The 57,671-nt window shown below is 43.9% G+C and carries 47 protein-coding genes and 1 pseudogene (1 of these 48 running past the window's edge); 21 read left to right on the forward strand and 27 right to left on the reverse strand.

Translation table 11 applies throughout. The features are described from left to right. The 4 genes and pseudogenes from alaS to IP485_RS02540 all read left to right on the forward strand — a co-directional run. A protein-coding gene (alaS, locus tag IP485_RS02525; protein ID WP_198325851.1) for an alanine--tRNA ligase crosses the window boundary here: on the forward strand, nucleotides 1-38 show its end. Its footprint begins 2,641 nt before the window's first position; the window shows 38 of its 2,679 coding nt (coding positions 2,642-2,679); the start codon falls outside the window, past its left edge; it ends in the stop codon at nucleotides 36-38. A gap of 311 nt (nucleotides 39-349) precedes the next feature. Next, on the forward strand, nucleotides 350-1,636 hold the full coding sequence (locus IP485_RS02530; RefSeq protein WP_198325852.1) for an aspartate kinase: 1,287 nt from the start codon (nucleotides 350-352) through the stop codon (nucleotides 1,634-1,636). A gap of 376 nt (nucleotides 1,637-2,012) precedes the next feature. Then, nucleotides 2,013-2,180 (forward strand): annotated as a pseudogene (gene csrA / locus IP485_RS02535) (carbon storage regulator CsrA); the annotation flags it as partial. Between the two features lie 174 nt (nucleotides 2,181-2,354). Beyond that, on the forward strand, nucleotides 2,355-2,729 hold the full coding sequence (locus tag IP485_RS02540) for a HopJ type III effector protein (protein ID WP_194362945.1): 375 nt from the start codon (nucleotides 2,355-2,357) through the stop codon (nucleotides 2,727-2,729). Between the two features lie 123 nt (nucleotides 2,730-2,852). On the opposite strand, the gene IP485_RS02545 is transcribed toward IP485_RS02540, so the two are convergent. After that, nucleotides 2,853-3,164: a YeaC family protein gene (locus IP485_RS02545; protein ID WP_198325853.1), complete on the reverse strand. Its 312-nt coding sequence runs from the start codon at nucleotides 3,162-3,164 to the stop codon at nucleotides 2,853-2,855. 67 nt (nucleotides 3,165-3,231) lie between these two features. Beyond that, nucleotides 3,232-4,236 carry an NAD(+) kinase gene (locus IP485_RS02550; protein WP_197175451.1) on the reverse strand — a complete coding sequence of 335 codons (1,005 nt, stop codon included), beginning with the start codon at nucleotides 4,234-4,236 and terminating at the stop codon, nucleotides 3,232-3,234. 300 nt (nucleotides 4,237-4,536) lie between these two features. Here IP485_RS02550 and IP485_RS02555 point away from each other — a divergent pair, with 300 nt between their 5' ends. Then, on the forward strand, nucleotides 4,537-5,259 hold the full coding sequence (locus IP485_RS02555) for a Bax inhibitor-1/YccA family membrane protein (RefSeq protein WP_197175449.1): 723 nt from the start codon (nucleotides 4,537-4,539) through the stop codon (nucleotides 5,257-5,259). A 139-nt stretch (nucleotides 5,260-5,398) separates the two neighbouring features. Here IP485_RS02555 and IP485_RS02560 read toward each other — a convergent pair whose 3' ends face one another. After that, complete coding sequence (locus IP485_RS02560) at nucleotides 5,399-8,293, reverse strand: heavy metal translocating P-type ATPase (protein ID WP_198325854.1); 2,895 nt, start codon at nucleotides 8,291-8,293, stop codon at nucleotides 5,399-5,401. Nucleotides 8,294-8,719: 426 nt separating this feature from the next. Between IP485_RS02560 and mrcB the strand changes: the two genes are divergently transcribed. The 6 genes from mrcB (at nucleotide 8,720) to purH (ending at nucleotide 16,844) form a co-directional block, all read left to right on the forward strand. Next, nucleotides 8,720-11,227, forward strand: coding sequence for a penicillin-binding protein 1B (gene mrcB / locus IP485_RS02565; RefSeq protein WP_198325855.1), 2,508 nt, complete (start codon nucleotides 8,720-8,722; stop codon nucleotides 11,225-11,227). A 112-nt stretch (nucleotides 11,228-11,339) separates the two neighbouring features. Next, nucleotides 11,340-12,095, forward strand: coding sequence for a tetratricopeptide repeat protein (locus tag IP485_RS02570; protein ID WP_227686371.1), 756 nt, complete (start codon nucleotides 11,340-11,342; stop codon nucleotides 12,093-12,095). Between the two features lie 136 nt (nucleotides 12,096-12,231). Next, nucleotides 12,232-13,158, forward strand: a complete 927-nt coding sequence (prmA, locus tag IP485_RS02575; RefSeq protein WP_198325857.1) for a 50S ribosomal protein L11 methyltransferase — start codon at nucleotides 12,232-12,234, stop codon at nucleotides 13,156-13,158. 172 nt (nucleotides 13,159-13,330) lie between these two features. Continuing rightward, a complete protein-coding gene (locus IP485_RS02580; protein WP_198325858.1) occupies nucleotides 13,331-14,572 on the forward strand; it encodes a DUF3426 domain-containing protein in 1,242 nt (413 codons plus the stop codon). A gap of 176 nt (nucleotides 14,573-14,748) precedes the next feature. After that, entirely contained in the window at nucleotides 14,749-15,111 is a 363-nt protein-coding gene (fis, locus tag IP485_RS13835) for a DNA-binding transcriptional regulator Fis (protein ID WP_194362936.1), read from the forward strand. Nucleotides 15,112-15,263: 152 nt separating this feature from the next. After that, on the forward strand, nucleotides 15,264-16,844 hold the full coding sequence (gene purH, locus IP485_RS02590) for a bifunctional phosphoribosylaminoimidazolecarboxamide formyltransferase/IMP cyclohydrolase (RefSeq protein ID WP_198325859.1): 1,581 nt from the start codon (nucleotides 15,264-15,266) through the stop codon (nucleotides 16,842-16,844). A gap of 190 nt (nucleotides 16,845-17,034) precedes the next feature. On the opposite strand, the gene IP485_RS02595 is transcribed toward purH, so the two are convergent. Together IP485_RS02595 and IP485_RS02600 are read right to left on the reverse strand one after the other, a co-directional pair. Continuing rightward, nucleotides 17,035-18,909 carry a SurA N-terminal domain-containing protein gene (locus IP485_RS02595; RefSeq protein ID WP_198325860.1) on the reverse strand — a complete coding sequence of 625 codons (1,875 nt, stop codon included), beginning with the start codon at nucleotides 18,907-18,909 and terminating at the stop codon, nucleotides 17,035-17,037. Nucleotides 18,910-19,269: 360 nt separating this feature from the next. Next, a complete protein-coding gene (locus IP485_RS02600) occupies nucleotides 19,270-19,581 on the reverse strand; it encodes an HU family DNA-binding protein (protein ID WP_320154166.1) in 312 nt (103 codons plus the stop codon). Nucleotides 19,582-20,164: 583 nt separating this feature from the next. Between IP485_RS02600 and IP485_RS02605 the strand changes: the two genes are divergently transcribed. From IP485_RS02605 to fdx, 8 genes are all read left to right on the forward strand, one after another. After that, the gene (locus IP485_RS02605) at nucleotides 20,165-20,809 is read left to right on the forward strand and encodes a hypothetical protein (protein WP_198325861.1); all 645 of its coding nucleotides are present in this window, start codon (nucleotides 20,165-20,167) and stop codon (nucleotides 20,807-20,809) included. Nucleotides 20,810-21,305: 496 nt separating this feature from the next. Then, nucleotides 21,306-21,815 carry an Rrf2 family transcriptional regulator gene (locus IP485_RS02610; RefSeq protein WP_194362932.1) on the forward strand — a complete coding sequence of 170 codons (510 nt, stop codon included), beginning with the start codon at nucleotides 21,306-21,308 and terminating at the stop codon, nucleotides 21,813-21,815. Further along, nucleotides 21,812-23,038: an IscS subfamily cysteine desulfurase gene (locus IP485_RS02615; protein WP_194362931.1), complete on the forward strand. Its 1,227-nt coding sequence runs from the start codon at nucleotides 21,812-21,814 to the stop codon at nucleotides 23,036-23,038. The genes IP485_RS02610 and IP485_RS02615 overlap by 4 nt, the downstream gene beginning before the upstream one ends. A gap of 143 nt (nucleotides 23,039-23,181) precedes the next feature. After that, nucleotides 23,182-23,592, forward strand: coding sequence for a Fe-S cluster assembly scaffold IscU (gene iscU, locus IP485_RS02620; protein ID WP_110922415.1), 411 nt, complete (start codon nucleotides 23,182-23,184; stop codon nucleotides 23,590-23,592). A gap of 225 nt (nucleotides 23,593-23,817) precedes the next feature. Further along, nucleotides 23,818-24,138, forward strand: coding sequence for an iron-sulfur cluster assembly protein IscA (gene iscA, locus IP485_RS02625; protein WP_110922414.1), 321 nt, complete (start codon nucleotides 23,818-23,820; stop codon nucleotides 24,136-24,138). Between the two features lie 190 nt (nucleotides 24,139-24,328). After that, entirely contained in the window at nucleotides 24,329-24,910 is a 582-nt protein-coding gene (hscB, locus tag IP485_RS02630; protein ID WP_198325862.1) for a Fe-S protein assembly co-chaperone HscB, read from the forward strand. Nucleotides 24,911-25,041: 131 nt separating this feature from the next. After that, on the forward strand, nucleotides 25,042-26,922 hold the full coding sequence (gene hscA, locus IP485_RS02635; protein WP_198325863.1) for a Fe-S protein assembly chaperone HscA: 1,881 nt from the start codon (nucleotides 25,042-25,044) through the stop codon (nucleotides 26,920-26,922). 85 nt (nucleotides 26,923-27,007) lie between these two features. Next, nucleotides 27,008-27,346 carry an ISC system 2Fe-2S type ferredoxin gene (gene fdx, locus IP485_RS02640; protein WP_194362928.1) on the forward strand — a complete coding sequence of 113 codons (339 nt, stop codon included), beginning with the start codon at nucleotides 27,008-27,010 and terminating at the stop codon, nucleotides 27,344-27,346. 139 nt (nucleotides 27,347-27,485) lie between these two features. Here the strand turns inward: fdx and IP485_RS02645 are convergent, their stop codons facing one another. The 5 genes from IP485_RS02645 to IP485_RS02665 all read right to left on the reverse strand — a co-directional run bounded on the left by IP485_RS02645 (nucleotide 27,486) and on the right by IP485_RS02665 (nucleotide 35,115). Further along, the gene (locus IP485_RS02645) at nucleotides 27,486-28,907 is read right to left on the reverse strand and encodes an adenylate/guanylate cyclase domain-containing protein (protein ID WP_198325864.1); all 1,422 of its coding nucleotides are present in this window, start codon (nucleotides 28,905-28,907) and stop codon (nucleotides 27,486-27,488) included. Nucleotides 28,908-29,278: 371 nt separating this feature from the next. Next, on the reverse strand, nucleotides 29,279-29,710 hold the full coding sequence (locus IP485_RS02650; protein ID WP_045445060.1) for an HIT domain-containing protein: 432 nt from the start codon (nucleotides 29,708-29,710) through the stop codon (nucleotides 29,279-29,281). A 196-nt stretch (nucleotides 29,711-29,906) separates the two neighbouring features. Next, nucleotides 29,907-33,554: a transcription-repair coupling factor gene (mfd, locus tag IP485_RS02655; protein WP_198325865.1), complete on the reverse strand. Its 3,648-nt coding sequence runs from the start codon at nucleotides 33,552-33,554 to the stop codon at nucleotides 29,907-29,909. 217 nt (nucleotides 33,555-33,771) lie between these two features. Further along, nucleotides 33,772-34,305 carry a ribonuclease E activity regulator RraA gene (rraA, locus tag IP485_RS02660; protein WP_198325866.1) on the reverse strand — a complete coding sequence of 178 codons (534 nt, stop codon included), beginning with the start codon at nucleotides 34,303-34,305 and terminating at the stop codon, nucleotides 33,772-33,774. 108 nt (nucleotides 34,306-34,413) lie between these two features. Next, on the reverse strand, nucleotides 34,414-35,115 hold the full coding sequence (locus tag IP485_RS02665; RefSeq protein ID WP_194362924.1) for an NAD-dependent epimerase/dehydratase family protein: 702 nt from the start codon (nucleotides 35,113-35,115) through the stop codon (nucleotides 34,414-34,416). A gap of 745 nt (nucleotides 35,116-35,860) precedes the next feature. Here IP485_RS02665 and rpsT point away from each other — a divergent pair. Next, the gene (gene rpsT / locus IP485_RS02670; protein WP_194362923.1) at nucleotides 35,861-36,127 is read left to right on the forward strand and encodes a 30S ribosomal protein S20; all 267 of its coding nucleotides are present in this window, start codon (nucleotides 35,861-35,863) and stop codon (nucleotides 36,125-36,127) included. 137 nt (nucleotides 36,128-36,264) lie between these two features. Beyond that, entirely contained in the window at nucleotides 36,265-37,407 is a 1,143-nt protein-coding gene (locus IP485_RS02675) for an FAD binding domain-containing protein (protein ID WP_198325867.1), read from the forward strand. 74 nt (nucleotides 37,408-37,481) lie between these two features. Here the strand turns inward: IP485_RS02675 and IP485_RS02680 are convergent, their stop codons facing one another. From IP485_RS02680 to IP485_RS02760, 17 genes are all read right to left on the reverse strand, one after another. Continuing rightward, entirely contained in the window at nucleotides 37,482-38,318 is an 837-nt protein-coding gene (locus IP485_RS02680) for a histidine phosphatase family protein (RefSeq protein ID WP_198325868.1), read from the reverse strand. A 232-nt stretch (nucleotides 38,319-38,550) separates the two neighbouring features. Beyond that, a complete protein-coding gene (locus IP485_RS02685) occupies nucleotides 38,551-39,348 on the reverse strand; it encodes a metallophosphoesterase (protein WP_198325869.1) in 798 nt (265 codons plus the stop codon). 225 nt (nucleotides 39,349-39,573) lie between these two features. After that, a complete protein-coding gene (pyrF, locus tag IP485_RS02690) occupies nucleotides 39,574-40,275 on the reverse strand; it encodes an orotidine-5'-phosphate decarboxylase (RefSeq protein ID WP_198325870.1) in 702 nt (233 codons plus the stop codon). A gap of 94 nt (nucleotides 40,276-40,369) precedes the next feature. Next, nucleotides 40,370-40,777, reverse strand: coding sequence for a lipopolysaccharide assembly protein LapA domain-containing protein (locus tag IP485_RS02695; protein ID WP_197175404.1), 408 nt, complete (start codon nucleotides 40,775-40,777; stop codon nucleotides 40,370-40,372). Nucleotides 40,778-40,848: 71 nt separating this feature from the next. Next, entirely contained in the window at nucleotides 40,849-41,154 is a 306-nt protein-coding gene (locus IP485_RS02700) for an integration host factor subunit beta (RefSeq protein WP_194362917.1), read from the reverse strand. A 308-nt stretch (nucleotides 41,155-41,462) separates the two neighbouring features. Next, complete coding sequence (gene rpsA / locus IP485_RS02705) at nucleotides 41,463-43,151, reverse strand: 30S ribosomal protein S1 (RefSeq protein ID WP_194362916.1); 1,689 nt, start codon at nucleotides 43,149-43,151, stop codon at nucleotides 41,463-41,465. Nucleotides 43,152-43,419: 268 nt separating this feature from the next. Next, on the reverse strand, nucleotides 43,420-44,190 hold the full coding sequence (gene cmk, locus IP485_RS02710) for a (d)CMP kinase (RefSeq protein WP_198325871.1): 771 nt from the start codon (nucleotides 44,188-44,190) through the stop codon (nucleotides 43,420-43,422). Nucleotides 44,191-44,312: 122 nt separating this feature from the next. Then, nucleotides 44,313-44,951, reverse strand: a complete 639-nt coding sequence (tadA, locus tag IP485_RS02715; protein WP_198325872.1) for a tRNA adenosine(34) deaminase TadA — start codon at nucleotides 44,949-44,951, stop codon at nucleotides 44,313-44,315. Next, complete coding sequence (locus tag IP485_RS02720; protein WP_198325873.1) at nucleotides 44,952-45,689, reverse strand: uracil-DNA glycosylase; 738 nt, start codon at nucleotides 45,687-45,689, stop codon at nucleotides 44,952-44,954. Between the two features lie 434 nt (nucleotides 45,690-46,123). After that, nucleotides 46,124-48,664 carry an ATP-dependent Clp protease ATP-binding subunit ClpA gene (gene clpA, locus IP485_RS02725; protein ID WP_198325874.1) on the reverse strand — a complete coding sequence of 847 codons (2,541 nt, stop codon included), beginning with the start codon at nucleotides 48,662-48,664 and terminating at the stop codon, nucleotides 46,124-46,126. 573 nt (nucleotides 48,665-49,237) lie between these two features. Further along, nucleotides 49,238-49,633: an ATP-dependent Clp protease adaptor ClpS gene (locus tag IP485_RS02730; RefSeq protein ID WP_194362912.1), complete on the reverse strand. Its 396-nt coding sequence runs from the start codon at nucleotides 49,631-49,633 to the stop codon at nucleotides 49,238-49,240. Nucleotides 49,634-49,859: 226 nt separating this feature from the next. Beyond that, the gene (locus IP485_RS02735; protein ID WP_194362911.1) at nucleotides 49,860-50,726 is read right to left on the reverse strand and encodes a hypothetical protein; all 867 of its coding nucleotides are present in this window, start codon (nucleotides 50,724-50,726) and stop codon (nucleotides 49,860-49,862) included. 103 nt (nucleotides 50,727-50,829) lie between these two features. Beyond that, on the reverse strand, nucleotides 50,830-51,897 hold the full coding sequence (argC, locus tag IP485_RS02740) for an N-acetyl-gamma-glutamyl-phosphate reductase (protein ID WP_194362910.1): 1,068 nt from the start codon (nucleotides 51,895-51,897) through the stop codon (nucleotides 50,830-50,832). 59 nt (nucleotides 51,898-51,956) lie between these two features. Further along, nucleotides 51,957-53,093, reverse strand: coding sequence for a uroporphyrinogen decarboxylase (gene hemE / locus IP485_RS02745; RefSeq protein WP_198325875.1), 1,137 nt, complete (start codon nucleotides 53,091-53,093; stop codon nucleotides 51,957-51,959). A gap of 275 nt (nucleotides 53,094-53,368) precedes the next feature. Next, nucleotides 53,369-54,541, reverse strand: a complete 1,173-nt coding sequence (proB, locus tag IP485_RS02750) for a glutamate 5-kinase (RefSeq protein ID WP_198325876.1) — start codon at nucleotides 54,539-54,541, stop codon at nucleotides 53,369-53,371. 65 nt (nucleotides 54,542-54,606) lie between these two features. Further along, nucleotides 54,607-55,818, reverse strand: a complete 1,212-nt coding sequence (gene cgtA, locus IP485_RS02755; RefSeq protein WP_198325877.1) for an Obg family GTPase CgtA — start codon at nucleotides 55,816-55,818, stop codon at nucleotides 54,607-54,609. Between the two features lie 300 nt (nucleotides 55,819-56,118). After that, nucleotides 56,119-57,561: a glyceraldehyde-3-phosphate dehydrogenase gene (locus IP485_RS02760; RefSeq protein WP_198325878.1), complete on the reverse strand. Its 1,443-nt coding sequence runs from the start codon at nucleotides 57,559-57,561 to the stop codon at nucleotides 56,119-56,121. Between the last annotated feature and the right edge of the window lie 110 nt (nucleotides 57,562-57,671).

Raw genomic sequence — 57,671 nt, forward strand, 5'->3', positions numbered from 1 at the left:
TACCTGCTTGGATTGAAACCCAACTTAGCCAGTCCTAAAAAACACATGGACACAGAGCATCACTCTGGTCTACTGCACACAGAACACGCGATTGGTTATAACCACTATAACCAATTGCCATACATCTAAGTGACGCTAAGGCTTAAAGTTACGATGTAGATATGGTATAAAGGTCAACGTTTGGACATATTACTCATTCACTACCTCTAAAACAGCTACTGTTAGATGAATGAAAAACATAGGGCGTAACTCTTATAATCTGGCTTTATCTATACTAGCATTGACGAGTATCACATTGACCCTCATCAATGATAATAAAAGGTCATTAATGAATAATAGGTAGATTTTTATGGCGTTAATAGTACAGAAATATGGCGGCACCTCGATGGGCAGTATCGACCGCATCAAAAACGTCGCCAAACGAGTCAAACGCTGGCACGACAATGGCCATCAAATAGTCGTTGTGGTCTCTGCCATGAGCGGCGAAACCAACCGTTTGATTGACCTAGCACGCCAAATTAGCACACAGCCTGACCCGCGTGAATATGATCAAATGGTCTCAACGGGTGAGCAAGTGTCTATCTCGTTACTCGCTATGGCGATTAAAGAGCTTGGTATTGGTGCCCGTTCAATGACTGGTCGTCAAGTCGCAATTAAAACGGACAATGCCCACAATAAAGCCCGTATCGAAAGCATCGATGATAAAAACATACGCGAGCAGTTAGATGCTGGCAATATTGTCATCGTCGCAGGCTTTCAAGGTATCGATGACGAAGGCAATGCGACCACATTAGGGCGCGGCGGTTCGGATACCACAGGCGTTGCCATTGCAGCGGCACTGGGTGCTGATGAATGTCAGATTTATACCGACGTTGATGGCGTTTATACCACTGACCCTCGTGTGACCTCAAAAGCCAAAAAGCTTGAAAAGATTACGTTTGAAGAAATGCTTGAGATGGCAAGTCTGGGCTCTAAAATCCTACAGATTCGCTCAGTAGAATTCGCGGGCAAATACGGCGTGCCACTACGTGTACTCTCAAGCTTTGATGAAAACACTGACGGCAGCTTTGACCAAGAGTTTCAAGACAACGTGGGCACCCTAATTACGATAGACGAAGGAGACAATATGGAACAGGCAATCATCTCAGGCATCGCGTTCAATAGAGACGAAGCAAAAATCTTAGTACGCGGTGTACCTGATCATCCTGGTATTGCCTCTGCTATCCTAAGCCCCATTGGCCGCGCCAATATCGAAATCGATATGATCGTGCAGAATCTTTCGGATAACGGCACCACCGACTTTACTTTCACTGTCAACCGCTCTGACTTAGACAAGACGTTGAAAGTATTGAATGAAGAAGTCAAAAATGAGATTGGTGCCAAAGAGATCTCAGGCAACAGTGAAGTGGTCAAAGTCTCATTGGTCGGTGTTGGTATGCGTTCACACGCAGGGGTTGCTAGCCTCATGTTCCAGACATTGGCTGAAAACAACATCAATATTCAAATGATATCGACCAGCGAAATTAAAGTGTCTGTCTTAATTCAAGACCAACACTTAGAAAAAGCCGTTAAGTCATTGCACACCGCATTTGGCCTAGATCGTGAAGACGGTGAAAGTAAAATCGCTGGGCTATAATACACAAGATCATTAAAAGACAGTGTTAGCCGTGATGCTAATTTGCATGGCCACTATTCATAACTTTGAATAGTACGTAAAAAAATAGGATCTTTTTTAGATCCTATTTTGTTTTTTATAATAATTAGGGTTAGTAATTCTCTAATAGTTTTGTGAAAAACCGTGACAGTATCTGTTATGCCCCCTATAATGGGGCTTTCATTTGGGCTAAATGAATCTACCTATCATTGCCGTTATTAATACGACATCGCCTGCCATGATTATCAAACGTTATAGTCATTGATATATGAGATGTTGAGTATGACGGTAATGTCCTGCAATTGAGAAGTGAGCTAATGAGTAATAATTTGTTGATGCGACATAAGGAGTGTGACGCATGTTAATTTTGACACGCCGTGTGGGCGAAACGCTAATGATTGGCGATGAAGTAAGTGTGACTGTGTTAGGTGTCAAAGGCAATCAAGTACGTATCGGTGTGAATGCACCTAAAGATATTGCTGTACATCGCGAAGAGATTTATCAACGTATTCAGCATGAGCGTTCAGTACAGTCGCAAATGCAGCATCTTGAGCAAGGCAACTTTTCGCCTTCTTTCGATGACGAAGATTACTTTAATCGCTAGTTAATAGTAACGAATGCGTCAATACGTAATTATCAATCACAACTGAGCATACATAAGCATTGTATTGTTTTTAATCTGCTCTGAGGTCATTTATTTATGAGTATCCGCCAATCAGATGTATCGGCATTACTTAATGGTTTGAACAAAAAAGCCATTGGATTCAATGATGTCATCAGCTTTATCGATGATTTTTATCGCTATGCACCTGCGCCTTTTGTCAATGGTATGGTACATAATGCCGCTGGTGAAAACGAAGGTAGCGCAAAAGTTTTCGGTTTTGCTAAGCACCATGGCCTGAACCAATTGGACACACTAAAACTGTTTGGTGAGCACTACGCCAAGGTTCAAGCAACCCCAAAGGGTACTGATCATGCCAATATTCGCAATTTTTTACATTGGGGCTGGCAAGGGTTTTTGATGCAAAAAAATCCGCTAACCGTTCGCCCTAGTGTTGATACGACTGCACTTTGATCAATTGTGAATTGAAAAAATTATCTATACAGTAAATCCTCTAGTTACGTATAAAAAAGCCACGCTAATCAGCGTGGCTTTTTTATACGTAACTTATTTAAGAACGGCTTGTTCTAGGGTGGCTTATTTGTCGCGAAACTTCACCGGTTGCACAGCCCCTTTAGGATTGGGCATATTGGGATAATGATGCTCATGTTCGACATCACATTCAGCCCCAACGACAGAGCCATTGTCTTTCACTGGCTTATGAATGTAACCCGTACGTTCAGCAGGCACTAGATGCTCATGCTCCCATACCATCACCGCTTGCATACAGGTTTCGCGCTGTTCAGCGGTGATCTTACGACCATCAGGCCATTTGCCTAGCTCAATTGCCATACGAAACTTATCAACCACTTCAGGCGTCAGACTCTCTAGTATCGTTTGTTTGTCCATCGTACCTACTCTCCACAACTATTTTTTATAACATATTCAATATAATGTGTTTATATAACGGGCACACTTATTCATCGTCCATCATATCATCATCGATATCAAGACTGAATTCTTCGGCATGTACGTTCCAGTGCAACTTTGTACGACACGCCTCATAAAAATCAAATCCGGGTGGATGCAATAAAGTGAGCTTGTCAGGATGCTTACGAATATATAGCCGCTGCTCTTGTTCAAGCGGTACGCTTGGTTTGCCATCGGCGCTGACCATTGGCTGCGTGCGATTGTCTTCGTGAATGCGAATACAGACCTCGCTATTACCACTGACCACAATCGGACGGCTAGACAAGGTATGCGGATGCATAGGCACCAAACAAATAGCATCCATACTGGGATGAATAATAGGACCACCGCCAGACAAGGCATAAGCGGTAGAGCCAGTCGGTGTGGCAGCTATCAAGCCATCGCTGTGTTGTCTATAAACATCGTGTCCATCAATTTTCATCTGAAAATCGATCATGTGTACAGATTTTCCAGCATGCAATACGATGTCATTGAGCGCCATGTCTTCATGAATGATATTGCGCCCTTCTCGTATCTCCATCGTGAGCAAAAATCGATGATCCAGCTGATAGTTTCCCATCAATACTTGACGCAGCTTAAAAGCCGCTTCGTTAGGTTTGACATCTGCCAAAAACCCTAAGCGGCCACGGTTGACACCCAATACGGGTACACGGTAGCGCGCCAATGCCTCAGCGGCATGTAATATCGACCCATCGCCGCCCACCACGATGACCAAATCACAAATCTCTCCAATCAAAGCGCGCTTAACGATTTTGACTCTTTCGATCTCGTTAAGGTTTAGCGTTGGCAGATGAGCGGTCTGTACGTCCATTATCAATGTGAGATTCATATCATTGATGGTTTGGGCAATCTGCACCAAGCTTTTGGTGACGCTGCGTTTACCAGCGCGGCCCATTAGGCCAATACGCCTAAAAGCAGGGTTTTTGATAGCGTGGAATAGCTCTGATTCATCTAAGTGTGGCAATCTTGCTGACTGCGCTGAGTTTTCCATAAAACGACTCGGTATAACGGTGAAGTACAGAGCAATGATAGCGATAAATGCTCGCTTAGACTAGCATGTTTGTGAATTATCGTTGTTAACTGTCGTAACCGCCCCCATCTTAGAGTAATCAACCCCTTACTTTAGACAGGATTATCTTCTTACTTTTAGATTTTTGTACGTTCGTGAATAATCCGTATTAGGGCGCTGCAAAACCCTGCTAGTAGTCACGCAAACACAGTTGACAATAATGGCAGTTTTGCTAAAGTAACTGACATTCTATTTTTATATTTTATTATTAAGGACTTATGTATGGCCAACCCTATTGTCAGTCGCGCAGAGCTTGCGATCGGCGGTACTCCAATGACGGTCAAAGGTGTGATTCAAAAGACCAGTCTGTTACTTGGTTTATCTGCTATTACTGGTGTGGGCTTTTTCTTTTATGCGCTTATGGCTGGTTTGTCGCAAGGTTTCATTACGATGGCAGCCTTTGGTAGTATGATTGCTGCCTTTGTGCTTGCTTTGTTTATCACCTTTAAGCCGCAAAAAGCGAAGACATTGGCCGTGCCTTATGCATTGCTAGAAGGTATCTTTTTGGGCGGTATCTCATTGTTCTTCATGAGAATGTACCCAACTGTACCAGTAACGGCGATGTGTGCGACCTTTGTGACTGCTGCAGTCATGCTAGGTTTATATCGCTCAGGTCTGGTTAAAGTCACTGAAAAGTTCCGCTCTATTGTAACCTCAGCGGTTATTGCGATTATGCTAGTTTACGTAGCACAGTGGGTACTTTCACTAGCGTTTGGCTCAACGTTACCATTCTTATTTGAAGGCGGCGCTATCGCTATTGGCTTCAGTCTATTTGTGATTGTTATCGCGTCTTTTACGCTGCTATTAGATTTTGATAATATCGATCGCGGTGTAGCAATGGGTATCTCAGAAGACTACGAATGGCTGTTCAGCATTGGTATTCTTGCGACCTTAGTTTGGATGTACATTGAATTTATGCGTCTCTTGAGTTATCTACAAGACTAATTGAATCAACTGTCCAACAGTAACTCTGTATAGAAAAAACCGCCTTCAACTATATAAACAGCTGAGGCGGTTTTTTTGTGCACGATGCTCCGTAATACTCGCCCATACTTAGAATGTACCGATGTCGTAAATTCAATTTCTAAGCGCGTTTTAGACGCAATGCATTTAATACGACAAACAGCGAGCTGAGTGACATACCTATCGCAGCAAGCCATGGCGGGACATACCCCAACGCAGCGGGTATCAGCACGATACTGTTGTAAGCCAGTGCCCAGCGGAAGTTTTGTTTAATGATACGCTCTGTTTTATCAGAGATACGTTTGGCAGCAGTGATGGCTTCGATTTGACCATTTAAAATTATGCTATCACTCGATACTTGGGCCAAATCGGCAGCGCCTGCAATCGAGGTAGAGACATCGGCCGCTGCCAATACTGGCGCATCATTGATGCCATCACCAACCATCAGTACAACCGCACCATTGGCTTGCAATTGCTGAATATGGTTGACCTTGTCAGTTGGCGATAGACCATTATAGGCCGACTGTATGCCTAGACGCTCAGCCATTACCAGTGCTTGCGGGCTAGGATCTCCAGTCAGCATCACAGACTCAATACCTAGCCCTTTGAGCGTATCTAGCATAGACTGGGCACTATCACGCACCTTGTCATTAAAATAAAAGCATGCCAGCGCCTGCCATTCATTCGCATCAGTAACGATATCAGCAGCTTTATGAGAGAGGACCACCGCAGAACTCGCTCGCTGTGCCACCAAGTCGATGGTCAAATCATTATTTGTATTGATACTATGATCAGCACTGTCACTGGTTTTATCTAACGCAAAGTCTTTGTGACCGATACGGTATCTGGCACCATCAATCATTGCCTCTACGCCGCCTGCTGGATAATGCTGCAATGCTTGCGTTTGGGGCAGATGCAATTGATAAGCAGCGGTCAATAGCGCATGGGCAATGGGATGACGGCTCCCTACTTCTAGAGCCGCAGCGATGGCTAATAGCCTGTCTTTTTGGGCAGGCTGCATCTCTAATACTGAACCGTCAGACTTGTTATCGCCTACCTGCTCTACCAACTCGATATTTAATAAATTTGGCTTGCCATAAGTCAGCGTGCCTGTCTTATCAAAGGCGACGTGAGTGATTTCGGCTAGTGTCTGTAGCGTATGCCCACGAGTGGTCAAAAACCCATAGCTTGCCAAACGATTGGTCGAGACCGTCAAGGCAATCGGCGTGGCCAATGACAATGCACAAGGACAAGTGGCGACTAGGACTGCAACGGTGGCCCAAATGGCTTGGCTTGGATCAATGATATACCAGCCGACAAATACCAAGACGGACAACACTAGAATACGTGCGACAAACCAACGCGCCAGCTTATCCGCTTGCTGCGCCAGTTTGGGTTTTTCGCTCATGGCACGGTTCATTAGTCTATCAATCAAACCGATTTGACTGTCTTTTGGTAATGCTGTGACTAGCATCTCAAACGGCTGACTGTCATTTTGTGCACCGCCGACGACATAATCCCCTTGAGATTTAATGATTAAATCACCTTCACCGGTGAGCAGGCTTTGTGACACAGTAGCAGTCGGACTCAGCAAAATCCCATCACTGATAATCTCTGAGCCTGCCTCAACCAAAATAATATCACCCACTTGCAAGCTATGTGCGGTCACCATTTGCCTTGAGCTTACCGCGTCCTTTCGCTGGGATGGCGTAGCCTGGTGGTTGCGTGAGAGCTGCCAGTCTTTAGCGATACGTGCGGTAAGCTGATGGACAGTGGCATCCATCTGCTTCATAAAGTCAGGCATGGTTTCTACCGTGGCACTCGGTGCACCTTGATGGTTACCAAGCGCTAGATGACTGCTCTGTGCAATGGCATTACCATTTATCGCAGCAGTATCACCTATCATATTGTCACTTTTAGCACTCTCACCTTGCTGAGACTCATTGTCTTTTAGCTGTTGTAAAATACGTGCTGCCGCGGCTTTGTCTTCAGCGATTTTTTGAACCAAGACTGGCTCGACCACGACCAAATCATTGGCCATAGTGGCAGCTTTTAGACGGGCATTATGCTCGATATAACGCCCTGCCAACAAAAAGAAAATAAACATACTGACGGAGTCATAGTATGTCTCCCCTTGCCCAGTGATGGTGGCATAGAGACTGGCAAAGAACGTAATAATCAAAGCCAGACTGACAGGCACATCCATATTGACTTGACGCGCGCGAATCGCCGACCATGCTGAGGTAAAGAAAGGCACACCTGCATAGAAAAATACTGGCGTACTAACAAATAAAGAGACCCAACGCAAAAAGTCCCGCTGGAATATCAGCATGTCGCTGTATTCACCAAAATAAAGCGCGACGGCATACATCATCGCCTGCATAGAACCCAGTGCGGCAATACCAAGTCGCAACAGCATCTGATTGTTATGACGTGCCAGCATGGCTTCGTGAGTGTCCTGCCGATAAGGCTTGGCCTCATAACCGATTTCATTGATGACCGCTAAAATGCGACTGATCGGCAATTTGTCTTCATTCCAAATGACTCGCATGCGCTGATTGGTCAAATTCACCTGACATTTACGAATACCTTCTAGCTCATCGAGACGCGACTCAATCAGCCAAGTACAAGCCGCACAGCGTAAATTATTGACTGACAGCTCCGCCACCGACATCCCATCTTGCGCATAAACGAATTGCGATTTTATCTCGTCATGATCATAGACCTCAAGGCGTGTCAGCTGGGTTGGCAGGCTTGCCGTGCGGTTAATCTCCGAACGATCAAGATAATACTGCTCCAGACCCGCCTCGACAATGCTTTGGGCCGCCAACTGACAGCCCATACAACACATCTCACGCGACTTGCCCAATATCTGAGCATGAAACGGTGGCTGAGGTACGGGGTCACCACAGTGAAAGCAGTGATCGGCAAGAGGAAGCACCAAGCCATCGATGATAGAATTGTCTTCATAAGGATGATTGGCAACAGCTGATACGGATGAGGGAATACTAGACATAATCGCGCTTACTTCCTTTGACAGGCTTGCTCAAAATGCATTTACTTATTCAAAATAGCCAGTTTTAATAGCGTTGGCATGCCACTACTAGATGCACAGAGTTAGTAGTAGAAGACTAATAGCAGAGGGCTAATAATAATGAATAATCAGCAACGGCGGATTCATACAAAATACATCATGAGCGCACTCATAAATTGCTATCTTAGATGGTGCTTATCTACCCGATTGAAAGTGATCAATGCTTCATGTGCTTTAAGATAATTATCGGTATTTTAATCGCGATTATACTATAAGCAACTGCTGTGAGCTGTATCATTGCTCACAGTCTGCAACCAATTAATGCCTGCATTAACGATGATAGATTGAAAAATTTGTCAATTTGCGTCATTATGAGGCAGTTTTTTATCCAAAAATGGTGCGACATCCGTGCAAAAATCCGATTCTAAGTTACCAAATACCAAAATATCACCGCCCCCTAGGTCTGCTATAAACACGCTACCCTCACAGCAGCGCGGCTTGGTGTTTAGTAGCCTTCTATTGATTGTTATTATCGCAGGTATGGTGCTATTGGCACTATATTTGGTTAAGCTTGATCGTACTATTACTCATAAGTTTGAGGGTAAGCGTTGGGACATTCCTGCGAAAGTATACTCTCAACCGCTTGAACTGTATCAAGGTGCTAATGTCGATCGAGACACCATGAAGACATGGCTTGAGTTGCTCAATTACCAAAGCAATAAAGCGTATGATCGTACGGGTACGTATCATAGATCGGGCAATACGTATTTTATTCATACGCGCGGCTTCACTTATAGCTCAAGTGACAAAGACACTGAGCAAGTGATTAAGATGACCATTGCTGGCAATAAAGTCGAATCTATTCAAAGCACCTTGCCTGCCAAAAGTGGCATCATTCGCTTAGAGCCGGTCAGTATCGGTGGTATCTATCCAGACAGTAACGAAGATCGCATGGTGGTGTCGTTAGATGATGTGCCTCAGCCATTAATTGACGCCCTCATTGCTACCGAAGATCGAGATTTTTATGAGCACAAAGGCATATCAGTACGTGGTATTGCACGTGCCGTGATCAATAACTTTACTGGTGGTGCCAGACAAGGTGGCTCGACCATCACCCAGCAGTTGATCAAAAACTTTTATCTCAATTCAGACCGTACGCTAAAACGCAAAGCCAATGAAGCACTCATGGCGGTGTTACTCGAGCTGCATTATAGTAAAGATGAAATCCTACAAACGTATTTGAACGAGATTTATTTGGGTCAAAATGGCAACCGCTCTATCAATGGGTTTGGTTTGGCATCACAGTTTTATTTTGACAAACCACTCAACGAGCTGCGCTTAGACCAGCAAGCCATGTTGGTTGGTATGGCAAAAGGCCCTAGTATTTATAACCCTCGTCGTAATCCCAATGATTCAAAAGCACGTCGCGATGTGGTATTGAACAATATGCTAGGTGTGGGCTCACTGAGCCAAGCGGACTATGACAAAGCTCTAAAACAACCGCTTGGTATCGTGGATAAGCCTGCTGAAGGCAAGAGCCAATTCCCTGACTTTTTGGATATTGTCAAACGTGAGTTGAATGACGTCTATTACTCTGACGATCTCAAAAACGAAGGTTTGATCATTATCAGTACCTTAGACCCTATCGCTCAGTTGGCTGCAGACAAGGCCGTGGATCAAAAGCTCGGCGAGCTGCGCCGTAGTGGTAGCAAAACAAAAGATTTGCAAGGCGCGTTGGTCAGTGCCAATCCAGAGACTGGCGAGCTGGTTTCAGTGGTGGGTAGTGGCAGTGAATTTACTGGATTCAACCGAGCGGTCGATGCAAAACGCCAAGTAGGCTCTCTATTGAAGCCTATTATTTATATGACTGCCCTTGAGAGTGGCCGTTATAATTTGGCCAGTTCAGTAGATGACTCGCCCATCACAGTCAATCTAAAAGATGGCACCGATTGGAACCCAAAAAACTACGACAACCGAGATCATGGCTATGTGCCCTTTACCTCGGCACTGTCACAATCTTATAACCAAGCGGCGGTGCGCTTGGGCATGGAGTTTGGTGTTGATACGTTTGCCAAACAGCTACAGCGTATGGGTGTCAAAGAAAAAATCCCACCTTATCCATCAGCATTATTAGGTTCAGTCAATCTTAGCCCAATGGACATGCTTGGTGTTTATCAGGTCTTTGCGACTGGTGGTTTCCGTACGCCTATTCATAGTATTCGCACCGTGATTGATGATCGCGGCCGCATCTTGCAGCGTACCGGCCTTAACACTCAGCGCAGCATTCCGCCTGAGACCAATTTTTTGACAAACTATGCACTACAGCAAGTGGTCTCAAATGGTACTGCCAAACGTGCTCAATCGCTTGGTAGCAATCTAAACCTCGCAGGCAAAACAGGCACCACCAATGACTACCGCGATGCGTGGTTTGCAGGCTACAGTGGCAACTATGTCAGCGTCGTTTGGGTTGGCCGTGATGACAACAAGCCTATTGGTTTGAGCGGTGGTACTGGGGCATTACCAGTGTGGGTTGATTATATGAAACGCCTCAAACTGACCCCTGTGGCCTTGCCAGAGCCTGAAGGTATTGAGTGGTTGTGGTTAGAAAACAACTCAGGTAAGTTGTCTAACGAACGCTGTGCCAACGCGCGCTACTTGCCAGTTATGTCAGCACATCTACCAGAAGAAGCCAGTGACTGTGCGATGAGCTTATATCAACAAGACCGTGCCCGTGAACAAACCCAATTTCAAAACCAGCAAGGCTCTATCAATCAGCAGCGTCGCCGTGAAGGCTTAGATATTCCAAATGGTGAAGCGGTTGATGCTGATGGCTCAGAAGACGGCAATGGGCAAAATGATGGTGAAGGTCAAGACCGTGCTGATACTTGGTATGACCGTGCTGTTGAGTGGTTTTAATATGATACGTAATATTTAGCTTTTAACGTTTAAAAAGGGTCTGAACATGGTCTCATCTTCACAGCACAGGGTTTCAATAAAACAGACAATGACTCGGTGGCAGCAAAAACTCATGTCAGCCAATACGGTACTGGCAGGTAGCGCGCTTATTGGTATGCTGAGCCTAAGTGCTTGTCAGACGGTGCCCAGTACATCGGCGCCAATGAAAACAACACCTGTTCAGCCAACAGTGTCATCACAGACGCCAGTGACCTCGACAACCACCGTGACTCAAGCACCCATTGTCAGATCTGACGATGAGAATGAATACCCAGTCGAGCCCTATAATCCACCCGAGTCATCCGATTCGTCCGAGCCATCGAATCCGCTGACTCAAGAGACGCCTGTTTATGCGCCACCTACGCCTGTATTCACACAACCTGAGGAGATTGTCGTTGCACCTTCTCGCAATGACTATATAATCTCCGAGCCCTCTGTGCCGTCCCACAGCGACTTGCTAGAGCACGCCCGCAGAAACTCACAGCAGCGCACGCAACAAGCGGCCAGCAACAACAGTAATTTGCCAGCGTTTCGCAATTTGATGCAATTGGGTGTCAGTCAGCTAAAATCAGGTCAATTGACCAATGCTGAGAACAGCTTTACGCGTGCACAGCGCTTGGCACCGAAATCGTCTGCGGTGTATTTTTATTTGGCACAAGTGGCATTGAAAAAAAACCAACCTCGTAAAGCAGAAGCAATGGCTAGGCGAGGTCTTAGTGTCTCTCAAGATGCCAATCGCAGACGTGCGCTCTGGCAAATTATATTGCAATCAGGACAAGCTCAGGGGAATTCACGAGTGGTCAGTGAGGCAAAAAAAGCCCTGCGTTAATGCTCACTGGCTTATAACCCACTAAGGCGTTTATGTGTGAGCGATGGTCACAAGAATAGTATCCATTAGCTTGTTACATACGACGCCATCATGATTTATTCAAAACATACATTTATTTTCGTTTAAGGTTATTTTTATGGCATGGCAACAACTGCATTTACAATGTGAAAAATCAAAAGTCGACTTGGCTGAAGCGCTATTATTAGAAGCGGGCGCATTATCAATTGCCTTGGACGATGCAGGCGATCAGCCTTTGTTTGAGCCACTACCAGGTGAGTCACCGCTATGGGATGAGGTCATACTAACAGGATTGTTTGATGCAACCACAGATGCTGGCTCTCAACAAGCTATCGAGCAACTCAGTCATGAAATCGCCGCCCAAGTGCAAGCGACTCGTACTTGGCTAACTGCCGTTGATGACAAGGATTGGGAGCGCGAATGGATGAGCAACTACCATCCTATTCAATGTGCTAATGATTTATGGATTGTGCCAGAATGGCTCACGCCGCCCAATCCAGAGGCAACCAATATCATCATGGATCCAGGCCTAGCATTTGGCACCGGATATCATGCGACGACTCGCTTATGTCTTGACTGGCTAACCGAGCAAGACTTGGCAGATAAAGTGGTTATTGACTATGGCTGTGGTTCAGGCGTCTTAGGCATTGCCGCTTTATTGCTGGGTGCACGCCACGTCTATGCAGTAGATATCGATCCACAAGCCGTACTTGCAACCAATCAAAACGCCGTACGTAACCAGGTTGGCAATCGTCTGCAAGCATTTTTGCCAGAAGAGTTCACTGATTATTGCTCAAAAAATGAGGTCATACCGGTAGAGGTTATTGTCGCCAATATTTTGGCAAAACCACTCATTGGATTGGCACCGTATTTTTCTACGCTAATCGCGCCAAAGGGCCGCATCGTATTAGCAGGATTAATCGAATCACAAACTGAACAAGTCACTGAGGCATATCAGCCCTATTTTGCACTCGATCCAAAGCATGCTTTTACTGCTCAAGAAGACCAACATTGGCAGCGTTTGTCTGGTACATTTACTAGCTAGCAACATTTCATTACATCTGTTACGATAGGTGGCAGTCAAATGTTATGTATTTGACGCCACTCTATCGTCGCCCATGATGACATCGAAATCAAAAAGTACGATTTGTATTATAGGGAGCTGTTGGTGAGTGGCTATGCGGTATTGATAACCATACTTTTTTGGATTCGCGCTTATGACCACGCCAATAAAAACTCAGTGCCCTCATTGTCAAGCTTACTCTAAAGTCCAACAAACTCAGCTCAACACAGTGAATGCCACGGTCAGCTGTGATCAATGCCACCAAAGTTTTTTGGTTAATAAGCATTTGGTGGTTAGTCATGATGTGGCTAGCACCTCACCTACTAAAGTAAAGATAGCGCCAACCGCATCGAACAATAAACAAGCTATAAATAAGCAAGCGGTACAAACGCCTAAGAGTCAGCAGCAGAGTCAAAACCTACCAAACGATGATGGGTCGTCAGTGACTAAACAGCAAGCATCCAAATCTTCAATTCCTGACGGTTTAATCCATGATGACATGGATATGGACATCGACGAGTCCTTAGACGGCATGGACGCTTGGTTGACAAAGGTGAGCCACAGCGAACCTATAGCCGCAGTTACGGATAAGCCGAAGCCTACCATATCCAAGCACACTAACCAGAATATCAGTGTAGCTGCACCTTCCTCATTACCCAAGACGTCAACAGTATCCTCACCACCTTCAAAAAAATCTATCAGCTCCTCTGAGGCCAATAGTATTCATGCCAATGTCGATAGTACCTCAGATCATTCATGGTTAGAAAAACTTCTCGAAGAGCAAAGTAAACGCGAAGAGATGCCCGCTGACGATACCGATTTATCGCAGATTTTGTTAGATATGGGTGTGCCGATCAGAACAGATGAGAGCTCACTTGAAGAACGTTTGAAAAAATCGCAGTCACATTTTGCTTCAACACCAACGACACATTCCATTGCATCTATTTTATGGCTGCTTGGCTGCTTGGTGTTGGCACTGCTGCTTGCAGCGCAGTATGTTATGTTCAATTTAGACACGTTAATTAAAAACCCCAACCATGCTCAGCGCTTGCAAGCAATATGCTCTATCGCTGCTTGCCGGTTACCAAGTGCAGATCTATCAGCACTCACAGTCAGCAATACCACTCATCGATCCAGTCAAATAAAAACAACGGGCGCCTTTAGTGACATCGGCGCAACTTTGAATAACCAAAGCGCTCAGGCGCAACTGTATCCGAATGTAAAAGTCAGCGTCTATGGTGATAACGCTCTCATTGGCGTGTTTATCGCAGCGCCCAGCGACTACCTATTGGGCAAACAAAGCCAACTGCCTGCTGCTGATCAGCGCCGGTTGCTATTTACAATACCCATTGCTAATACCCAGATTCGTCAGGTGACGATGACGCCAATTTATTAAGCGGTACTTCATAGAATAGCTTTGATTCTGTAGGCTACTTATAATCGATGTCAGTTTTAGCAATTGTTCTATTTAGATTGCGAGTAATCTGTCAGCGCTAGACGATATTAATTTGATATACTGTTATTCTGACCTTTAATAGTTTGACTCTTTTTTCATCTTAAGGATAGTATCTTATGGCACCTCACGCACAGCATAATGCCAATCATTTTGCTAAAAGCTCTGAGCACCTTGCCGATTATAATAAAGAAGATTACCACTCCCCTACTCATGATTTTGAGTTATCTCTAGATAGCCACACCGGTCACATGCAGCAACCACTACGTGTCCACGTCGAGCGCGTTGTCCGTCAGTACTTTGCGATGCTAGGCGATGAGATACCGACCGACCTATATGAGCTTATCTTAAAGCAGGTCGAAGAGCCTCTATTATCGGTTGTGCTAGAAAAAACACGTGGCAACCAAACAAAATGTGCGCAAATTTTAGGTCTTAATCGCGGCACATTACGTAAAAAACTCAAAACCTACCATTTGATGTAACCCTGCTATATGAGCTCAGCCATTATCACTGCCACTTATCATGCGTGGCCATTCGCTGTTCACGGTGTCAGTTATCGTGATGCAGTCTACCGTTATTGTCATCACCACCTTGCCAGACGTTTACGTCAGGCTTTTTTTATGGAAGATTTTTTATGAGTACAACCCCACTTGCCCTATTATCAGTCTCTGATAAATCCGACATCATTGAATTTGCTCAAGGCCTTATCAAAGCAGGTTTCGGCTTGCTCTCTACTGGCGGTACTTATCGATTGCTCACAGAAAACAACGTCGCTGTGACAGAAGTATCAGACTATACAGGGTTTCCTGAAATGATGGATGGCCGTGTCAAAACACTGCATCCTAAAATCCATGGTGGCATCTTGGGCCGCCGCGGTACTGATGATGCTGTGATGAGCGAGCATGCCATTGAGCGCATTGACTTAGTTGTCGTGAATTTATATCCGTTTGCTGAGACCATTGCACGCGCTGATGTCACCATGAACGATGCCATCGAAAATATCGATATTGGTGGCCCAACCATGGTACGCTCAGCCGCAAAGAACCACGCTCACGTAGGTATCGTGACCGATCCAGCAGATTATAATCGCGTCCTTGAAGCCTTAAATGGTGGCACTGAATTGACGACTACTCTACGCTATGACCTAGCCGTTAAAGCCTTTGAACATACCGCACAGTATGATGGCATGATTGCAAACTTCTTGGGCAGCCGTGTTAATGAGACACAAACGCCTGAGAACTTCCCTCGCACATTCAACGTGCAAATGGTGAAGGCACAAGACCTACGCTATGGCGAAAACCCTCACCAAAACGCGGCTTTTTATACCGAAAACCAGTCATCAAAGAGCCAGCAAGCTTCTATTGCTACAGCCAAGCAATTACAAGGTAAAGCGTTATCGTATAATAATATCGCCGACACTGATGCCGCTCTTGAGTGCGTAAAAGCCTTTAGCACGCCAGCTTGTGTCATCGTCAAACATGCCAACCCTTGCGGTGTGGCAGTAGATAACGACCAAGTCGCGGCTTATCGTACGGCGTTTAGCACTGACCCTGAATCGTCTTTTGGCGGTATCATTGCATTCAACCGTCCATTAACACTAGACGCTGCAAAAGCCATTATCGACAACCAGTTTGTCGAGGTGATCATCGCTCCTAGTATCGAAGACGGTGTACTTGAGGCAACGGCATCTAAGAAAAACGTACGCGTGTTGGTGTGCGGTGAATTGCCAGCGCCAGATCAACGTGATATCCAACTTGACTATAAACGTGTCAACGGTGGCCTGCTTGTGCAAGAGCAAGATCTTGGTCTGATGACCGCAGCCGATCTTACCGTCGTGACTGACGTACAACCTACTGAGGCGCAAATCGCCGATCTATTGTTTAGCTGGAACGTGGCAAAATACGTCAAATCAAACGCCATCGTTTATGCCAAAGGTCAGCGCACTATTGGGGTTGGCGCAGGTCAAATGAGCCGTGTCAATTCAGCACGTATTGCGGCTATCAAAGCTGAACATGCAGGACTTGCCACTGAAGGTGCGGTAATGGCATCAGATGCCTTCTTCCCTTTCCGTGATGGCATCGATAACGCAGCCGAAGTAGGTATCTCTGCGATCATTCAGCCAGGCGGCTCTATGCGTGATGACGAGACGATTGCAGCCGCTAATGAGCATGGTATTGCGATGGTATTCACGGGTATGCGCCACTTCCGTCATTAGATGGTTATGTGACTTAGCAGATTGATATGAATGGTAGTCGCTATATTTGACTGTCATTCATGTTTAGCCTTTGTGATAATTTTTTACAACGGTCTATGATAAAAGCAGCACCCATTAAAAAAGCCACTGTCTCAATTGCGACAGTGGCTTTTTTATGTTCAACGTTTAGGGCTGCTTAAATGATAAGTACTTAGCGTCCTTGTGCGTTTGCCATGTTAGATTCATTAATCTCAACCGGATACACCAAACGCAGATAGTCTAAGTAGTCTTGTAGCTGATCTTGACCTAAGTTATCACGAATGATGCTCGCTGTTTGTGCACGTTGCATATCAGAGAGTGGCGACTGTTGCTCCGTTTTGATGCGATCACCTACCAGTAGGGTTACGCCCATCTCGGTTTCACTAGCGATAGCTGACACGCCATTGGTAGCCGCTTGTTGGCTAAATGCCAACCCACGCTCTTTGTTTGTCAATCTGGTGGTTTGACGATTAATCTCACCCAATGCTTGAAAGCTGACAGATTGCTTAGCAATATCAGCTGGCGTTTTGATACCAGCAGCAATTGCTTTGGCTTCTTTTAATGCCAGCGCAGATGCTTTTTGTTGACGCAATATTTGAGTGATTCTTGGCGTTGCATTTGCCAACGTCAGTGTCTTGGTAGGACGATAGTTGGTCGGTTGTACCCATACATTGCCATTACCCACTTCTATACCTGACGTCACGGCCTGATCTTGAATCGTAAATTCATCAAAGGCTTGTTTGACCACGGCTGGTTGCGACAGTACTGACTTGTTATTTTCTTTGCGATAATCTTTGAGACGTTTTAGTGTCACACCTTCTTGCTGAGCGATGTCTTCGATACTGAAACCATCTGCTGCCAAATCATTAATCGACGTTACTTTATCAGCATAGATTTCCTGACGCTTATATTCTTTGGCTTTGGCCGTTAAGTCATCACGCATGCTGTCCAGACTTGGTGTCTTTTTGCCATTGTCTTCAGTGACGGTAAATATCTGGTAGCCAAAACTGGTTTTGATAGGTGCAGTAACGTCACCAACGCTCAAGCCTTCTAGCGCTGTTTGAACCGTATCTGCGTCATTGCCAAACACTGAAGGGTTGAAGCGTCCGATATCGCCACCTGTGTCTCCTGATGGATCATCTGACTCAGTTTTAGCCAGTGCAGCAAAAGCCTCGCCTTTGTTTAGACGCGCTTTTACCTTATCAGCTCTGGCTTTAGCATCAGTACCCGTCAATAAAATTTGGCTAACTTTGCGCTCATCGGTGGCCGCTATACTTTGCTTATAGGCCTCATACTGCTGCTGTAAATCTTCAGTAGTGATGTCATCTACTTTGATGGTTTGCGGACTGAGTTGGATATAAGCCAGATCGACCATTGCCGCACTTTTGAGTGTGTCTTTATTGGCATCATAGTATCCTTGAATATCACTTTTGCTCAGCTTAACTTGGCTTTGATAATCTTGCCAATTAAAACGATGTATCCACACGTTGCGCGACTCAAGTTGTAGATCGATCAGCTGACTGACTGCTTGCATTGGATATACAGCCGTGCCAACGATACTGGCATTTAGCTGATCGAGACTCAACTGATTGCGAAACTCTGCAAACAACTGGTCTTTGCTCATACCGCGCTGACGCAAAAAGTTGGCAAATTGATCATTAGAAAAATTGCCTTCTGCATCTTGGAATATCTCTTCTTGACGCAGCAGACGATTTATCGTGTCATCAGAGACTGTCATGCCAAGCTTGCCTGCTTGCTGCTCAAGCAAAGTCCGATCAATCAACCCTTTTAACACTTGCTCGTGCAATACATCTTCGTTCAGTAGACTGGCATCCTCAACCTGCTCTAACACTTCAGTGCGACGATTATTTACGGCAGTCTGATACTCGGACAGTCCTACGCTTGCATCACCTACTTGAGCGATCTGGTTGGGGTCAACGCCACCACCAAAATAACTTTCGACACCCAATAAGGCAAGTGGCGATAGGCATAAAATCAATAAAATGCGACCTGGCCAGCTTTTTAAGAAATCGCGCAATTTATCCATAGTTATCTCTGCTTTATTAACCTATATTGATGAAAAACCATTGTAATACTGTTTGGGCATGTTCAATATGGCCCAGTAATATCAGTGCTGTCTAAGCTGGCAATGGTAAGAGTAAAGACGTGTGCGTTATATAAGACGACACAGGATTTGATAAAAAGGCCAGATCAAAAACCCTTATCCAAACAACGCATCTATCGCGCGCCCTATGATACGTGATTTTTGATGCAGACTCAAAATATTCACATCATATGATACAAACTATAGCGACAAAAAAAGCACCTAATAGTTAGGTGCTCTCTTGGCGCTTGGCTTAAAACATCAGCCAAAGCAGCCTTAAATCATATTACGACTAAAAAAGGCTTAGTTCAAACGCTCTTTTAGGTTTTTACCCGCTTTAAAGCTTGGTACTTTGCTTGCTGGGATGCTTAGTTCTTCACCAGTCTTAGGGTTACGGCCAGTACGTGCTTTGCGATCTTTTACGCTAAAAGTACCAAAGCCAACTAATGAGATGCTATCGCCAGCTTCTAGCGCTTCGCCAACACTTTCCATAACAGCATTCAGAGCTTCACCAGCTTGAGTCTTATTTAGACCACTTTTGTCTGCGATGCTATCAATTAATTCTGACTTATTCATAAAATTTCCTTCAAGTTTAAGGGGGTAATAAACGCTCACGCCAAATATTGTAACGCTCACGCGGTACTTACGCAATAAAAAATACTGCACTGGCGTATCAACAGGTCTCGCATTGTTATCGTCTTTATATCAAGGCAGCATAAGGAGTGCAAGCGATTTTACATATTTTTGTGCCATGTACTACGTATTTGACACCTAATGTTACGCAAAACATCTGCAACGCCCGTACAATCTTGCAATCTTCACGCCCAAGCTATTTTACAATAGGCTCACCATTATGGCGTGAAACGCAAATCTGGCGCATATAGCCTACGATTGTAGCCCAAATAGCCAACATTATTATTGTTTGAATGACGCAGTTCAATCTAAGCAGTTTTAGTGTAATTAAATTTTGGCTTTTGAAACGCTTATTTGTCTATATTTTATATTGCGAGTCACAAATAGCAGTGTCTTTATTGAGGACTAAATTGTACTGTAATAATGTAGCTGCTGACAGAAACTAGCGTTACTTTTTATTATAAAGACGTTACTATAAGCAAAATATCACTGCAAATTTTGCATAAGTGCCATCCCACATGGCTTTGATACACTCAATTTGCTAAATAAAAAACGGATTATTTACATGAAGCGTTCTACGTTGTCTCACTCTTTTCTTAATATCATTTTAGTGTTTATCGAGTCAGCGCTGACACTACTGTTACGTTTGGACCCTGAATTGCGTAAGGCCGCTTATCCACTTGCCAAGCAAGGCACCGTGGTCGCACTTCGCTTATATCTACCTCATGTAGAGGTATTTGCGACGTTTAGTACCAAAGGCGTATTGCTCGATGCACAGTTGCCTATTGGCCGTAGTGAGCCGGACGTGGTCATCAATGCCTATAGTCTTCAAGTCATCAATGCCATCACCACTCATGACAGCGAAACCACCGAAAAACTACAAATGCGCGGTGAAACGGTTCAAGTGCAATTGGTCAAGCAGTTCATTATGCAGCTGGGTCTTGGCAGTCTGATTCAAGGTATCATCAAAAAGATAAAAGGTGGCAAATCAAAGCCCAAGCCGACTGATGCTGAAATGGCAGAAAAGAAAGAACACTATAAAGTACGCATCAAAGAGCAGCAAACCCAAATCAACACTTTGACCATCAAAAACCGTGAACTTGAAACCATGGTAAAGGAACTACAAAGTAAGCAAAAAACATTAATGATTGTTACCATAGCCGCTTTAGTCGTTATGGTTGGTGCCCTCATCGCACTGGTGATGAATTGATTTCAATGGTACATCGTAGTTTAAAACAATAGCTTGATAAAAAAGCGGCTGATATCTATTACAGGATATCAGCCGCTTTTTGCTTCTTTACCACCTCAATACTTAATCAACTCAATAATTAGTCTATTCAACATAGTACGCAGACAAACTTACAATCTTCTGCTTTTTAACACATTCAAAAGCTCTAAGCACAATCTCTATAATCACCACCACTAAACGGTTCTATGATCGCCTCTAAATACCATTGTTTTTATCAATCATCGCGATAAGCTGGATTAACCATTCATCCACACTTTAATCTTGACTAAATTACTCGGGATTAAGTATAATTGACCTAATCGTTACACACATCGAGTTCATCATCTGCTGTTTACTAGCGATAAAACATGACTTAACCAGCATGTCGCTTATTAGTATTTTAATAGCATTTTTGGTTAAAGTTACTGTTGAATAAATCGTTGTTAAACAAAATGACATAAAAGTTTGGAGATAACACATGCGTTTGACTACTCGGGGCAGATACGCCGTTACTGCATTGCTAGACTTAGCGTTACAGACTAGCCAACAAGAAAGCGCAGTATCTTTATCTGATATCGCCAAGCGGCAATCAATCTCCATCTCATACCTTGAGCAGCTGTTTTCCAAACTTCGCAAGCGTGGCCTTGTCACCAGTATTCGCGGCGCAGCTGGCGGTTATCATTTAGCCAAACCATTGAATGAGATTGATGTGATGAGCATCATATCTGCCGTTGATGAATCCGTCAATGCAATGCAGTGTGAAGGACGCGGTGACTGCCAAGGTGGTACCATGTGTCTAACCCATGATCTATGGTGTGCACTATCAAATCATATTGAACAGTACTTGAAAAATATCACATTAGCGCAATTATTAGATATGGAAAACGTGCAGTCAGTTTCAGAACGTCAGCACAACTCTACAAAAGATTTCTCCATAAAAGACATTAACACTATTACTCTATCGAACAGCGAGGCAAACCCAGCATGAGCCAACATAACAACCTTATATACTTAGATTATGCCGCCACTACTCCAGTAGCTAAATCAGTAGCTGCTAAGATGAGCGAGTATCTGACGGTAGATGGCGTCTTTGGCAACCCAGCCTCGCGCTCACACGGTTACGGCTGGCAAGCAGAAGAAGCAGTAGAAACTGCTCGTGCCCAAGTGGCAGAAGTGATCAATGCTGATCCACGCGAAATCGTCTTTACCTCTGGTGCAACAGAATCTGACAACCTTGCTATTAAAGGTGCCGCCCATTTTTATCAGTCTCGCGGTAAGCACATCATCACCAGTAAGATTGAACACAAAGCCGTACTAGATACTTGCCGTGAGCTTGAGCAAGAAGGTTTTGAGATTACTTATCTTGAGCCGCAACCAAGCACCGGTCTTATTTTGCCAGAGCAAGTCAAAGAAGCCCTACGTGAAGATACTATCTTAGTATCACTTATGATGGTGAACAACGAGCTGGGTACGCTTACTGATGTTACTGCGATTGGTGAAATTACTCGCGAAGCTGGTGTGGTTTTCCATGTTGATGGCGCGCAATCAGTGGGCAAAGTATTGATCGACCTTGCAGAGATGAAAATCGACTTGATGAGCTTCTCAGGTCATAAAGCTTACGGTCCTAAAGGTATCGGTGCTTTATTTGTTAGCCGCAAGCCACGTATTCGTCTAAAAGCTGAGCAGCATGGCGGTGGTCATGAGCGTGGCATGCGTTCAGGAACTTTGCCAACGCATCAAATCGTCGGCCTTGGTGCTGCATTTGCTCTAGCCAATGACAGCTATAAAGAAGACAATGCGCATGCAGCCAAACTACGTCAAAAACTGTGGGACGGTCTACAAGATATCGAAGAGATTTATCTAAACGGCGACTTAGAGCATAGCGTTCCTAACATTGTGAACATCAGCTTTAACTTCGTTGAAGGTGAATCACTCATGATGTCACTAAAAGACTTAGCTGTCTCATCAGGTTCTGCCTGTACGTCAGCCACGCTTGAGCCATCATATGTACTACGCGCTATCGGTCGCCCAGATGAGCTAGCACACAGCTCAATCCGTTTTAGCTTTGGTCGTTATACCACCGAAGCAGACATCGATACAGTCATCAAACAGATGCATGAGGCAGTTGATAAATTACGTGCCCTATCGCCACTTTGGGATATGTATCAAGAAGGTGTTGATTTAGATTCAGTTGAATGGGCTGAGCACTAATATTAAGAAGACAGGGTACAAACCCTGTCGAACAAGACATTAATCAGACAATTTAAACTAACGTTTGACCCCAATTATCGATGAGTAGTTAGACACTTAAAGTTAATAAAGGACTACTCATCATCTAACCAGGAGAAAACCCCATGGCCTATAGCGACCAAGTTATTGATCATTACGAAAACCCACGCAACGTTGGCAATCTTGATAAGAATGCCAAAAATGTCGGTACCGGTATGGTCGGTGCCCCAGCATGTGGCGATGTGATGCGTCTACAGATCCAAGTTGATGATAACGGTATCATCGAAGATGCACGTTTTAAAACGTATGGCTGTGGTTCAGCAATTGCTTCAAGCTCACTCGTTACTGAGTGGCTAAAAGGCAAGAGTCTAGACCAAGCTGGCGAAATCAAGAACAGTCACATTGCTGAAGAATTGGCATTGCCACCAGTAAAAGTGCATTGCTCTGTACTTGCAGAAGATGCTATTAAAGCCGCTATTAGCGACTATAAAGGTAAGCATGGCGTAGCAGCAGCAACTGAAGAAGCTGTTATCTAAGGCTAAACCTACTAGCCTATGCACTGTGTGGTCTTAGCAGCGCTATAGTAGCAACACGTTAAACAGCTACTGATGCTAAAAAGGTGACAATGACACTTATGTAATTGTCACCTTTTATTTTCTAAGAGCCGCTAGCATATTATCTTGGCAATCTCGTAATTTCAGTTGCCAGTCTATACAGATTTTTTTATTGATACTTATAATTAATAGTCAATGGGAGTTGGCATGATTGAAATGACAGAACGCGCCGCTCAGCATGTTCGAGACTTTTTGGACAATCGCGGCAAAGGCGAAGGCATTCGAGTCGGTATCCGCACAGCGGGTTGCTCAGGTCTAGCTTATGTTTTAGAGTTTGTAGATACACCTGACGAAAACGACACACGTTATGAAAGCCGAGACGTTAGCATCTTTATCGATCCTAAAAGCTTGGTATATTTAGATGGTTTGTTGATGGATTATGAAAAAGAAGGTCTCAACGAAGGCTTTAAGTTCAGTAACCCTAACCAGAAAGGCGAATGTGGTTGTGGTGAGTCCTTTACCGTTTAATGATTCACTGAATCTATGCATTTAATTGTATAATTAAAAACCATCGTTACTAACTGTGAATACTCGAACGGCGATGCTTCATGATCAGAACCATCGTAATCATGATATGTCTGGCCATCGGATAAGGTGGTAGATAAATCCTGAACCAGATCAGCATTTTAAAAATCAATAAAAAAGCAAGGCGTAAGATATGACAGACACTCTTTCAAAAACGCAGTTCGATAACTTTTTTGCCTTATTTGAGCAGCCTGTACAATTTGAAATCAATCAAGACAGTCTCGATCAGCATCTACGTCTATTGCAAAAACTCTATCATCCTGACAACGTCGCAAAAAACCAAGCCGATACCGCACAAGCAAAGCAGCAGTCAGAGCAAACCTCCGCACTCATTAATCAAGCATACCAGACGTTGAGTGCGCCTGATAGCCGTGCAGGTTACCTATTAGATATGGCGGACCAAGCGCAAAACATAGAGCACTCTATCGCTGATTTAGATTTTTTAGAAGATGCGATGGAAATGCGAATGGATTTAGATGACGCCATTGAAGGAAAAAATCTGTCAGCCTTGCAACAGTTACATCCTCAAATCACAGAACGACTAGCCAAACAATCTGAGCGGTTTAGTAGCGCTTATATCACTCAAGATTGGCAAACAGCCATCGATGCGACGCAAAAGCTAAAGTTTTTGGTCAAATTGAATGCTGACGTTACAGCGGGTCTCGATGATGTTGCCACAGCGGATCAATCAGATGACGATGATTTGTATATGTAATCTTTGATTGCCAACACCCTTGACTGGCAAATCCTCCTATATTTGGAGTGAAAATACCGTCTTGACGCTGTCATAGTACCCATACTGTATTTGCTCCGTTTCTCTTATTTACTTTATCTCTGAGTTGTCTTATGTCTTTAATGCAAATTGCCGAACCCAATCAAAGCGCCCAACCTCACCAACATCGATTTGGTCTCGGTATCGACCTTGGCACGACGCGCTCGTTGGTCGCTGTCGTACGTTCGGGTAAGGCGCAAGTTTTAGAGGCCGGTGCTGCAACAGATACCCTATTGCCTTCTGTGGTCTATTATCCAGCGACTGGTAATCCTTTAGTCGGTTATGATGCATTGGCTCACTTAGCGGATGATCCAAAAAATACGATCGTCTCGGCCAAACGTTTTATGGGTCGTAGCCAAGCTGATATCAAATTCTCACATCCTTATGAGTTGTCTGGCAGTGAAGATGCTATGCCAGCGTTTGTGACTGCTCAAGGTGAAGTCTCTCCTGTTGAGGTGTCTGCCCGTATATTAGCGGCGCTTGAGCAACGTGCAGCGAGTGCATTACCTGAAGACAGTATCGAGGGTGCAGTCATTACTGTACCGGCTTATTTTGATGAAGCGCAGCGCCAAGCAACGAAAGACGCAGCGCAAGCGGCGGGCATCAATGTACTTCGTTTATTAAACGAACCTACTGCAGCGGCAGTCGCTTATGGACTTGACCAGCATCACGAGCATAGTGATAAAGAAAGCTATTATCTAATCTATGATTTGGGTGGTGGCACGTTTGACGTCTCTATCTTAAAATTGAACGATGGAGTCTTTGAAGTCTTGGCAACTGGTGGCAATAGCGCCCTAGGTGGCGATGATATCGATCGTCTTATTACCAATTGGTTCATCAAACAACTTAATATTGACCCAAAAGACGTCAGTCGCCACGATAAGTCGATACTGGCGCAACAAGCCAAAGCTTACAAGCAAGCATTGACGGATGCCGAACAAGTCGATATCGACATCACCGTTAACGACCAGTCTTATCAAGGTATATTACGCCGTGAAGACATCATGACGATCGTCGAGCCAGTCAGTCGCCGCACCTTAAGCGTGTGCGAACAAGTACTGCGTGATGCCAAGCTATCTGCTGCAGATTTGGATGAAGTTATTTTGGTTGGTGGCTCGACACGTATGCCTGCGATACAGCAAGTTGTGACTGAGTTTTTTTCCAAGCAGCCGCTTTGTCGCCTCAATCCAGATGAAGTCGTTGCCTTGGGTGCGGCCCAGACAGCGCACCAATTGGTCAATGGTGATAGCAACAACAATTTGCTCTTATTGGATGTGACGCCACTATCACTTGGTCTTGAGACTATGGGTGGCCTAGTCGAAGTGCTCATACCGCGCAACACGCCTATCCCTGTCAAAAAACGTCAGGTGTTTACAACTTATCAAGACGGTCAGACAGGCATGGTCATTCATGTGGTTCAGGGTGAACGTGAAACTGTCGATAACTGCCGCTCGCTTGGACGTTTTGAATTGTATGGCATTCCTTCTATGAAGGCTGGGTTTGCTCGTATCGAAGTCACTTTCAGTATTGATGCCAACGGCCAGCTGACAGTTAGTGCGCAGGAAACGACCACCAAGACAGAAAGCAAAATCGAGATTGTGCCTTCTTATGGGCTATCAGATGAGCAAAAAGAGCAACTGTTAATAGCAGGCTTTAAATACGCAGAAGAAGACAAAAACGCGCGCTCACTGATCGAAACCAAAGTGGAAGCGGAGCGTGAAGTACTGGCGCTACAATCTGCATTGAACGAATTTGCCACATTATTGTCTGCTGAAGAACAAAGTACTTTGGCTGAGCACATTCAAGCATTATCGACTGCCCTTGGCACTGACGACCTAACCGTGATCGAAGCTCAACAGGCACAGCTTAAACCACATAGCGACGCCTTTGCGGCTCGTATTATGAATCAAAGCGTTAAAGCCAGCATGGCAGGCACAAGCGCCCAAGATTGGTAGCAAATACGCTCCAAATGACATCTTAGTTATCGTACTAAGTTGACGTTTTTTTATATTAAATTGATTAGCATTGGACAGATAATTTATGCCAAAGGTTACCGTACTACCTCATCACGAAATTTGCCCTGAGGGTGCAGAAGTTGAGCTAAAAGCTGGCGAAAACTTGTGTAAAGCATTATTAGAAAAAGGCATCAAAATCGAGCATGCGTGTGAGATGTCAAAAGCATGTACCACTTGTCACGTGGTGGTACGCAAAGGCTTCAATAGTCTAGATGAAATGGATGACATCGAAGCAGATTTGCTTGATCGCGCTTGGGGGTTAGAACCTGACTCACGCCTGTCTTGTCAGGTGATGCTCGATGACGAAGATTTGATTATTGAAGTGCCTAAATACACACTCAATCATGCAAAAGAAAATCACTAAATACGCTTAGCATGCTTCACTTGTATACAAAAAAACGACCCGTTATTAAATATTAATAACGGGTCGTTTTTTGTATCATCATTCGAGCTGTCAGTCATGACAACCACGGCCATACTTGCTATTATTATCCGCTGAATGGTTATCTCTGGCCAGTTTTATGACGTTTGCTTTCTGCTGCGATGCTTGCAGCCACTTTTTCTTCCTCTTTCTCAACCCGTTCAAGCGCGACATTTAGGCGTGACCTGATATCTTGATAATCCTCATCTTTCATATCTTTGAAATTTAGATGTAGGTTAAATCCAGGTAGTGTATGATCTACCCATTTAGAGAGATAGCCTCCATGACTATCAGGGTCTAACACTTGCCATGCGTTGACCTTATCATCAAAGCCCTTCAACTCAAGTGCCGCAATGTACTGACATTCATAGTTATGACAAACATAATCATAAGTGCTTTCATTGATCAATATCTCATCTTTGCCGCCGCATGATTGGAGCCTAGAAGCCAAATTGGCCTCTTTACCAATCAGTGTATAACTGAGTCGATTGTTACTACCAAAATTACCCACATGGCAGTAGCCAGTGGTAATACCGATACGTATATACAAACCCTCAAAGCCCATTAGCCGCCACTTTTGACGTAAGGTTCGCATTTCGCGGCGCATGTCTATCGCCATCGCCACACAATCTAGTGCATCTTGACGCGAACCGCGGCTATCAGGTTCGCCAAAAAAACACACCATGCCATCCCCAATGAATTTATCCAAAACCGCGCCATGTTTGTCAGCAATCATAGTCATACAGTGCATATAAGTGTTTAAGATATCGGCCAAGTTATCCGCACTCAGGCTGTCAGATAGTTCCGTAAAACCCACAATATCCGAGAACATAATGGTCAGCTTTGCACGCTTATTAGAGACAGTAACTGGCATATCCGCTCTGACAATAGGTTCCCAAACCTGGGGTGGTACAAAGCGCGTCAGTTTATTGATGACTGAGACCATCGTACTCAAACGCCCGCCTGCCTGATAAGCACTTTCTTTATAGTCAGTGTGCTTTTTATGAGTTCGTCGAAATTGACAGAGAATAACCGCCATGCTTGCCAGCAATATAACAGGTGGCAACCAGCTGTCATTGCAATCCATACCACCAGCATCCAAAATATTACTGACATAATAGAAGACAATAGCGGTCACTAAAGCGACGGTAAATAGTCTTAAATGGTTTTCAGGCTTGTTTAGGATGATTCGCATAGCGATTAAAGACGCTAGACTGAGCGATATAACCATGCAGAACTGTATCGCACCAATCACTACTGCCAGTAAAATAATGACAATATTGGACGTCCAAAAACTGGTTTTGCGTCGATAGTTATAAATAAAAATCATTAAGCTGGGTAGAATAATGATAATCGATAATGCCATCGATGTCGGACGAAACCCATAATGAAACGTGAGTAATATAACGGTGAGTATTAAAACGAAAACTTCTGGATAGTCAAATTGGCAGATACCGTTACCCTTTGACAACATTTTTAGCTTTAATGTCTCTGGTAAGGGCATAGGGAGTATTCACTTAAACTAGATAGACTATCGATGAGATGATAGTACTTGAGAGTAACATAGCTACATGATTTTCGCTTATGACAAATCATTATAAGATATATCTAATAATATATTATACTTTTTAAAACAGATGAAACCTAGACCATTGGTGCTCAAAAAAACGCCCTTTGTCCAATGTTATGGCTTAATAAGTCACTATGGGCTTTACCTCAAGTAAAACCCAATAAAAAAACCAGATACCATACGGTATCTGGCTTCTCTTATCTGTTCTATACGCAGCAGCTATATATGTGAGTTTTGGCTTACGAAAATTGGCCATCTCTCATATTATGAGAATGAAACCTAAAAGCCTCATTCTTACTATCTGACTACATTTGCCAATCAAAAGGCATTTGATGATGACCACGTAGCGCCATCATTAACGTTTGCTGCATCTGTGCTAGCACCTCTTTAGTATAAGGGATAGCAGGAACACCCCACACTGGGTTAGGCCATTGCATGTCATTCTGATAGCGAACGATATGATGAAAATGAAGCTGGGGTACTTGATTACCAAGGGCTGCTACATTCATTTTATCTGCTTGAAAAGTTTTGGCCAGCTGACTCGATAGCCAGCTTGACTCACGTAAAAACTGTGTTTGGTCAGCTTCAGATAACTCATACAGCTCTTTGATACCTGATACGCGCGGCACTAATATTAACCAAGGAAATTGGCAGTCATTGATTAAACGACAAGTAGACAGTGGGAAGTCCCCTACTAAAAAACTATCAGCAGCAAGTTTATGATGAAGTTGGAACATAATGACGGTTCTCTTGTTGTTTAATGCAAATAAAAACACATAAAATATAAAAGGGTAAAACGCAGTTTGGCTATTTTATCAGTTATCTGGTTGATAAAATAGCGCCATGACAGATTGTATGACAACTTACCTCACTGGCATAACACACGTCACTTATCTCATGCCCTTCTTTGCTCGACACTCAGCGTTTATTAGATTAAGCGGACTCTGTCACCATATGCTCGCTAAAATAGCGCAGCAGCTCTTGGATAACGGTCACTCGCTTTTGCGGCGTTGCCAGTTTATCAGCATTTTGATAACGAATACCAGATGCGCCATTCATACGATAATGCTGCCCATTCGACTGTATCAGTTTAATAATAGCTAAGGCGTCGACCGGTGTATCTGGTGCAAACTCAAGCGTCATACTACTACCATTGGCATCAATTTTATTGATCTTTAATGGCTCCGCTTGCAAGCGCAATCCGTGAATAGCAAAGAGCTGTTTGGTTTGATCTGGCAGTGTACCAAAACGGTCTATCATTTCCGTGCGAATGTCAGTCAATGATTCTTTGTCATCTGTATTGCTAATACGCTTATAAAACAATAAACGCTGATGCACATCATGTAAGTACTCTTCTGGTATGAGTGCAGAGCTGTGTAGATTGATTTCACTGGTCAGCGATAGCGGTGTGTTCAAATCAGGCTCTTTGCCCGCTTTGATGGCCTTAGTCGCACGCTCAAGCATATCCATGTACAAGCTAAAGCCAATAGCCTGCATATTACCACTTTGCTGTTTACCTAATATCTCGCCTGCACCGCGAATCTCTAAATCCTCACTTGCCAGCATAAACCCTGCACCCAACGTATTGGCACGTTCAATCGCATGTAACCGGCGCTTGGCATCTCCTTTAAGCCCTTTGATAGAAGGCACTAACAGATAGCAGTAGGCCTGATGATGGCTACGTCCGACTCGGCCACGTAGCTGATGCAACTGCGCCAGACCGAACTTATCCGCGCGCTCAATAATGATAGTATTGGCATTGGGCACATCAATCCCTGTTTCGATGATAGTAGAACAGATGAGCACGTTGAATTTTTTATGATAAAACTGCTGCATGACTTGTTCGAGTTGGCGCTCTTGCATTTGCCCGTGTGCCACGCCTACTCGCGCCTCAGGTACAAGCTCACGGATGGTCTCTGCCATACGCTCGATACTCGCAACATCATTGTGCAATAGATAGACCTGCCCGCCGCGCAATAGCTCGCGCAAGATCGCCTCTTTCATCAGAGCTTCTGTTTTTTGCATCACAAAAGTTTTAATGGCAAGACGTCGGGCAGGTGGCGTGGCGATGATTGACATATCACGCATGCCTGAGAGCGCCATATTCAGCGTTCTAGGGATTGGGGTTGCCGTCATAGACATGCTATCCACATCCGTTTGAATGGCTTTGATACGCTCCTTATGACGCACGCCGAAGCGATGCTCTTCATCGACGATCATCAATCCTAAATTCGAGAATTTCACATCGGGTTGTAGCAGTTTATGAGTGCCAATCACGATATCTACTTTACCAGCAGCCAAATCAGCCAAGACTGTTTCCTGGTGTTTTTTGCCACCAAAGCGCGACAGACTTTCGATACGTACTGGCCAATCAGCAAAACGATCACGGAAGTTGTCTTCGTGCTGACCTGCGAGCAGCGTCGTCGGCACCAATACAGCGACCTGATAGCCAGCACTAACCGCAATAAAAGCCGCTCGCATGGCCACTTCAGTCTTACCAAAGCCGACATCCCCGCAAATGAGACGATCCATGGGTTGATTTTGTCTCATGTCCTCCATCACTGCATGGATGGCATTGGCCTGATCGGGGGTTTCTTCAAAGGCAAACTGACTAGAGAACAGCTCGTACTGTGAGGGATCTATTTTAAAATGAATGCCTACTTTGGCCTCACGTCTTGCCTGCATATTTAGCAGTTCTGCTGCCACATCATGAATTTGCTCAAGCGCTTTTTGTTTGGCTCTGTCCCATTTACCGCTACCGATTTTGTGCAGTGGTGCTAATGCTGGGTCACCGCCACTATAGCGACTGATCATCTGTAGATTGGCCACTGGCACATAGATACTGGCATCGTCAGAATACTTTAGATGAATAAACTCTTGCTCACCATCACCGACATCCAGCGTAATCAGACCATTATAACGACCAATGCCATGCTCGATATGGACGACCGGACTACCATCTGTTATCTCGGTGACACTTTTGACCAAAAACTCTTCTGACACACCGCTTTGACGGCGACGGCGCGTTTGCAGGACTTGACGACCGAATAGCTGTGTCTCACTGATCAATACCAAACGCTCAGGCACATAAACGCCGCGCTCGATAGGTGCTACCGTCAGACCTACTTTAGGTAAATGATTGGTAAGAGTAGTGCTTGTTTTATCTGCTAGTAGAAACGCCTCAAAGCTGTCATAAGCGGTAATATCAATCTTACCTTTAAACAGCTCAATAAGAATCTCGCGGCGTCCTGCCGTTTCAGCAACAATCAATACAGGCGTGGCCGTTTGCGCTTGTATCTCTAGAAACTCTAACAATTCAGTTAGCGGTTCAGATTTTTGATGATTCACTGCCAATTGCGGTGGTTCTTGTGCACTCAGTGCGACCGAACCCTGCTGCTTATCTATCGCAAGCTCATCACGCGCACTCAGTATCACTCGTGGATATTGGTTCAGCTGTTCATTCAGTGCATTGGACAGCAGGTACAGCAATTCAGGTGCCACAATGGGTTTGTCTATGTCATGACGCCGCTCTTCGTAGCGACGCTGGATCTGTGACCAATATTCAGCCTGCTTTTCATTGATCAATTCATCAGTGATAAATAGCGCATCACTAGGCAAGTAGGAAAATAAACTACTCTCGGACTCCCAGTCTTTTAGATTAAAAAATAACGGCTGATAGTATTCAAGCCCGCTACTGGCTATGCCTGCCATTACGTCTTTGTGTAATTCAAATTTACGGCTACTGGCATTCGGAAACATCGCGGCAAAATTCATACGGAACGTTTCGCGCCCTTCATCGAGCGGAAACTCCTTAGCGGGTAATATTTGAAATTGTTCAATCGGTTTTGAGATATCGGGCAGTTTATGCAATAGCGATAGTGACTCTTTTGCCATACTGGTGTCGTTACCAGACATCAGTGCTTTGAGATCATCGTTGGTTAACGTACGCTGCGTTTGTGGATGAAAAAAACGAATCGTCTCGATCTCATCATCGAACAGATCCAAGCGCAGCGGAAATGGCTGACCCATGGCAAAAATATCAATGATGCTGCCACGTACCGCAAATTCACCTGGTTCAAAGACGTTATCAACCGCACGGTAGCCTGCTTTTGCTAGTAACCCACGCTGAGTACTGATATCGAACAAGTCACCCACACTCAGATCAAAATGCTGCCCAATTAACCAACTTGGCGGCGCCACACGATGCATCAGCGCTTGTATTGAGATGAGCAGGACACCTGAGCTTGGTATATCTGTCAGCAGATTAATACGCTCACTGACGATATCCTGATGCGGAGAAAGCTCATCATAGGTCAATGTCTCCCAGTCAGGGAACACATAAGCATCGACCCCGCAAAACGCCAACTCTGTCTCTATCTGATTGAGCTGGTTTTGGTCACGTGCCACAACCACCTTTAGTCGATCGGCAATATCCCATCTAGATGCCTGAACCAAGCTTGCCAGCCACAAGCTACTGACCGCACCGTGCACAGGTGCCAGCCAACGCCGCTCGGCGTTTTGGATAGGAAACAGTTGCTGATTAATAGGGTCAAAGGCGTCAGTTAAAGCAGTGATAGGCATAGAGAGTCGGATCAAAGTTAAAAGTCAGAAAGCTATTATACGAATATTTCAGCAATTACCAAAACTTATGCCGTAACGGTTTGTCACCTGCAAGCTCATTTATCATAAAAGAGGCAACACGCTCTACGTGAAACCATTAAGCGCTGACCGTTATAGCCGCACAAAAAAGCCTCAGCTTATAAGCTGAGGCTTTTTATTCGTACCCATAAAACCAAGTTTAGATGAGCGGGCTGACACTAGCGATAATACCGTTATTGTCTGCGTAAACAAACATACCAGAGTTTAAGGTTAGGTCACCAAAACTGATTTCGATATCTGTTTGCCCTTCATCACGGCGATTTGACTTACGCGGGATACAGCCTAGCGCCATGACGCCGATATCCATCTGTGCTAAGTCATCAACATCACGGACACAACCATATATAACCACGCCCGCCCAACCATTATCGATTGCTGATTCTGCAATCATGTCGCCTAGCAATGCACAGCGCATAGAGCCGCCACCATCCACAACCAACACTTTACCATTGCCGTCTTTATCTTTACCATCACTATTCAGCAATGCCTTAACACGGCTATTGTCCTCGAAACATTTGACCGTCACAATTTCACCGCAAAATTTATTTTTTGCACCAAACTGACGAAACGACTTGCCTTCAATATTTGGCAAACATACCTGCGACTCTGGATTTGCATCTAACAAATCACACGTCACAAAAGTGTCTCTATCCATCTTTATCGATTCTGGCATTGGTTTTACTCCTTGTTGTTGGTGATTTGGTTAGCTACGCTGCTTATTAGTAAAAATCGCCTGTTGATAAAAAACCCATGCTAATGAAAACGCTTGAGATGTCATTCTTTATTTTTTGACGCGAGTCATCGCTAGCATCTGCTTATTTTCAATGACATTGGTATGTATGGCTTGGGGTTCAGTACGATATTTGCTCCGATGATAAATCTCATGGGCGCTCATAGCCATGGCACTAGCCACGCGCTTTGCAGAAATGGGATGCAACGACAGTGACTCTGAGACCAAAGGCGATATCAGCTTAAATGCTTTTTGGCCGAGGCTTTCAAGCGGGCGACCCTTATGCTTACCTAACAACAATGATGGTCTAAAAACCACTAGCTTTCCAAAACCTAATGACATAATGGACTGCTCAGTCTCAGCCTTGACCCGATTGTATAAAAAGCGACTGTCGATGTCAGCATTCATAGAGGAGAGCAAGAAAAAGTTCTCTACGCCTTTATCGCGGCAGAGCTTGGCAAAGTTCACATTATAATCATGGTCTATTTTTCGAAAAGTCTCATCGCTACCCGCTTGTTTTTTGGTGGTCCCAAGACAGCTAAAAGCATCTGTCGTTCGATCCGCGCCCACACTTGCAAACACTTCTGAGAGATTATCGAAGTCATTGACCTGATAAAAACGCATGCTAGCATTGATATAGCGTGGCGGACGCCGAGCGATCACAATCAATGTATCATAGAGCTCACTCAGCTGTTTTACCAAGTGTTGCCCTACCAGTCCTGTTGCGCCAATCACAATTGCTTTTCGCTGCATACCCTATCCATTTATATGACGTTAGATGATCTATATTGATGAAAAAATACCTATATCAAGGTCTATCGCTACCGTATCATACCTAAATTCGCAGGTAACCGACCGGATTATGTGAGATTTATTGTAAGAGATTTTATCAGTTTACCACTATCATGAATGTGAGAACGGTTCGTAAACTTGCCTAGACTGTATTTTTATTCTGTTAGGGTCTGTTTGATATTCAAACATTAGGGCTGCTGATCGATAAAATTGTACCAAACTAGGCAAAAACTGGCGATAATGTCGAGACCTTAGCTAGGTTTTCAACAACGTTTGGGATGATTTTAGCATCAGCCTTTCAGGGCAATACTCTTTTTTACCACTACATGTTTTTGCCAATACATGGCGAAATTATTTAACCTAGAATGACTAGGCATCAAAAATTTCACTGCATATTGTCTAAAAAATCGTCACTGCCAGCACCACGTTTGCATATTAAACAGACCCTAAAAAACTTCTTTGGGCATTAATCATCAAATATATTGTCCTTAGCTCAATAATTTGATAAGATAACCGGCTTTACACGTCAACGCTGTTTAATTATTCCAAACAGTTCTGGCGCTTGCGATGGTCTATTCGTATTAGATACTTTAATATCAGACATCGACATCATGTTTGACGAGAGGCTGCTCGTCACCGATGATTGTTAAACCCATTATTGCAATCAACATTCATATTTTTATCTGTCTTTATCAAGGAGATACGCGTGGCTAATACTGCACAAGCTCGTAAACGCGCCCGTCAAAACACCAAACGTCGTCAGAACTCTGCGTCACAACGCTCTATGGTTCGTACTTACTTAAAACGTGTTGATGCGGCTATCGCAGCTAAAGATTATGACGCGGCTACCGAAGCTTACAAAAAAGCGGTACCAGTTATTGATCGTATGGCTGACAAAGGTATTATTCATAAGAATAAAGCTGCTCGTCGTAAGAGCCGCCTAAACAAAACAATCAAAGGCCTACAAGCTTAAGATTTGTACTGTTTAGACCGCATCTCGCTTTGATAGCGTGATGACTAAAACCTTGCTACTGGTTCTAATACTGGGGCAAGGTTTTTTTATGCTATATTATCGGTATGTCAATAATTGGAAGATGCTCAGTGGAATCGATGAATAAGCGCGCAATCGTGATCGGTGGTTCGTTAGCTGGGCTTTTTTCGGGCACACTACTACGCTCTATTGGCTGGCAAGTAGATATTTACGAGCGCTCTACTCATGATTTAGACAGTAGAGGTGGTGGTATTGTCTTACAACCTGATGTGGTAATGGCGCTAAAAAGAGCAGGTATTGCGACAGACAAACTAGGCGTCGATGCCCTTGAACGCTATTACCTGCAAAAAAATGGCCAAATTGAAAGAATGGCCATGCGTCAGACGCTTACCTCTTGGAACATCCTTTATCGCTCGATGCGAAGACACTTTCCAGATGAGCGTTATCATCAAGGAAAAGTATTAGCACAAGTAGAATCAAAAGGTGCCAAAGTCACCGCTACTTTCACCGATGGTACTTGTGAAACTGGAGACTTATTGATTGGCGCTGATGGACCAAATTCAACCGTGCGCCAGCAGCTTCTCCCTACTTATCAGCCTCAGTATGCAGGTTATGTAGCCTACAGAGGTTTGATAGAAGAAGCTGAATTACCAGTAGAAGCAGCCGAAATATTTACTGAACGGTTCGTGTTTTATGACTTTCCAAACTCGCATATTTTGGCCTACGTCATTCCCGGCGAAAACGAGTCGCTGGTTTCAGGAAAACGCCGATTCAACTGGGTTTGGTACGTTAATTACGATGAGAAAATGGAACTTGCTCATCTACTTACGGATAAAAACGGCAAACATAGAACACACTCTGTTCCACCAGGCATGATGTCCCCTGCTGTAGAACAAGCCATGCGAGACTACGCAGAACGTGTCCTCGCTGAGCCCTTTAAAAAATTAGTCGCCACAACTAAAGAGCCTTTTGTACAGTCTATTTTGGATTTGGCAGTGCCTCAGATGGTTTTCGATAGCATAGCCCTGATAGGAGATGCCGCTTTCATTCCTCGGCCTCATACAGCAGCGGGTACGGCAAAAGCAGCAGCGAATGCTATGTCACTGGTACAAGCACTCGTTGACCATAATCATGATGTTCCTAATGCCTTACAAGCATGGGAGAGCCATCAGATATCATACGGCATGCAGTTATGGCAACAGGGTCGCAGCGCAGGTGATCGCTCTCAGTTTTCTTATGGCAAAAACCGAACAGAAGGCTAGAAGACAGAATCATTTTACGTTGTTGAAAAGATTGGGTTAGACGTTTGCATAATGGCCATAAAATATCTTAGCAATCAGTCCCATTTCACCTTTGGCGGCAGTAGCAACTTGCTTGGGTGATGGCCTGCTGCTTGGTAGTCCTCTAAGAGGGAGCTAATGGGACGAGTGTAGACCTTACCACGCCAAATGAAATGTGCACTGCTCTGCGCGAATGGCTTATCATCAAACCACAAGAACACGCCCTCCATCATCTTTGGCCAATCATTCCAGTCAATTTCAATCACATCAAACATCACTGCCAAAAATGCAGAGAGTAAGGTATCGTGACTGACCGCGAGCATTAAGTGACCTGACTGCGGCTGATTCTGATAAAAAAGCGACAGAATATCGAGGCCACCTTGATAGGCATTTTTGGTGCCTTCAAGATTGCCTTGCAAAAATCGATTGATGAAGTTCAATACGCCAATCTCTTTAAATATTGGATTGGCTATTTCAGGCTCAGTGACGAGGCTACCAGGTTCAACCAGTAGTGATTGATGTGTAATGTCTCGTCGTAGCCCTGCCCCTTCCTGCATCAGATAGGCCGTATCAAGACAGCGTCCAATTGGGCTTGAAATGCTATCGACATCGAGTGAGTATGGGAGATGACCTGCCAACCAACGCCCCCAAGACTTTGCCAATATTCGACCTTTGGGGGTCAGTGGCAGCTGATAACTGGCAAAGCCGTTGCCATCAGAGCGCTCACGTAAAGAGTGTCTCGTAAATAAAATCAGACGCTTATTTTCTGGCAATAGACTGACGGATGGAATCATACTATCTGGCAGGTGTGAGGGTGCAGGCGCGCTTGGCGTGTGACTGGCAAGCTTGTCAGTTGCGCTTTGGGGCGGGATGTTGCTAAGATATTTACTCATGATGCAAGCCTAGCAGATTTTTTGTCAGGAATGAACACCATACAAATTCAGTTGCAATATATATTGTGAATACTGTCTATGATTTGCAAGACCATTTCTCGCCAGACAGATTGCGGCAAATTTTATTTTTCGATCGTGGTATTAGCAGTGCGTACTTTTGATTGTTGTTGTGAAAGAGACATATACCTCAACCTTTAGTACATAAACTGCTTTATACCCATAGAAGTGCGTACTAGCCAATATCTACGACTCTATCCCATGCAAACTCCAATGCTGTACTGCTCACCTCGTTGGGATATGCTCGCGGATTGACAATGACCCGAGTATGACCAATACGGTAATCAAATGCCTCATGTGTGTGCCCATGTACCCATAATGTAGGCGCCCAGTCTTCATTCATCCATTCAGACAAATCACTGACGAAAGCGGCGTTACTTGGTAGATTGGCATACTTTTCGGACACAGAGAGTGCACTGACACTATGATGGCTCATTACTATGGTCTTTTTGCCCAACTCTTTAGCTGTTATCAATGCTTGCTGTAGCCACTTACGATGCGTTGCATGGATCTGCATAGAAACCTCAGGTGAAAATAGCTCGTTACCAGCATAGATTTGTTTATAATCACGCATAAACTGCCGAGCAGCAGCCATCGTGTCTTCATTGGCATGATATTGATAATCTGTCCAAAGCGTACAGCCCAAAATGCGAACGTCACCGATATCAATATGCTGACACTGTAATACGCGAACGCCTTGATTAGACGCAGTGTTATAGTTGTCCCATGTTTTCAACTTTTGATCAAAGTTCAATACATCTTCATCAAAATACTCGTGGTTGCCTGCAACCGTAATCACTGGCACTTGTAGACGTGCTGCTTGCTCTTGTAGCCATGGCATACCTTTATCACTGTTTGCCGTATCACCCGCTACTAGGACTACATCTGCATCCGTTTTAGGAATATGTCCAATAGGATGCAACTGACGTGCATAGCTATCAATGTGTAAGTCACTGAGTATCTGTAATTTCATATCATCTCGTACCGTTCAATCATATCATTACTGAAATTTTAATAAAAACAAGCATATGTACTGCTTTTATCTGGCAAGCTAAGCGTATCCCATTAGAGCCAATTATGTTTTTATCGTGGCAACAGCATAAATTTAAATAGTGTAGCACCTTTTTATCTACTGCCAAAAAGTAAAAAGACAGCCATATAAGCTGTCTTTTTACTGTCTATGCCTCGAGCCCATAACTCATTGTATACTTTGAAGTATCATCTGTAGTTTGGCAGCAGGATCTATAGCCTGAGTAATAGAACGACCAATGACCAGATAGTCGGAGCCATCCTTTAGCGCCTGACTTGGTGTACAGATTCGCTTCTGATCATCAGCACTGTCGTCTGCCAATCTAATGCCAGGCGTCACCAGTTTGAAATCTTGACCACACAGGGCTTTGAGTGCCTTTGCTTCCTGAGCCGAGCATACCACACCATCTAAACCGGCTTGCTTGGTCAACTGTGCCAGTCTACTCACGTGCGCATCCAGACCATCAGTAATGCCCGTTTGCATCAACGCTTGAGTGTCCATCGAGGTCAGCACCGTGACTGCAATCAATAACGTATCAAAATCATTATCTAGCAAACGCTGCTTTGCTAGAGACATGGCCTCTAAACCAGCACTTGCGTGGACATTCACCATCCACACACCAAGCTCAGCCGCCGCTAATACCGCTTGTGCGGTAGTATTGGGAATATCATGAAATTTCAAGTCCAAAAATACATCAAAGTTACGTTGATGTAGCGCCTTTACAATATCAGGGCCACAGCGTGTAAAAAGCTCTTTACCCACCTTTAATCGGCATGCTTTTGGGTCTAATTGGTCAGCTAGTGCTAAAGAGGCGTCCAAAGTCATATTATCTAAAGCGACGATGACTGGAGAATGTATTATATTGTTCATGGTTTTGCCATATTTGTATCAAAGTGAATGAAGTCGCGTATTTTCAAGCGTGGATAAGCATAGATGAGCGTAGCGACATCACGACGTCTGGTTACTAATCTCGCTTACGCTTAGACAGCGTACCGCCTTCATTTAAGTGAGTATCTGTACTGTCTTGCACGTTGGTAGCCGTTGCACCATAGACAGCCTCTTCTACCGTCGGAGCACTTGCCTGGCGATCGATGACTGTATTGGCCTGAGTGAGCTGCTCTTGCAGATTCGTATTCGCTTTTTGCAAACGCGAGATTTCCCATTTATTCTGTAATACTCGAAAGATAAGTAGCGCCATTAGAATACCAATCACGATACCGAGTATCAGACATAAAATCAGCAGCAGCCCCAAATTCATAGTAGGTGCTTGCGAAAATATGAGATTGACTCCAACCTCGGTATTGTTTGCCAATACTAAACCCAGCGAATAAGCAAAGCTCAGAAATAGCAGTACAAATAGTAAAAAGCGCATGAGACAGTTACCTTAGTTTGAAGTCATAATATTAGGATCATCACGTACAATGACATTAGCTGTCAATAATATTAAATATTGGCAACAGTATCATTGACGGCTTCACGCAACGCTTTGCCTGGCTTAAAATGCGGAATGGCTTTGGCAGGTACTGGTACGCTTTCACCTGTCTTAGGATTACGACCCAGACGAGCACGGCGATGATGTAGACAAAAACTGCCAAACCCACGAACTTCAACTCTGCCATCATTGGCCAAAGTATGAGTCATCAAATTCAATATTTCACGCACTGCATCATCGACAACCGTATCGGCCATACTGTCACAGTTCGCACTTAAATTACTAATAAATTCGGATTTGTTGATCGTTTGCTGCATTATTACACTTGCCTTGTAGATTGATGGATAAACTGATGATGAATCAGAGCCCTATTTTAACAGCCAATACCGAGGGCCATTTTCAACACTATGTATTTATTTGCATTACGCTAAAACTGCAAATACATAGTGACTCACATCTTGTTACTCAATGTTGCAAATGATAGCGGATATTGGGGTAAATAGGAATAAGAGTTTGCCAATTTTGGCAAAAACATCCCTGATCAATATCATTATCAAAATTCAGTAATAAAAAAAAGCGACCGAAGTCGCTTTTTTTTATTACTTGTATATCAATAACTTAATGCTTACTGCATTTGTTCTTTGATCAAGTCACCAATAGTTTTTGGTTGAGCTTCAGAACCGGCAGCGGCAGTAGTACTAGTGCTGCTTAGTTCTTTGATTGCTTGACGCTCTTCAGCTTCGTCTTTCGATTTGATAGACAAGTTGATGCTGCGTGTTTTACGATCAACGCTGATGATTTTAGCTTCAACGTCATCACCAACAGTCAGATGCTTAGTTGCATCTTCAACGCGGTCACGTTGGATCTCAGAGGCACGTAAGTATGCTTCAACTTCGTCAGCAAGCTCAATAGTAGCGCCTTTAGCATCTACTTCTTTTACTTTACCAGTAACGATAGCACCACGGTCATTGTTGACTAGGTATTCGTTGAATGGATCAGAGCTTAACTGCTTCACGCCTAGGCTGATACGGTTAGCTTCTGCATCTACAGACAATACCATTGCTTCAACGGTGTCGCCTTTGTTGTAGTTACGGATAGCATCTTCGCCAGTTTCGTTCCAAGAGATGTCAGACAGATGAACAAGACCATCAATACCACCGTCTAGACCGATAAAGATACCGAAGTCAGTGATTGATTTGATAGTACCAGTGATTTTATCACCGCGCTCATGTTTCTTATCAAACTCATCCCATGGGTTAGCAAGAGTTTGTTTGATACCTAGGCTGATACGACGACGTTCTTCATCGATATCAAGAATCATTACTTCAACTTCATCGCCAACTTGAACTACTTTAGATGGGTGGATGTTTTTGTTGGTATGATCCATCTCTGACACGTGTACTAGACCTTCGATACCTTCAGAGATCTCAGCAAAACAACCATAATCAGTCAAGTTGGTTACGCGTGCTTTAACAACGCTACCCACTGGGTATGTGCCGCCAACGTTATCCCAAGGATCAGTACCAAGTTGTTTTAGACCTAGGCTAACGCGATTGCGCTCACGGTCAAACTTCAATACTTTAACTTTAAGATCTTGACCAACTTCAACTACTTCAGATGGGTGCTTGATACGGCGCCATGCCATGTCAGTGATGTGCAATAGACCATCGATACCACCTAGATCAACGAACGCGCCGTAATCAGTAAGGTTCTTAACGATACCTTCGATCTCGATGCCTTCTTCAAGCTTGTTCAACAGCTCTTCGCGCTCAGCTGAATTTTCAGCTTCCATAACTGCACGACGGCTAACAACAACGTTGTTACGTTTTTGATCAAGTTTGATGACTTTGAATTCTAGCTCTTTGCCTTCAAGATGCGTCGTATCACGGATAGGACGTACATCTACCAATGAACCTGGTAAGAACGCGCGTACTGAACCGATATCTACAGTGAAACCGCCTTTAACTTTGCTTGAAATGATACCTTTTACGATTTCATCGTTGTCAGCAATTTTCTCAAGGAAGTTCCAAGTTTCAACACGCTTAGCTTTTTCACGTGACAGCAAGGTTTGACCCATGCCGTTATCAACTGCTTCAACCACGACATCAACGCTATCGCCAACTTCAACTTCAAGTTCGCCTTCTTCGCTTAAAAACTCTTCACGAGCGACAATACCTTCAGATTTCAGACCAGTATCAACAGTGATCCAGTCGTTATCGATGGCCACAACAGTACCAGTGATAACCGAGCCACGCTCGATATCAAGACCTGTTTCTTCGATGCTCGCTTCAAATAGTTCAGCAAATGATTCCATTATGTCTACCTTTGTATAGCCGTATCCTGTCCAGCACAGTACGGATCAAATTTATGATTGTATAAAACGAGAATACTGGTTTTATATCCCATACAATCATATATAAAAACGTTTGTTGTCAATAAGCACATCACTTATCAAACTCACTAACAACAACTATCTTAACTCAAGCGCTATTTACACTCTGTGAAATACTAAATATTAACTGTACTAGTTTATACTAAAATCAAAGCTTATGTTCAAGTTTTTAGTACTTAATAGGTTGTTTTTATTCGTTATTAAAAAATATACCTTTATCCTGACAGTGTTGAGTGATTTGTTTATAAACATCATCAGCATCTAGCATAGAGCTATCAAGCCATAGAGCATCTACTGCGGGTTTTGATGGTGCCGTACTACGGTTCTCATCACGATCGTCACGGGCTTTAATCGTTGTCAAAATCGCATCAAAATCTGCTGTTTGGCCAGCTTGAATCAACTGGGTCACACGGCGCTCTGCACGTGCGCTAGCACTAGCAGTCAAAAATACTTTCACATCCGCGTCTGGAAACACAACCGTTCCCATATCACGGCCATCAGCGACCAATCCTGAAAAGGTCGCCATGTCTTGTTGCAGATGTAACAATGCTTGACGAACTTTTGGAAATACAGCTACCTGTGATGCATAGCCACCAACCGTCTCGTTACGTACCTGGTCACCAACTGTTTGACCATTTACAATAATGTCCACGCGTCCTGACTCGTTGTTCGGTACAAAAGCTATTTTTAGGCTTTTTGTCAAGTCCAACACGGCCATCTCATCGATAACTTGACTCGCATCCGCTGTGATCAATCCCGCTTCGAATGCTTTAAGCCCTACGATACGATACAACGCCCCCGAGTCTAGCAACTGATAACCTAAAGCTTGTGCTAAGCGCCAAGTTACCGTGCCTTTGCCTGCGCCACTGGGTCCATCGATACAAATAACAGGATAGCGAACTGACGGCTTTTGGCTATCATCGTTATCAGTTATTGGACTGTCGGATACAGGGACTGTCATAATACTCGCTCAATAGTAGGTGGTGCTTATATACTGGTTATTTCATAGCCATGCAGCAATATTTACTGCCATTTCAAATGCTTAATCACACGCTAAAACGTTAGGTATCAAACAGGGCAATATTATAGCAAAGAATCCTCGCTATCACTAGCACCAAGACTGATATCTTGTCGATTAGTATTGTCACTAGTAGCAGCTTGTTTGTTCTTTTTTGCAGCGCGTCTACGCTCACGAAAAAATGCCTTTAGCATTTGGCCGCTATGTTCGCTACACAGCCCTTTCTGAACTTGGATACTATGATTATAAAAAGGCTGTACGGATAAATCCAGTTGACTGCCAACCATACCTGCTCGTGGTTCACTAGCGGCGTATACAAGCCTATCTACACGAGCATGTATGAGCGCACCAATACACATCGTGCAAGGCTCTAGCGTGACATACAGTGTTGTCTGTAATGGCAGTCGATAGTTCTTAAGACGATTGCAGGCGTCTCTTAGTGCCACTATCTCTGCATGTGACGTGGCATCATGACGCCCGATTGGCTCATTGAAACCCTGTCCAATGATTTGCTCATCATGTACCAATATAGCGCCTACTGGTACCTCTCCGCGCTCAGCGCCTTGTTTGGCAAGTCTCAGTGCATTTTTCATCCACTTAACATCTTTAACTGACCAAAATATAAGATGTGCAAACGCTATGCTCTCTAATTCAATGATTGATAAAAAAGATGGTGTTAAATTGACATTCATAGTATTTAGCATTTACTGTGGCAATTGCCAGTCAATTGGTGCTTGACCATACTGTACCAAATAATCATTGGTTTTAGAGAAGGGCTTAGAACCAAAAAATCCACCGCGGTTGGCAGCGAGTGGTGAAGGATGGACAGCAGTCAGTATCAGATGCTTATCGGTATCGATATATTTGCCCTTTTTTTGGGCTTTACTGCCCCACAGTATAAATACAGTATGCTCTGTCTGTTCATTGACCGCATCAATCACTGCATCGGTAAACTGTTCCCACCCTTGATTTTGATGACTGTTTGGCTCACCTTCTTTCACTGTCAAATAACTGTTCAGTAATAGAATCCCTTGCTGTGCCCAATAGGTCAAATCGCCATGTGCCGACGGTTTGATGCCGATATCATCTGCCATTTCTTTTAACACATTATTAAGTGAGGGCGGCTTCGGAATGGCTTTTGGCACAGAAAATGATAGTCCCATTGCCTGTCCTGGGCGATGATAAGGATCTTGTCCTAAAATGACAACTTTGACCTGTGATAGAGGCGTCAGATTAAGCGCATTGAACATCAACGGGGCTGGCGGATAGATACTATCATCTGATTGGTACGCCTCTTTTAAAAACGCACGCAAACTGTCCATATTGTCTGAGGTTAACTCATCTGCTAATGCTGTCTTCCAATCGTCTGGTAGGCGAACATTGTCTAAAATGGCTTGCTTTTGCTCTGCAGTTTTAATTGGCTGTTCGTCAAAAAACTCCATGTTGTATCCTTTTTATATTTGTTATGGAATAGATATATAGGGTCTGTTGAACATTAAAATATTAGGGCTGCTGATCGCTAAAATTGCACCAAACTAAGCACAAATCGACGATAATGTCGAGACCTTAGCTATGTTTGTAACAACGTTTGGGGTGATTTTAGCATCAGCCTTTCAGGGCACTACTCTTTTTTGCCAATATATGGCGAAATTGTTTAACCTAGAATGACTAGGCATCAAAAATTTCACTGCATATTGTCTAAAAAATAGTGACTGCCAGCACCACATTTGAATGTTCAACAGACCCTAGCCATTGGCTCTTTTTAAGCATTCATACTAACAAAAAACGCTATGAGCTTTGTTAATGAATTATAGCAATAAAAAAACGGCTACCGTAATAATACCGTAGCCGTCTTATTGTAATGACATTAAATGATTTAACTAGCTACTGACTCAGAGTCTGAGCGCGGCTCATGCGTTTCAACGACAGTCAAGATAATACGGCTGTCAGAAGAACCCTTATCAGAAGACTTACCAAGCTTCACTGTATCACTGTCCTGCGTCTCATCTGCTTTAGGTTCTAAGGTCAGATGGACTACCCCACCATTGACCAAATCACCAAACAGAATCATGCTGGCTAATGGCTTTTTGATTTCATCTTGAATCAAGCGCTGCATTGGACGAGCGCCCATCAGACGGTCATAGCCTTTATCAGCGAGATAATCACGTACATCATCATCAATCTCTAACGTTACTTGTTTGTCATCTAACTGCACTTGTAGTTCAACCAAGAACTTGTCAACCACAGATACCACCACTGAGCTGTCTAGTGGGTTGAACTGAATGATAGCATCTAGACGATTGCGGAACTCTGGCGTAAACACACGCTTGAGTGATTCAGTGTTATCACGGCTATGATCTTGCTGAGTAAAGCCCATTGACGAGCGGCTAATACTATCTGCGCCGACGTTGGTTGTCATAATAACGATGACTTGCTTAAAGATAGCAACACGGCCATTGTTATCAGTCAAGGTACCATGATCCATAACCTGTAATAACAAGTTAAAAACATCAGGATGCGCTTTTTCAATCTCATCAAGCAATAACACACAATGCGGATGTTGATTGATCTTTTCCGTCAGTAGTCCACCTTGGTCATAACCAACATAGCCTGGAGGTGCACCGATCAGACGTGAGGCGGTATGGGCTTCCATGTACTCTGACATATCAAAGCGTACCAACTCCACACCTAATAGATTGGCCAATTGACGTGATACTTCTGTTTTACCCACGCCTGTCGGACCTGCAAACATAAATGAACCAATCGGCTTATCTGGTGATTTTAGACCAGCACGAGACAGTTTGATAGCATCCGCAAGCGTTGCAATTGCTTCGTCTTGACCAAACACCAAGTGTTTAAGATCACGATCTAGGTGCTGAAGAATGCTCTTGTCATCACTAGACACTGATTTGGGCGGTATGCGTGCCAATTTAGCAATAATAGCTTCGATATCGGCCACATCAATTTTCATTGGTGGTCGTTGGGCTTTAGATACCTTGATACCATCTGCTGACTTTTTACCATCGCTTGCCTTCGCCGTTGCGGCTTCATTCTGCATTTCATTATCTGTATCGCTACCGATACCTTCAAGATCGGCATCAATCTGTGCATCGAAATCATGCTCTATATCTGCAATAAAGCTTTCTTCAGCATCGATATCATCTACATCAGCGACGACGCCCAAACGCTTATAAGCGCCTGCTTCATCAATCACGTCGATGGCTTTGTCCGGTAAAAAACGCTCGTGGATGTGTTTGGCTGACAATTGCACTGCGGTAATAAGTGCTTGATCCGTGTATTCAACGTTATGAAACTCTTCATAGCGAGGCTTCAGACCACGTAAGATATCAATAGTATCGTCTACGCTTGGTTCTTTCACATCGATTTTTTGGAAACGGCGTGACAACGCATGATCTTTTTCAAACACCTGACGATATTCAGTAAAAGTCGTTGAACCGATACAACGTAGCTCACCGTTAGCAAGTGCCGGCTTAATCAAATTAGACACATCCATATTGCTGCTCATGGATGAACCTGCGCCAATAATCATATGGATCTCATCGATAAATAAGATCGCATTTGGCTTATTCTTCAGTGCATCAAGGAGTGACTTCATACGTTTTTCAAAGTCACCGCGATATTTGGTTCCAGCAATAAGCGCACCAATATCAAGGCTATAAATCACACAGCCATTCAGTGGTTTTGGTGCTTTATCATTGATGATCAGCCATGCTAGACCTTCAGCGATAGAGGTTTTACCCACACCTGGCTCACCTACTAGCAATGGGTTATTTTTACGGCGGCGGCACAGTACTTGAGCGGCACGTTCGATCTCAGAGGCGCGACCAATTAACGGATCAGTTTTACCTTCAGCAGCGCGCTGATTTAAGTTGGTCGCAAATTCAACCAAAGGGTCTTTGCTGGTTTTTTCAGACGCATTACGACGCTCGCCAGTACCAGAAGCACGTGACTCAGAAGGCTCATCTTTGTCCTGACCATGCGATAGATATTGAGTCAGTTCAAGACGGCTAATGCCTTGCTTTTTAAGCAAGTAAACAGCATAAGTATCATGCTCTGAAAACATCGATACCAAGATATCAGAGCCTTCGACCAGACGACCACCGCCAATCGATTGCACATGAAAAATAGCACGCTGTAAGATACGATCAAAACTCTGCGTTGGCTGCGGTGACTGCTCGGTATCTGCATCGACCGTTGGCGTGTGCTTATTGATATACACTTCAAGCTCGGTACGCAACGCCGAGACGTTGGCGTTACAGGCAGTCAATGTATTAGCAGCATGGGTATTTTCTAGTAGCGCCAATAATAGATGTTCAACAGTGAGATACTCATGCGATTTTTGGCGCGCAAGCGTCATTGCTAAACGTAGAGAAACTTCAAGATGACGACTTAACATAACAACTTCCTACGGTTATATCTATCTTTATAATTGATAGTTTTATGAATGAGTTAGTAAGTAAATCAGGGCGATAGATGCATTGTTCAAGGGCTATATTTGTATTATTGGAAATCGAATAGACTCAGAAACCACGGATACATCGTATGAACCATAGAATTTTCAACCACTACCGCTGTTTATCTGACGGTTGGCAATGATGGCAACAATACTGGTTCGCTTTTCTTTATATCAACACGATATTTGGATAGAGTCAATCTATTAACGCAGACTAAAGTGTATCAAAGCATGCTAACAGCAGACAAAAGGAGCTGGGACGCAGATTATCCACGTTTAAGAAGACGAATAGCCAAAAAGAGAAGGATAACAATAGAATGAATAAGAAGAAAAAAGGTTAGAGCAATTTGATGAGAACTTTTACGGTCAATTTGACGATGATTTGAATAGTATTAAAGCAGAAAATAACAAGCTCACGATAAAAGTGAGCTATTGATAAGCACTATAGAATTATGCAAAAACCAACTAATTCCACAGAAACTGGGTTTATAAAAGACTAATGCATAACAGTGGCCGTTATTCGCCTTGATGCGGCTCAATCTGAGTTAATAGCGGATAACCTTCACGGTGCGCCAAGCTGTTTACTTTTTTGGCTTTGGTTTCAGCGATATCTTTTGGATAAATACCAGCGATACCCTTACTGTTGTTATGAATCGTCAGCATAATTTCGACTGCAGAGTCTGTACTATGACGAAACTCTGATTGCAATACGTAGACCACAAATTCCATCGGAGTATAGTTGTCGTTGTACATCACTACCGCATACATGGGTGGTTTGGCTATTTCTGGTTCTGCAACCAGCACGTCAGCTTGTGGTGACGTCTCACCATCAGTGTCACTATCTTGTGCACGGTGAACAGGCGTACTTGGCAGGTGCCAATCAGCAATCATTGGCATGCTATGTAATATCATTTTTTTTGTCATAATCGGAATACAATCGTGAGATGAGTTTAAGAAAAAAGATTTATTGAGACAGAGTCGCCATATCGCTTAGAGCACAGGGATTGAAATCAGTAGTACTCATTGAGGCGATGTTAAAAAGCGTACTGACTATGAATGATTGATACCTTAGATACAACATGTCCACCCTGCACGAATACTCTTAAGCAAGGCAGTCAGTAAAGGCAAGACTCAGCAGTTACTCTGAAATAGGGCTTTGGTCAACATCTGGTAAATCTAATAGCGAGGGCAACATATTATCGACACGGCTCCCAAGCTTCCAATCATATATTTGCTCTATTTTCTGAGCACCAGATTGAAGCGTTAATTTGGCTTGTAACGGCCTAAATCCTGATGGCATCACAAAACGACCACGTATGCGAACGATACCTTCAATTGTATAGCTGGTAGGATCTAATGGTACTTCTACCAAATCATCATTGTTCAATAACGTCAACGTGGGTCTTAAGCGCTTGGCTTGACCATCACCGCTGAGCATACCGATATCAAAACCATACTCAAAAGCGTTTTCAGGTAATGGCTCAATCTTGGCACCCAATATTTGCAAAGGCATACCGCCTTTTTCGCTAATAAAATCGGCGTAGAATTCATTAAGTTGTGCAACTTGCTTGTTTTCTACTGTCATGGCTTGCTGATTCTCACGCAACTCTTTCAAGTTTGCCAAACTGATAGCCAGCTCTTGTTTAGAGGTCGCTGCTTGATTGGTCGCTATTTTGTTACTAAGCCGTAAATCTTCAAGCGATTTCGTGGCTTCATTGCCGTTGATAATCGCTTGCTTGGCTTCTGTTTGCATTGAGTGCAAGCCGCGCTGATAGCCAAGTTTGTGACCGAACATTAATCCGACCACAGCTGTCACAAGCACTGCCAATACAAATAACGCCAATACCAGTGTCGATGCACCGCGCTGAGTCATATTTTTAGCATTTACAAAGTAATCATCATCTCTCAGGAGACACTGCTTACTCTGCAAATCATCAATAGCAAAATCTGGACACGATGGACGTGTTGGCTGTGGGCAAAAGCGTAGTACAAGCTTAAAACGCATTTAGACAGTATCTCTTAAGAGTAAGGGCAAGTCATTATAGCGGAATTTATAATCAATACCTAGTAGCATAAATATGAATGACTTAGCCGCAAAAAATCTCGTACTAAGGTACGATAGGCGCAAAATTCAGTCCCATTGATTCATCAAATCCAAACATAACATTCATGTTTTGGACGGCTTGTCCTGCAGCACCTTTGACCAAGTTATCCTGTACCACAATCACCGTCAGCTCAGCACGGTCATTGTCCTGATGCACAGCGATACGTAAACGATTGCTGGCGCGCACGCTACGTGTGTCAGGATAAATACCTTTTGGCATGACATCAACAAATGGCTCTGAGACATAAGATGCTTCAAATGCTTGCTGCCAATCAATCATAGCACCTGCATCCGTGAGCTCCAGGTGAATAGAGCTGAGCATGCCACGTATCATCGGCACTAGGTGCGGTAAAAAACGAATACGATGGGCAAATTGGCTGTCTAACAACTGTGCAACGCCTTGCTCAATCTCAGGCAAGTGACGATGACCCTCGACGCTATAGGCTTTGAAATTATCTGTTGATTCAGCATAGTTGAGCGCAAGCGAGGCTTGGCGACCCGCTCCAGACACACCAGACTTCGCGTCAATAACAATACGAGATTCAATCAAACGTTCTGCTTGCTTGTTTTGAACATCGATAATGGGCTTCAAACCCAAAATCGCAGTGGTTGGATAGCAACCAGGATTACCCACTACTAATGCATTTGCCAGTTTGTCGCGATTAATCTCTGGCAATCCATAAACCGCTGTCTTTAATAGCTCAGGACACACATGTGACTGTTTGTACCATTTCTCAAAATCAGTCAATGACTGCAAGCGAAAATCAGCCGCCAGATCGATGACCTTAACGCCAGCTTGAGTCAGTGCTTCCGCTTGCTGCATCGCCACGCCGTGTGGGGTCGCAAAAAATACTACGTCACACTTTTGTAGCGTCGCGAGTGTGTCATCACCTAAGTCACTGAAGACAATGTCTGAGATGCCGCGTAAGCTTGGAAAAATCTCATCAGCACGAGTGCCCGCTTCGCTACGTGAGGTTAGTAAATCAATAGAAACGTTTGGATGCGCAGATAACAAGCGAATAAGCTCAATACCTGTATAGCCTGTACCACCAACAATCGCCGCTGAAATCATAAGAGACTCTCTTTTTCTTAAAAATACTAAATATACGCTGACAGATAGTAAATCAATTATTAAATTTTATAGTCATGTACCGCATCGACAAACACTTTGGCATTGTCAGGATTGACCCACTGAGTAATCCCATGACCTAAGTTAGCAATGTAACCCGTTTTATCACCATTCGCATAGGCTCTATCAAGCATGGCATTGACTTCAGTACGAATCGTCGCAGGTGAGCCATATAGCGTTGCTGGATCCAAGTTACCTTGGATGGCTTTGCTACTTTGTAGTTTTTTATGTTGCTTGGTCAGTTGACGCTGACTGTCAGTCAATAACTGACGTGCACGGTCAATCGGCATCGTCCAGTCTAGGCCTAATACATCGGCTTCGCTATCAGCCTGGATGTCTAACCATAATCCACCCCCTTTGGTAAATAACACCACAGGTACCTCGGGATGGCGCTGCTTAAGCTCAGCAACAATGCGCTTATTATACTTGTGTGAAAAGTCGATAAATTGACGATGGCCAAGCGCCCCGCCCCAACTATCAAATATCTGTACAATCTGAGCACCAGCAACGATTTGTGCATCTAAATAATCAATGACAGACGTTGCCAATTTATCCAATAATTGATGTAAAAAATCAGGATTACTGTATAAAAAACCTTTGGTATAACGATAGTCTTTTGAGCTGCCGCCTTCGATCATATACGTCGCTAGCGTCCATGGACTACCAGAGAAACCAAACAACGGTACTTGCCCATTCAAAGCTTTACGAATACTGGTCACCGCACGCATGACATAATCAAGAGAGTCTGTCGGATCAAGCTTTGGTATTCTATCAAGATCCGCTTGCGTACGAATAGGATGCTTAAATTTAGGACCTTCACCAGCCTCGAAATATAAGCCCAATCCCATGGCATCAGGAATGGTCAAAATATCACTGAACAAAATAGCCGCATCCAAATTATAACGGCGAAGTGGCTGCAGAGTGACTTCAGTGGCACGGTCGGTGTCTTTGCATAGGCTCATAAAGTCGCCTGCTTCAGCACGAGTTGCCTTATATTCTGGTAAATAGCGACCTGCTTGACGCATCATCCAAACTGGGGTGGTATCGATAGGCTCGAAGCGTAGCGCACGTAGCAATCTGTCGTTTTTTAAAGGCGCAAACTGCTGCTGGGCCGAGTCACTGTTGTCTAAAGCACTCATGTACAAATCTCCGAAACACACAGTATTTATCATTCTTTAAGAATACTGTGCTAAATAAATTAAATAAAAATTGATTAATACCTATGATACAGGGTCAGCATCTATGCTGATTAAAGGGTATTGCTCTCATTTATAATAGCCACATCATAAACTGATACTTGGGTATGAACGTAAAAAACCATGTCTGACCTATCTGTCTGTCACCAATAAGTAAGGCTTGTCTAAAACCATAAACAAGCCCTACTCACTAATACAAACGATGCGTCATCAATTTACTATACGGTTAATGCCAAGTTATCACGATGTACCATGACCACACGCTCTTCACTACTACCAAAAATCTTGTCAAACTGTTCGGTACGCTCACGAGCCACACGTCTGGCATCATGCGATGAAAAATTCACCTGTCCAACTGCGAGACGTTCGCCAGTATCCTGATGGATAATCTCAACCACATCGCCTTCATCAAAACCACCATGGACTTCGACAACGCCGACTGGCAGTAAACTTCTATTGAGTTCAGTCAAGGCCTTTGCCGCACCTGCATCCACAACCAAACTGCCTGACATACGCAGGTGAGCCGCCAGCCATTGCTTACGAGCAATGATTTTGTCTTCGTCGTTGGTTGTCAAAAGCGTACCAACCGCTTCACCTGATACCACACGAGTGATCACATCATCAATCGCGCCGCTCACGATAACGGTTGGACAACCACCCATTGCAGCGAGACGACCAGCACGGATTTTGGTGAGCATACCACCGCGTCCTAGCTTGCCGCCATCTCCGGCTATATCAAACAAATAATCAGCCATCGCACGCTCTTGACGAATCATTTTTGCATTAGGGTTGTCACGCGGATTGTCTGTGAATACACCATCTTGATCGGTGAGGATAATATACAGATCAGCATTGACCATCGCTGCTGCCATTGCCCCTAACGTGTCATTATCACCAAACTTGATTTCATCAATGGTAATGGTGTCGTTTTCATTAATAACAGGTAGCACGCGCCATTCTAATAATTGCGTCAACGCACCTGTCGTATTGAGATAACGGCTACGATTAGACAAATCATCATGCGTCAGTAGTAGCTGCGAGCTTTGGATACCATGCTGAATCAGAGCTGACCACCATGTTTCAATCAAACCCATTTGACCAATAGAAGCACAGGCCTGTAGTGCGGCTAGTTTTTTAGGGCGCTCCTCAAGGTTCATACGTACTACCCCTTCGGCAACAGCACCTGACGATACTAGTAGCACTTCGACGCCTTGCTTGTGCAGCTTAGCAATCTGCTTGGCCCACTCGTATATGGCAGTTCGATCCAGCCCTCGACCGTTATTGGTTAATAACGACGAGCCAATCTTGACAATAACGCGCTTAATATCAAAGTTGCGAGTTTGTTTAATAAACCTTGCTTCTTCGGTCGTGTTTGCTATGTCATCTGCCATATAAACTCCTTTTTATCTTATGAATTGATTAAAAAATTCAGGTACATCAGTTCAAGCTTGTTCACTTATGGAACGTAAACCACCTCGACACCGTCTTCATCATCGAAGTCGTCATCATCGTCATTTAAGTCTACCCCTTCACGTGCTGCTTTGCGAGCCGCACGATAGGCTTCACGCTGGGCTTCAGTGTTCAGACGGACTTCTACTTCTAAGCGCTCAAAACGTGTTCTTTGTGCTTCAGCGAAGATAGGATCTTCTAGTTCACGCTCACGCTCTAGTTCAATCTCATTCATCAGATGATATTTAACTGCATCAGTCCCTTCACCCATTAGGGTTGAGGTGCGAAATACATCGCCTGTCCAATCAAGCTCGGCGACAATATGGGTACAGAGCTCATCTAACTCTTCTTCAGGCACCTGATCAATTTTGTTTAATACTAAAATCTGAGGCAAGTTGGATAATTCAGGCGAAAAACGTTCAAGTTCATTTAAGATAACACGAGCGTTGGCTACTGGATCGCTTCCATCAATTGGTTGTACATCAACCACATGTAACAAGCGACGAGTACGCGCCACATGCTTCAAGAAACGAATGCCAAGTCCAGCGCCTTCTGAAGCACCTTCGATCAAACCTGGAATATCCGCCATCACAAATGAGCGATGACGACCGATATCGACTACGCCTAGATTCGGAACGAGTGTGGTAAACGGATAGTCAGCAACTTTTGGTCTAGCAGCAGAAACTTGACGAATAAAGGTAGATTTACCAGCATTAGGCAAACCAATCAAGCCAACATCAGCCACTACTTTTAGCTCAAATTTAAGAACTTTTAGCTCACCTTCAAAACCAGATGTCGCTTTACGTGGTGCTTGGTTGGTAGAGCTCTTGAAATGGGTATTACCCAAACCACCATCACCACCTTTGGCAATCAGTAACGTCTGACCAAGTTCAATCAAATCGCCCAATACTTCATCTGTTTCGGTATCAATGACCGTGGTACCGATAGGTACTGGTAAAAACAAATCATCAGAGCCTTTGCCTGAACAGTTTCTACTATGACCATTCTCAGCTCGCATGGCGTCATGACGACGGGTATAACGATAGTCAACTAGGGTGTTGGTGTTATCTTCTGCAATGACATAAACATCTCCGCCTTTACCACCATCACCACCATCAGGGCCACCACGTGGGACATACTTTTCTCGGCGAAAACTGGCGATTCCGTTACCACCGTCACCTGCTTTTACCGTTACGACGGCTTCATCAATAAATCGCATTTTACTTTCCTTAATTCACAATCCAGTTTGTATACTGGTTACAACCAACGGTTATATTATGGGGTTTTACTGTGTTGTCACAAAAAATATTGTGACAAAATAAGCGCTAAAAGCACGCTACTTATATTTGATATTCAATATGAAAATAACACCCGATAATCAATCGGACTATCGGGTGTTTAAGTATGACAGCTAACGCAATATCAAGCTATCCAAACCAGACGCTATTATGGCAAATTTTGCAGTATTACTGCATCGATTTACACAATATTAGACAACTGGTTTGTTATGCTTAACGTTCTATGCAGGAATTTGAGTGTAGCTAATTCCAGCCATCTGGGTCGCCAAACGCAATACCTGAGTACTATAACCTACTTCGTTATCATACCAAACATACACAATGGCTTGATTACCAGTCAGAATAGTCGCTTGCGCATCAATGATACCGACATGAGTCGTGCCAACGAAATCCGTCGATACGGCTTCTGTAGAATCGGTATAAGCAATCTGCGACTGCCAAGTGCTGCTATTAGCAATTTTACGCAAAAATCCATTCAATGCTTCAGCACTTTCTGGTGCCGTTTTAAGCGTTAAGTTCAGAATTGCTAGACTGACATTAGGTGTTGGTACACGGATAGCGTTACCCGTTAGCTTACCACTTAATTCTGGTAGTGCTTTACCAACTGCTTTTGCCGCGCCTGTGCTCGTGATAACCATGTTCATCACAGCACTACGACCACGGCGGTCTGCTTTATGATAGTTATCGACTAAGTTTTGATCATTGGTAAATGAGTGAATAGTCTCTACGTGACCATTTTCGATACCGTACTCATCATTCAATACATTCAACGTTGGTGTAATAGCATTGGTCGTACAGCTGGCAGCACTAACGATAGTGTCATCACCAACGGTGTCGTTATTCACACCATAAACGACGTTTTTGATGTCACCACCAGCAGGGGCAGTTAGTAGTACTTTTTTCACGCCAGTAGATTGTAGATGCTTGCCAAGGCCTGCTTCGTCTTTCCAAATACCCGTGTTATCGATAACGAGAGCATCGTTGATACCATAAGCGGTGTAGTCGATTTCACTAGGGTCTTTGGCATAGATAACTTGTACAAAACGACCATTAATAATCATGCCGTTGTTGTCATCATCGATGCTGATGCCACCCAAGAATCTACCATGGATCGAATCACGCTCAAGCAATGAGATACGTTTGGCCAAGTCACCAGCAGCTGCTGGGCGTACGACGATAGCTTTTAACTGCATACCTTTTGCGCTTGACGCTTGCGCCAATAATAAACGGGTCAAGATACGACCAATACGGCCGAAACCATATAATACAACATCCGTCGCGCCATTCACGGCACCTGCATTATTAACAGATTTTAGCGCAGCTTGTACGTCAGTGTCATTAGCAATCAATTGACCAACATCGATACGAGTGGCTTGGATATCTTTGCTTTCTGCAATGACTTTTACCATCGCTAACGTGTCAGCGATATCAATAGACTTAGCACCATGGTCACGTAACGCAACTTTTTGGTGTAGAGCAAGTATTTGACCAACTGAGGTAGAGTCTAGCGTTTCGCCGAACAAGGTCACTTGTACGTCTTGCGCGTTATAGAGCTTATTCAATAACCCCATTAGCTCAATCGCTTGTTGCTCTTGATTGTTATAGTTGCTTAAGTGGTCTTGATGTAATTGGCGTAAGGTATCAGCGTTGCTCACGAGAAACATCCTTATGGTCAGTAATGTATGATCAATAAAATATGAAGAAGTATGAAATAGATGGGTTGTGTATGCTCTAAATGGCGACTCTAATATGATAATCAACCACTATCAATATG

The organism is Psychrobacter sp. NG27 (assembly GCF_016106655.1).
Taxonomy (GTDB): Bacteria; Pseudomonadota; Gammaproteobacteria; order Pseudomonadales; family Moraxellaceae; genus Psychrobacter.

Excerpts from the sequence above, each read along its gene's own strand:
- iscU (WP_110922415.1), top strand. The coding sequence starts at position 23,182 with ATGGCCTATAGCGACCAAGTTATTGATCATTACGAAAACCCACGCAAC.
- IP485_RS02545 (WP_198325853.1), bottom strand. The coding sequence starts at position 3,164 with ATGGACAAACAAACGATACTAGAGAGTCTGACGCCTGAAGTGGTTGAT.
- purH (WP_198325859.1), top strand. The coding sequence starts at position 15,264 with ATGAGTACAACCCCACTTGCCCTATTATCAGTCTCTGATAAATCCGAC.
- hscB (WP_198325862.1), top strand. The coding sequence starts at position 24,329 with ATGACAGACACTCTTTCAAAAACGCAGTTCGATAACTTTTTTGCCTTA.
- IP485_RS02530 (WP_198325852.1), top strand. The coding sequence starts at position 350 with ATGGCGTTAATAGTACAGAAATATGGCGGCACCTCGATGGGCAGTATC.
- IP485_RS02615 (WP_194362931.1), top strand. The coding sequence starts at position 21,812 with ATGAGCCAACATAACAACCTTATATACTTAGATTATGCCGCCACTACT.
- cmk (WP_198325871.1), bottom strand. The coding sequence starts at position 44,190 with ATGACAGTCCCTGTATCCGACAGTCCAATAACTGATAACGATGATAGC.
- IP485_RS02605 (WP_198325861.1), top strand. The coding sequence starts at position 20,165 with ATGAAGCGTTCTACGTTGTCTCACTCTTTTCTTAATATCATTTTAGTG.
- fis (WP_194362936.1), top strand. The coding sequence starts at position 14,749 with ATGGCACCTCACGCACAGCATAATGCCAATCATTTTGCTAAAAGCTCT.
- IP485_RS02595 (WP_198325860.1), bottom strand. The coding sequence starts at position 18,909 with ATGGATAAATTGCGCGATTTCTTAAAAAGCTGGCCAGGTCGCATTTTA.
- IP485_RS02580 (WP_198325858.1), top strand. The coding sequence starts at position 13,331 with ATGACCACGCCAATAAAAACTCAGTGCCCTCATTGTCAAGCTTACTCT.
- IP485_RS02685 (WP_198325869.1), bottom strand. The coding sequence starts at position 39,348 with ATGAAATTACAGATACTCAGTGACTTACACATTGATAGCTATGCACGT.
- IP485_RS02675 (WP_198325867.1), top strand. The coding sequence starts at position 36,265 with ATGAATAAGCGCGCAATCGTGATCGGTGGTTCGTTAGCTGGGCTTTTT.
- prmA (WP_198325857.1), top strand. The coding sequence starts at position 12,232 with ATGGCATGGCAACAACTGCATTTACAATGTGAAAAATCAAAAGTCGAC.
- IP485_RS02550 (WP_197175451.1), bottom strand. The coding sequence starts at position 4,236 with ATGGAAAACTCAGCGCAGTCAGCAAGATTGCCACACTTAGATGAATCA.
- hemE (WP_198325875.1), bottom strand. The coding sequence starts at position 53,093 with ATGAGTGCTTTAGACAACAGTGACTCGGCCCAGCAGCAGTTTGCGCCT.
- cgtA (WP_198325877.1), bottom strand. The coding sequence starts at position 55,818 with ATGCGATTTATTGATGAAGCCGTCGTAACGGTAAAAGCAGGTGACGGT.
- clpA (WP_198325874.1), bottom strand. The coding sequence starts at position 48,664 with ATGTTAAGTCGTCATCTTGAAGTTTCTCTACGTTTAGCAATGACGCTT.
- IP485_RS02570 (WP_227686371.1), top strand. The coding sequence starts at position 11,340 with ATGTCAGCCAATACGGTACTGGCAGGTAGCGCGCTTATTGGTATGCTG.
- argC (WP_194362910.1), bottom strand. The coding sequence starts at position 51,897 with ATGATTTCAGCGGCGATTGTTGGTGGTACAGGCTATACAGGTATTGAG.
- IP485_RS02730 (WP_194362912.1), bottom strand. The coding sequence starts at position 49,633 with ATGATATTACATAGCATGCCAATGATTGCTGATTGGCACCTGCCAAGT.
- IP485_RS02680 (WP_198325868.1), bottom strand. The coding sequence starts at position 38,318 with ATGAGTAAATATCTTAGCAACATCCCGCCCCAAAGCGCAACTGACAAG.
- iscA (WP_110922414.1), top strand. The coding sequence starts at position 23,818 with ATGATTGAAATGACAGAACGCGCCGCTCAGCATGTTCGAGACTTTTTG.
- IP485_RS02720 (WP_198325873.1), bottom strand. The coding sequence starts at position 45,689 with ATGGAGTTTTTTGACGAACAGCCAATTAAAACTGCAGAGCAAAAGCAA.
- rpsA (WP_194362916.1), bottom strand. The coding sequence starts at position 43,151 with ATGGAATCATTTGCTGAACTATTTGAAGCGAGCATCGAAGAAACAGGT.
- IP485_RS02735 (WP_194362911.1), bottom strand. The coding sequence starts at position 50,726 with ATGCGTTTTAAGCTTGTACTACGCTTTTGCCCACAGCCAACACGTCCA.
- IP485_RS02650 (WP_045445060.1), bottom strand. The coding sequence starts at position 29,710 with ATGTTCCAACTTCATCATAAACTTGCTGCTGATAGTTTTTTAGTAGGG.
- IP485_RS02645 (WP_198325864.1), bottom strand. The coding sequence starts at position 28,907 with ATGCCCTTACCAGAGACATTAAAGCTAAAAATGTTGTCAAAGGGTAAC.
- tadA (WP_198325872.1), bottom strand. The coding sequence starts at position 44,951 with ATGCTAAATACTATGAATGTCAATTTAACACCATCTTTTTTATCAATC.
- IP485_RS02540 (WP_194362945.1), top strand. The coding sequence starts at position 2,355 with ATGAGTATCCGCCAATCAGATGTATCGGCATTACTTAATGGTTTGAAC.
- IP485_RS02760 (WP_198325878.1), bottom strand. The coding sequence starts at position 57,561 with ATGTTTCTCGTGAGCAACGCTGATACCTTACGCCAATTACATCAAGAC.
- IP485_RS02555 (WP_197175449.1), top strand. The coding sequence starts at position 4,537 with ATGGCCAACCCTATTGTCAGTCGCGCAGAGCTTGCGATCGGCGGTACT.
- IP485_RS02700 (WP_194362917.1), bottom strand. The coding sequence starts at position 41,154 with ATGCAGCAAACGATCAACAAATCCGAATTTATTAGTAATTTAAGTGCG.
- IP485_RS02665 (WP_194362924.1), bottom strand. The coding sequence starts at position 35,115 with ATGCAGCGAAAAGCAATTGTGATTGGCGCAACAGGACTGGTAGGGCAA.
- proB (WP_198325876.1), bottom strand. The coding sequence starts at position 54,541 with ATGGCAGATGACATAGCAAACACGACCGAAGAAGCAAGGTTTATTAAA.
- IP485_RS02560 (WP_198325854.1), bottom strand. The coding sequence starts at position 8,293 with ATGTCTAGTATTCCCTCATCCGTATCAGCTGTTGCCAATCATCCTTAT.
- hscA (WP_198325863.1), top strand. The coding sequence starts at position 25,042 with ATGTCTTTAATGCAAATTGCCGAACCCAATCAAAGCGCCCAACCTCAC.
- mfd (WP_198325865.1), bottom strand. The coding sequence starts at position 33,554 with ATGCCTATCACTGCTTTAACTGACGCCTTTGACCCTATTAATCAGCAA.
- pyrF (WP_198325870.1), bottom strand. The coding sequence starts at position 40,275 with ATGAACAATATAATACATTCTCCAGTCATCGTCGCTTTAGATAATATG.
- fdx (WP_194362928.1), top strand. The coding sequence starts at position 27,008 with ATGCCAAAGGTTACCGTACTACCTCATCACGAAATTTGCCCTGAGGGT.
- rraA (WP_198325866.1), bottom strand. The coding sequence starts at position 34,305 with ATGCCAGAATCGATAAAGATGGATAGAGACACTTTTGTGACGTGTGAT.
- IP485_RS02610 (WP_194362932.1), top strand. The coding sequence starts at position 21,306 with ATGCGTTTGACTACTCGGGGCAGATACGCCGTTACTGCATTGCTAGAC.
- IP485_RS02695 (WP_197175404.1), bottom strand. The coding sequence starts at position 40,777 with ATGCGCTTTTTACTATTTGTACTGCTATTTCTGAGCTTTGCTTATTCG.